Source organism: Aeromicrobium flavum, assembly GCF_007992115.1.
Lineage (GTDB): Bacteria > Actinomycetota > Actinomycetes > Propionibacteriales > Nocardioidaceae > Aeromicrobium > Aeromicrobium flavum.
On record NZ_BJZQ01000003.1, the window covers coordinates 113,115 to 170,192 of the forward strand.

50 protein-coding genes and 1 tRNA gene (2 of these 51 running past the window's edge) are annotated in these 57,078 nt (G+C 72.2%); 24 read left to right on the forward strand and 27 right to left on the reverse strand.

Annotation, left to right across the window (positions count from 1 at the left end):
• The 3 genes from AFL01nite_RS05045 to AFL01nite_RS05055 form a co-directional block, all read left to right on the forward strand.
• On the forward strand, positions 1–710 hold the end of the coding sequence (locus AFL01nite_RS05045) for a glycosyltransferase (RefSeq protein WP_186813819.1). It extends 1,381 nt beyond the left edge of the window; only the last 710 of its 2,091 coding nucleotides appear in the window; its start codon lies off the left edge, out of view; the stop codon is at positions 708–710.
• Positions 711–818: 108 nt separating this feature from the next.
• The gene (wecC, locus tag AFL01nite_RS05050) at positions 819–2,039 is read left to right on the forward strand and encodes a UDP-N-acetyl-D-mannosamine dehydrogenase (RefSeq protein ID WP_246119591.1); all 1,221 of its coding nucleotides are present in this window, start codon (positions 819–821) and stop codon (positions 2,037–2,039) included.
• 36 nt (positions 2,040–2,075) lie between these two features.
• Positions 2,076–2,996 (forward strand): GT-D fold domain-containing glycosyltransferase, encoded by a 921-nt coding sequence (locus AFL01nite_RS05055; protein ID WP_146826084.1) that lies wholly within the window; start codon positions 2,076–2,078, stop codon positions 2,994–2,996.
• 18 nt (positions 2,997–3,014) lie between these two features.
• On the opposite strand, the gene AFL01nite_RS05060 is transcribed toward AFL01nite_RS05055, so the two are convergent.
• Entirely contained in the window at positions 3,015–5,513 is a 2,499-nt protein-coding gene (locus tag AFL01nite_RS05060; RefSeq protein WP_146826085.1) for a bifunctional glycosyltransferase/CDP-glycerol:glycerophosphate glycerophosphotransferase, read from the reverse strand.
• Between the two features lie 271 nt (positions 5,514–5,784).
• On the opposite strand from AFL01nite_RS05060, the gene AFL01nite_RS05065 reads away from it, so the two are divergent.
• Positions 5,785–8,958, forward strand: a complete 3,174-nt coding sequence (locus tag AFL01nite_RS05065) for a CDP-glycerol glycerophosphotransferase family protein (protein WP_146826086.1) — start codon at positions 5,785–5,787, stop codon at positions 8,956–8,958.
• A 3-nt stretch (positions 8,959–8,961) separates the two neighbouring features.
• Here AFL01nite_RS05065 and AFL01nite_RS05070 read toward each other — a convergent pair whose 3' ends face one another.
• Positions 8,962–10,950 (reverse strand): acyltransferase family protein, encoded by a 1,989-nt coding sequence (locus tag AFL01nite_RS05070; RefSeq protein ID WP_146826087.1) that lies wholly within the window; start codon positions 10,948–10,950, stop codon positions 8,962–8,964.
• A gap of 69 nt (positions 10,951–11,019) precedes the next feature.
• Here AFL01nite_RS05070 and AFL01nite_RS05075 point away from each other — a divergent pair, with 69 nt between their 5' ends.
• On the forward strand, positions 11,020–12,285 hold the full coding sequence (locus AFL01nite_RS05075; protein WP_222593395.1) for an MFS transporter: 1,266 nt from the start codon (positions 11,020–11,022) through the stop codon (positions 12,283–12,285).
• An 8-nt stretch (positions 12,286–12,293) separates the two neighbouring features.
• Here the strand turns inward: AFL01nite_RS05075 and AFL01nite_RS05080 are convergent, their stop codons facing one another.
• From AFL01nite_RS05080 to AFL01nite_RS05105, 6 genes are all read right to left on the reverse strand, one after another.
• Complete coding sequence (locus tag AFL01nite_RS05080) at positions 12,294–13,019, reverse strand: DUF6270 domain-containing protein (RefSeq protein WP_146826088.1); 726 nt, start codon at positions 13,017–13,019, stop codon at positions 12,294–12,296.
• Positions 13,020–13,054: 35 nt separating this feature from the next.
• Positions 13,055–13,807 (reverse strand): hypothetical protein, encoded by a 753-nt coding sequence (locus tag AFL01nite_RS05085; protein WP_146826089.1) that lies wholly within the window; start codon positions 13,805–13,807, stop codon positions 13,055–13,057.
• A 141-nt stretch (positions 13,808–13,948) separates the two neighbouring features.
• Positions 13,949–15,493 (reverse strand): hypothetical protein, encoded by a 1,545-nt coding sequence (locus AFL01nite_RS05090; protein ID WP_146826091.1) that lies wholly within the window; start codon positions 15,491–15,493, stop codon positions 13,949–13,951.
• A gap of 4 nt (positions 15,494–15,497) precedes the next feature.
• Complete coding sequence (gene wecB / locus AFL01nite_RS05095) at positions 15,498–16,685, reverse strand: non-hydrolyzing UDP-N-acetylglucosamine 2-epimerase (RefSeq protein ID WP_146826093.1); 1,188 nt, start codon at positions 16,683–16,685, stop codon at positions 15,498–15,500.
• A 223-nt stretch (positions 16,686–16,908) separates the two neighbouring features.
• Positions 16,909–17,628 carry a hypothetical protein gene (locus AFL01nite_RS05100; protein ID WP_146826095.1) on the reverse strand — a complete coding sequence of 240 codons (720 nt, stop codon included), beginning with the start codon at positions 17,626–17,628 and terminating at the stop codon, positions 16,909–16,911.
• 15 nt (positions 17,629–17,643) lie between these two features.
• Positions 17,644–18,981, reverse strand: a complete 1,338-nt coding sequence (locus AFL01nite_RS05105) for a cryptochrome/photolyase family protein (RefSeq protein WP_146826097.1) — start codon at positions 18,979–18,981, stop codon at positions 17,644–17,646.
• 78 nt (positions 18,982–19,059) lie between these two features.
• Here AFL01nite_RS05105 and AFL01nite_RS05110 point away from each other — a divergent pair, with 78 nt between their 5' ends.
• The 4 genes from AFL01nite_RS05110 to AFL01nite_RS05125 all read left to right on the forward strand — a co-directional run bounded on the left by AFL01nite_RS05110 (position 19,060) and on the right by AFL01nite_RS05125 (position 22,986).
• A complete protein-coding gene (locus tag AFL01nite_RS05110; RefSeq protein ID WP_146826099.1) occupies positions 19,060–19,746 on the forward strand; it encodes an iron-dependent transcriptional repressor DtxR in 687 nt (228 codons plus the stop codon).
• Positions 19,747–19,813: 67 nt separating this feature from the next.
• The gene (locus AFL01nite_RS05115) at positions 19,814–20,257 is read left to right on the forward strand and encodes a PGPGW domain-containing protein (protein ID WP_146826101.1); all 444 of its coding nucleotides are present in this window, start codon (positions 19,814–19,816) and stop codon (positions 20,255–20,257) included.
• 30 nt (positions 20,258–20,287) lie between these two features.
• Entirely contained in the window at positions 20,288–21,337 is a 1,050-nt protein-coding gene (locus AFL01nite_RS05120; RefSeq protein ID WP_146826103.1) for an LLM class flavin-dependent oxidoreductase, read from the forward strand.
• 5 nt (positions 21,338–21,342) lie between these two features.
• Positions 21,343–22,986, forward strand: coding sequence for a cation:proton antiporter (locus AFL01nite_RS05125; protein ID WP_146826105.1), 1,644 nt, complete (start codon positions 21,343–21,345; stop codon positions 22,984–22,986).
• Positions 22,987–23,252: 266 nt separating this feature from the next.
• Here AFL01nite_RS05125 and AFL01nite_RS05130 read toward each other — a convergent pair whose 3' ends face one another.
• The 4 genes from AFL01nite_RS05130 to AFL01nite_RS05145 form a co-directional block, all read right to left on the reverse strand.
• Entirely contained in the window at positions 23,253–23,909 is a 657-nt protein-coding gene (locus AFL01nite_RS05130; RefSeq protein WP_186813820.1) for a response regulator transcription factor, read from the reverse strand.
• On the reverse strand, positions 23,906–25,951 hold the full coding sequence (locus AFL01nite_RS05135; RefSeq protein ID WP_146826107.1) for a sensor histidine kinase: 2,046 nt from the start codon (positions 25,949–25,951) through the stop codon (positions 23,906–23,908). Before AFL01nite_RS05135 ends, AFL01nite_RS05130 begins: the two co-directional genes overlap by 4 nt.
• A gap of 69 nt (positions 25,952–26,020) precedes the next feature.
• The gene (locus AFL01nite_RS05140; protein ID WP_146826109.1) at positions 26,021–26,716 is read right to left on the reverse strand and encodes a hypothetical protein; all 696 of its coding nucleotides are present in this window, start codon (positions 26,714–26,716) and stop codon (positions 26,021–26,023) included.
• A gap of 97 nt (positions 26,717–26,813) precedes the next feature.
• Positions 26,814–26,889: transfer RNA gene (locus tag AFL01nite_RS05145), tRNA-Arg, on the reverse strand.
• A gap of 124 nt (positions 26,890–27,013) precedes the next feature.
• Between AFL01nite_RS05145 and AFL01nite_RS05150 the strand changes: the two genes are divergently transcribed.
• Both AFL01nite_RS05150 and AFL01nite_RS05155 read left to right on the forward strand, forming a co-directional pair.
• A complete protein-coding gene (locus AFL01nite_RS05150) occupies positions 27,014–27,907 on the forward strand; it encodes an NAD-dependent epimerase/dehydratase family protein (RefSeq protein WP_146826111.1) in 894 nt (297 codons plus the stop codon).
• Positions 27,897–28,085 carry a hypothetical protein gene (locus AFL01nite_RS05155; protein WP_146826113.1) on the forward strand — a complete coding sequence of 63 codons (189 nt, stop codon included), beginning with the start codon at positions 27,897–27,899 and terminating at the stop codon, positions 28,083–28,085. The genes AFL01nite_RS05150 and AFL01nite_RS05155 overlap by 11 nt, the downstream gene beginning before the upstream one ends.
• A gap of 4 nt (positions 28,086–28,089) precedes the next feature.
• Here AFL01nite_RS05155 and mscL read toward each other — a convergent pair whose 3' ends face one another.
• From mscL to AFL01nite_RS05170, 3 genes are all read right to left on the reverse strand, one after another.
• Positions 28,090–28,515, reverse strand: coding sequence for a large conductance mechanosensitive channel protein MscL (gene mscL / locus AFL01nite_RS05160; protein WP_146826115.1), 426 nt, complete (start codon positions 28,513–28,515; stop codon positions 28,090–28,092).
• A gap of 46 nt (positions 28,516–28,561) precedes the next feature.
• On the reverse strand, positions 28,562–29,146 hold the full coding sequence (locus AFL01nite_RS05165; protein ID WP_146826117.1) for an SAF domain-containing protein: 585 nt from the start codon (positions 29,144–29,146) through the stop codon (positions 28,562–28,564).
• A gap of 66 nt (positions 29,147–29,212) precedes the next feature.
• Positions 29,213–29,476 carry an FmdB family zinc ribbon protein gene (locus AFL01nite_RS05170; protein ID WP_146826119.1) on the reverse strand — a complete coding sequence of 88 codons (264 nt, stop codon included), beginning with the start codon at positions 29,474–29,476 and terminating at the stop codon, positions 29,213–29,215.
• 74 nt (positions 29,477–29,550) lie between these two features.
• Here AFL01nite_RS05170 and AFL01nite_RS05175 point away from each other — a divergent pair, with 74 nt between their 5' ends.
• From AFL01nite_RS05175 to AFL01nite_RS05195, 5 genes are all read left to right on the forward strand, one after another.
• Positions 29,551–30,918 carry a hemolysin family protein gene (locus AFL01nite_RS05175; protein WP_146826120.1) on the forward strand — a complete coding sequence of 456 codons (1,368 nt, stop codon included), beginning with the start codon at positions 29,551–29,553 and terminating at the stop codon, positions 30,916–30,918.
• Entirely contained in the window at positions 30,915–31,946 is a 1,032-nt protein-coding gene (locus AFL01nite_RS05180; RefSeq protein ID WP_146826122.1) for a hemolysin family protein, read from the forward strand. Before AFL01nite_RS05175 ends, AFL01nite_RS05180 begins: the two co-directional genes overlap by 4 nt.
• 125 nt (positions 31,947–32,071) lie before the next feature.
• The gene (gene guaA, locus AFL01nite_RS05185) at positions 32,072–33,658 is read left to right on the forward strand and encodes a glutamine-hydrolyzing GMP synthase (protein ID WP_146826124.1); all 1,587 of its coding nucleotides are present in this window, start codon (positions 32,072–32,074) and stop codon (positions 33,656–33,658) included.
• A 53-nt stretch (positions 33,659–33,711) separates the two neighbouring features.
• Positions 33,712–34,362, forward strand: a complete 651-nt coding sequence (locus tag AFL01nite_RS05190; protein WP_146826126.1) for a hypothetical protein — start codon at positions 33,712–33,714, stop codon at positions 34,360–34,362.
• A 74-nt stretch (positions 34,363–34,436) separates the two neighbouring features.
• Positions 34,437–35,426, forward strand: a complete 990-nt coding sequence (locus AFL01nite_RS05195; RefSeq protein ID WP_146826128.1) for a malate dehydrogenase — start codon at positions 34,437–34,439, stop codon at positions 35,424–35,426.
• Positions 35,427–35,498: 72 nt separating this feature from the next.
• Here the strand turns inward: AFL01nite_RS05195 and AFL01nite_RS05200 are convergent, their stop codons facing one another.
• Together AFL01nite_RS05200 and AFL01nite_RS05205 are read right to left on the reverse strand one after the other, a co-directional pair.
• On the reverse strand, positions 35,499–35,765 hold the full coding sequence (locus tag AFL01nite_RS05200) for a DUF3017 domain-containing protein (protein WP_146826130.1): 267 nt from the start codon (positions 35,763–35,765) through the stop codon (positions 35,499–35,501).
• Positions 35,762–36,625, reverse strand: a complete 864-nt coding sequence (locus AFL01nite_RS05205; RefSeq protein ID WP_146826131.1) for a bifunctional methylenetetrahydrofolate dehydrogenase/methenyltetrahydrofolate cyclohydrolase — start codon at positions 36,623–36,625, stop codon at positions 35,762–35,764. Before AFL01nite_RS05205 ends, AFL01nite_RS05200 begins: the two co-directional genes overlap by 4 nt.
• Positions 36,626–36,692: 67 nt before the next feature.
• On the opposite strand from AFL01nite_RS05205, the gene AFL01nite_RS05210 reads away from it, so the two are divergent.
• Positions 36,693–37,373 (forward strand): TetR/AcrR family transcriptional regulator, encoded by a 681-nt coding sequence (locus tag AFL01nite_RS05210; RefSeq protein WP_146826133.1) that lies wholly within the window; start codon positions 36,693–36,695, stop codon positions 37,371–37,373.
• Here AFL01nite_RS05210 and purH read toward each other — a convergent pair.
• The 3 genes from purH to AFL01nite_RS05225 are packed head-to-tail and all read right to left on the reverse strand — an operon-like array spanning position 37,345 to position 40,641.
• A complete protein-coding gene (gene purH, locus AFL01nite_RS05215; RefSeq protein WP_146826135.1) occupies positions 37,345–38,901 on the reverse strand; it encodes a bifunctional phosphoribosylaminoimidazolecarboxamide formyltransferase/IMP cyclohydrolase in 1,557 nt (518 codons plus the stop codon). The two genes, AFL01nite_RS05210 and purH, sit on opposite strands and share 29 nt — an antisense overlap.
• Entirely contained in the window at positions 38,898–39,536 is a 639-nt protein-coding gene (gene purN, locus AFL01nite_RS05220; RefSeq protein ID WP_246119592.1) for a phosphoribosylglycinamide formyltransferase, read from the reverse strand. The genes purH and purN overlap by 4 nt, the downstream gene beginning before the upstream one ends.
• Positions 39,517–40,641, reverse strand: coding sequence for a cell division protein PerM (locus AFL01nite_RS05225; RefSeq protein WP_146826137.1), 1,125 nt, complete (start codon positions 40,639–40,641; stop codon positions 39,517–39,519). The genes purN and AFL01nite_RS05225 overlap by 20 nt, the downstream gene beginning before the upstream one ends.
• 73 nt (positions 40,642–40,714) lie before the next feature.
• Here AFL01nite_RS05225 and AFL01nite_RS05230 point away from each other — a divergent pair, with 73 nt between their 5' ends.
• Positions 40,715–42,529, forward strand: a complete 1,815-nt coding sequence (locus AFL01nite_RS05230; protein WP_146826139.1) for a SigE family RNA polymerase sigma factor — start codon at positions 40,715–40,717, stop codon at positions 42,527–42,529.
• Between the two features lie 63 nt (positions 42,530–42,592).
• Here AFL01nite_RS05230 and sucD read toward each other — a convergent pair whose 3' ends face one another.
• The gene (sucD, locus tag AFL01nite_RS05235) at positions 42,593–43,489 is read right to left on the reverse strand and encodes a succinate--CoA ligase subunit alpha (RefSeq protein ID WP_146826141.1); all 897 of its coding nucleotides are present in this window, start codon (positions 43,487–43,489) and stop codon (positions 42,593–42,595) included.
• A gap of 9 nt (positions 43,490–43,498) precedes the next feature.
• Positions 43,499–44,662, reverse strand: coding sequence for an ADP-forming succinate--CoA ligase subunit beta (sucC, locus tag AFL01nite_RS05240; RefSeq protein WP_146826143.1), 1,164 nt, complete (start codon positions 44,660–44,662; stop codon positions 43,499–43,501).
• A gap of 282 nt (positions 44,663–44,944) precedes the next feature.
• Here sucC and AFL01nite_RS15450 point away from each other — a divergent pair, with 282 nt between their 5' ends.
• Positions 44,945–45,982, forward strand: coding sequence for a M23 family metallopeptidase (locus AFL01nite_RS15450; RefSeq protein ID WP_222593396.1), 1,038 nt, complete (start codon positions 44,945–44,947; stop codon positions 45,980–45,982).
• A 55-nt stretch (positions 45,983–46,037) separates the two neighbouring features.
• Here AFL01nite_RS15450 and pcrA read toward each other — a convergent pair whose 3' ends face one another.
• Positions 46,038–48,371 carry a DNA helicase PcrA gene (pcrA, locus tag AFL01nite_RS05250; RefSeq protein WP_146826145.1) on the reverse strand — a complete coding sequence of 778 codons (2,334 nt, stop codon included), beginning with the start codon at positions 48,369–48,371 and terminating at the stop codon, positions 46,038–46,040.
• 90 nt (positions 48,372–48,461) lie between these two features.
• Here pcrA and AFL01nite_RS05255 point away from each other — a divergent pair, with 90 nt between their 5' ends.
• Positions 48,462–50,600 (forward strand): DUF5005 domain-containing protein, encoded by a 2,139-nt coding sequence (locus tag AFL01nite_RS05255; protein WP_146826147.1) that lies wholly within the window; start codon positions 48,462–48,464, stop codon positions 50,598–50,600.
• An 88-nt stretch (positions 50,601–50,688) separates the two neighbouring features.
• Positions 50,689–51,876 (forward strand): N(5)-(carboxyethyl)ornithine synthase, encoded by a 1,188-nt coding sequence (locus AFL01nite_RS05260; protein WP_146826149.1) that lies wholly within the window; start codon positions 50,689–50,691, stop codon positions 51,874–51,876.
• A gap of 139 nt (positions 51,877–52,015) precedes the next feature.
• On the opposite strand, the gene AFL01nite_RS05265 is transcribed toward AFL01nite_RS05260, so the two are convergent.
• Both AFL01nite_RS05265 and AFL01nite_RS05270 read right to left on the reverse strand, forming a co-directional pair.
• Positions 52,016–52,669, reverse strand: a complete 654-nt coding sequence (locus AFL01nite_RS05265; protein WP_146826151.1) for a LuxR C-terminal-related transcriptional regulator — start codon at positions 52,667–52,669, stop codon at positions 52,016–52,018.
• Positions 52,666–53,943 (reverse strand): ATP-binding protein, encoded by a 1,278-nt coding sequence (locus AFL01nite_RS05270; RefSeq protein WP_146826153.1) that lies wholly within the window; start codon positions 53,941–53,943, stop codon positions 52,666–52,668. Before AFL01nite_RS05270 ends, AFL01nite_RS05265 begins: the two co-directional genes overlap by 4 nt.
• A gap of 132 nt (positions 53,944–54,075) precedes the next feature.
• Here AFL01nite_RS05270 and AFL01nite_RS05275 point away from each other — a divergent pair, with 132 nt between their 5' ends.
• From AFL01nite_RS05275 to AFL01nite_RS05285, 3 genes are read left to right on the forward strand one after another with little or no spacing between them, the layout of a single operon-like run.
• On the forward strand, positions 54,076–55,347 hold the full coding sequence (locus AFL01nite_RS05275) for a PspC domain-containing protein (protein WP_146826155.1): 1,272 nt from the start codon (positions 54,076–54,078) through the stop codon (positions 55,345–55,347).
• Entirely contained in the window at positions 55,344–55,532 is a 189-nt protein-coding gene (locus AFL01nite_RS05280; protein ID WP_146826156.1) for a hypothetical protein, read from the forward strand. The genes AFL01nite_RS05275 and AFL01nite_RS05280 overlap by 4 nt, the downstream gene beginning before the upstream one ends.
• Positions 55,529–55,813, forward strand: a complete 285-nt coding sequence (locus AFL01nite_RS05285; protein ID WP_146826158.1) for a PspC domain-containing protein — start codon at positions 55,529–55,531, stop codon at positions 55,811–55,813. The genes AFL01nite_RS05280 and AFL01nite_RS05285 overlap by 4 nt, the downstream gene beginning before the upstream one ends.
• Here AFL01nite_RS05285 and AFL01nite_RS05290 read toward each other — a convergent pair.
• Positions 55,734–56,798 (reverse strand): glycerophosphodiester phosphodiesterase family protein, encoded by a 1,065-nt coding sequence (locus AFL01nite_RS05290; protein WP_246119593.1) that lies wholly within the window; start codon positions 56,796–56,798, stop codon positions 55,734–55,736. The two genes, AFL01nite_RS05285 and AFL01nite_RS05290, sit on opposite strands and share 80 nt — an antisense overlap.
• Before the next feature lie 26 nt (positions 56,799–56,824).
• Positions 56,825–57,078: the final stretch of a gamma-glutamyltransferase gene (locus tag AFL01nite_RS05295; protein ID WP_246119594.1), read on the reverse strand. Its footprint extends 1,213 nt past the window's final position; the window shows 254 of its 1,467 coding nt (coding positions 1,214–1,467); its start codon lies off the right edge, out of view; its stop codon occupies positions 56,825–56,827.

Below are 57,078 nucleotides of genomic sequence, written 5' to 3' on the forward strand. Positions count from 1 at the left end.
CCCTGGCGTTCCGGAAGGCCGTCGCCGACCGGGGGTTCGAGGGACCGGAGGGACCGCGACTGGCGCCGTGGATCGAAGCCGTCACCTACGCGCTCGCGGACGAGATCATCTTCACCAACCGCATCCAGCGCGACCTGATGCTGGATCGGATCGCCGATCCGCGGCTGCGCGAGCGCGCCCGGTCGGTCGCCGTGGTCTCGGCGCACCCGACGCCGCCTGAGAGGCTCTTCCACGCCGAGGCGCCGATCCCCCTGCCGCAGGACGTCGTCAACATCGGGTACTTCGGCAACTTCTACGCCAACCGCGGGATCGCCGACCTGCTCACGGCGCTGCAGCAGCACGAGCGGCGCGACGAGGTGCGGCTGCACGTCTTCACCGACCGTCCGGGCCCGCTGATGGACCAGGTGGACGCGCTCGGACTCGAGGGTCATGTCGAGGTGCACCAGCAGCTGCCGTACCTCGACTACCTGGCCCAGACGCGCCGCTTCGACGTGCTGCTGGTCAACGACACCGCCGCCACCGCGCACTTCGGGGTCAACCCCTACCTGCCCTCCAAGCTGTCGGACTACCTCGGGTCGGGCACCGACATCTGGGCGATGGTGGAGCCGCAGTCGCCGCTGAGCGAGGTGGAGGTGGCCTTCGTCTCGGCCGTCGGAGACGTCGCCGAGGCCGGTGCGGTGCTCGACGAGATCGTCGACATCCACGGCTGAACGGTCTCGCCAACGGGCTTGCGGCGCGCCTGATCCCGGGTCCGGGCCGTGAACCGTGCGCTCCATGAGAAAATCGGGAGTCAGCGCGGCATGAACGAGGGGATTCTTGTGCACATCTGTGTGGTCGGCCTGGGTTACATCGGACTTCCGACGGGCGTGGTCCTGGCGCAAGCGGGCCAGAAGGTGACCGGCGTCGACAAGAATCCCGAGGTCGTCGCCCAGGTCTCGCGCGGCGAGCTCCACTTCGTCGAGCCCGGCATGGAGGAGGCCCTGGAGCGGGTCGTCACCGACGGTCTGCTGACGGCCTCGCAGGACCCCGTCGCGGCCGACGTGTTCGTCGTCGCGGTCCCCACGCCGTTCCGTGACGGCCACCAGCCCGACCTGTCCTACATCGAGGACGCCTCGCGCGCCATCGCCCAGGTCCTCTCCGGCGGCGAGCTGGTCATCCTCGAGAGCACCAGCCCGCCCGGCACCACCGCCGCCATGCGCGACTGGATCGCCTCGGAGCGTCCCGACCTCGACATCGACTCGATCGACTTCGCCCACGGTCCCGAGCGCGTCCTGCCGGGCCGGATCCTGATCGAGCTGGTCCAGAACGACCGGATCGTCGGCGGCCTGACCCCGCGCGCCACGCAGCGGGCCGCCGAGGTCTACCGGACGTTCTGCGCCGGCTCGGTGCTCGAGACCGACGCCCGCACGGCCGAGGCGGTCAAGCTGGTCGAGAACTCGTACCGCGACGTCAACATCGCCTTCGCGAACGAGCTCTCACTCATCGCCGACCGGATCGGCGTCGACGTGTGGGAGGTCATCGAGCTGGCCAACCACCACCCCCGGGTCAACGTGCTCAACCCCGGGCCCGGCGTGGGCGGCCACTGCATCGCGGTCGACCCGTGGTTCCTGGCCCACGTCGCCCCCGACCTCGCGCGGCTCATCACCACGGCCCGGCACGTCAACGACGACAAGCCGCAGCACGTGCTCGACCTCATCCGCCGCGCCGACCTCGCCGACGGGTCGACGATCGCGCTGCTGGGCCTGGCCTTCAAGAGCAACGTCGACGACCTGCGCGGCAGCCCGGCCATCGCCATCGCGCAGTCGGTCGCCGAGACCTTCCCGGGGTCGACCGTGGTGGCCGTCGAGCCGTTCGTCGACGAGCTGCCGCCCGTGCTGCGCGACGCCGGCATCGACTTGGTCGACATCGACCGTGCGGTGGACGCCGATCTCGTGGTCCTGCTGGTCGACCACGACGTGTTCGTCGACGTGCCGCAGCGGCTGGCCGACCACACGGTGGTCGTCGACACGCGCGGCCAGTGGCGCCGTCCGAGGTCCTGACCCGGACGGGCGCCGGCCCACTCCTAGGATGACGCCATGGGTATGCGTGAGATGTGGCTGCGCCACCGGGGAGCACGGCAGCGATCCCTCGAGGACGTCGTCGGGCTGCTGCAGGACCAGAACGCGCTGCTGAGCGACATCCGGTCCGAGCTGCGGCAGCAGCGCCGCGAGATCACCGGCAAGGACCGCCGCCGGCTGGAGGGCATCATCACCCAGTCCCTGGCCGAGCCGGTCCGGGCCGAGGTCCGGCGCTTCCACGCGGAGCGCACCCTCGGCATGCGCGAGACGGTCGAGCGCCTCGTCCGGGAGCCCGTCGGCTTCTCGCGGTTCGGCGACGGCGAGTTCTGGCTCATGCTCCGGATCACGTTCTCGCTGCGGTTCCAGAAGAACAGCTTCGCCCTGCAGGACGCCCTGCGCGACGCGTTCACCCGGCCCACCGACGACCTGATGATCGGGTTCCCGCACCCCTTCCATACGCTGCACTGGACCAACGTCTGGACGGACCTGTGGAACGAGGTCAGCGATCTCGCGCCGTCCGGCGTCCGCTTCGGCGACAGTCACGTCACCCGGCCGATCTTCTTCGAGGAGTTCGGCAGCGAGGGCGTCGACCTGTGGCGACGGGTGTGGGAGGACAGGACCGTCACGGTCGTCGCGGGCGAGTCCGGCCGGTTCAGCCTCGTCGACGAGCTGTTCTCCTCGGCCCGGGAGCTGGACGTCGTCTGGTCGGTCCCGACGGACGGGTTCGCCGACCTCGACCGGGTCGTCGCCGAGCTGCAGAGCCGACCGCGCACCGACCTCTACCTGCTCTCGCTCGGGCCGGCGGCCACCGTGCTGGCGCGTCGCCTGGCCGACCTCGGCCTGCGGGCCATCGACATCGGCCACATCAGCGACAGCTACCTGACGACCTTCGAGGGTGGCCTCCTGCCGGAGAAGCGGCCGATCGTCCGTCCGGAGTGAGCCGACCGGCCGCGGGCGTCAGCTCCGGTCGAGGTCGCGGATCGCGTCGATGACGCGCTCGCAGCAGCGCCCGTCGCGGTGCGGGAACATCTTCGCCATCCGGTCGAGGTAGGGCTGGGCGGGCTCCAGTCCGTGCTCGAGCGCTGCGCCGACGGCGTCGACCGTCTCGGCGAGCGTGGTGGTGGCCGGTCCGACGCCCAACGCGTCGTACTCGAAGTAGCCGCGCCGCCCGACGTGGGCGCCGCCGAGCATGGCCTCGCGGTCGAACTGGAAGTACACGACCGGCCGGTTGAGGTACGCGGCGTTGAACGCCATCGAGGAGTAGTCCGTCACCAGCAGCCGGGTGCGCGCGAAGTGACGCTTCGCGGCCGCGTCGTCGAAGCTGAGCACCTGGACCTCGGCGGGGATGTCGAGGTAGTCGAGGCTCGCCGCGAGGTTCGGGTGCGCGAGCAGCGCGATCGTGGCGTGGTGCTTCCTCGCCAGCGCCGACAGCTCGGGCGAGCGCAGGAACGCCCCCCACTCGCGACCGAACTCGGTCTCGGCGATGTCGGTGGTGGGGCCGCGGCGCTGCTCGCCCGATGCCAGGGGTGCCGCGAGCCAGCTGCGCCACGTCGGCGCCACCAGGATGAGGTCGCGGTCGCGGTCGGGGGTGCGCTCGGCCTCCGCGCGCAGGACGTCGAACCGGGGCAGGCCGGTGAGCCGCGCCTCGCGGGTGGTGAACACGTAGCGGGACCCGTCGCCCACGATCGACTCGTGCTCGTCGGGCGTGCTGGTGACGAACAGGTCGATCGCCTTGGGATTGAGCCAGTCGGAGAGGTCGTCCTTGATGACGCCGTGCTGGAGGAAGACGAAGCGCAGGTCCTCGCGCAGCTGGCCGCGCAGCGACGGCGGGTCGTGGATCGCCTGGTCGGCGTGCGACGAGACGAGGTGCGAGGCCTGCGTCATGGCGGCGCTCCAGCGCTCGGACCCGTGCGCCAGGAGCCGGCTGCCGTGGCCCTCCTTCTTGAGGCGGTGCCAGTCGGGGCTGTCCTTCTCGATGGCGAACCAGGCGTTGATGTCGCCGTGGTTCCGGCGCAGGTGCTTGAACAGCGCCTCGCCGCTGTCGTCGGCGTCGTGCACCCGGTCGCACAGGATCCAGGCGTCCGCGAAGCGGGAGCGGTCGCGGCGCGTGACGCGCACGGGCTCGCTCGCGGGCTTCGGGCCGTGGAGCACGCGCTTGAGCTGGCCGGGTGTGGGGTGCCGCAGGACGGGACGCGTGCGCAGGGGGCGCCATTCGATCGGCCCGGCCTCGGTCTCGACGCTCAGCCACTTGTTCCGGGGAAGCCAGGCGATCTCCTCGACGAGCCGGGTGGCTCCCCAGAACTCGACGGACCGGGTCTTGCGATGGGTCGGGATGACCGGAGCGCCGGACGTCCGGAAGACCGGGGCGGGGGCGTCGGGCGTGCGCAGGTGGCGGACGCGCACGAGCTTCGAGTCCTCCCGGAGCCGGTCGTACTCGACGTGGTCGGCCGACCACGTGCCGCCGTCGATCCCGTGCAACAGGACGGCGACCCAGGTGCGGTCCCAGGCCCGGATGGTGGTCGAGTCGACCAACGCCGGGTCGAGGAACCCGGCGATCCGGCGCAGCAGTTCGACGAACTGCGGACCGAGCTCCGAGGCGGTGTCGCCGCCGAGGCGGACGCGGGTGGACTCGCCGTTGAAGTACCACCACAGCTCGTAGAGGATCATGTGCTGGACCCACATCGGCACGTGCCCGAAGCGCTCGCGGGCGAACTCCAGGCAACCGAGGTACCCGAGCTCGGGGACGACGGTGAAGCGCCCCGGGTGGCTGGTCATCGAGCCGAGGGTGGAGGACCGGCGCTTGAGGTAGTAGTACTTCGCCGAGTCGATGTACCCGACCCGCCGGGTGGGGGCGAGCAGCAGGAACCGGCACGCGAAGTCGCCGTCCTCGAAGTTCGGCCGCAGGTGCTCGTTGAAGCGCAGACCGTGCTCCTCGATGACGGAGCGGCGGAAGAACGACGTCGGGGCGCTGCCCGGGAACCGCTCGACGGCTCGGTCCAGGTTGGACACGTGGTTGCCGCGGCGGAACATCGCACGGCGCGGGTGCACCCGCTCGACGCCGGGCTCGAGCTCGTTCACGACGCGGATGTCCATGTTGACCAGGTGGACGTCGACGTTCTTGCCCACCAGGTGGGCGACGTCCGCGAAGTAGTTCTCCGAGACCCGGTCGTCGGGGTCGATGAACGTCACCCACGCGCCGGTGGCGTGCTCCAGGGCCAGGTTCCGCGCGGACGCCTGGCCGCCGTTGGCCTTGGTCAGCACGCGGACGGAGAAGTCCGTGCGGTCGGCCCAGCGGCGGACGATCTGGGCGCTGTCGTCGGTCGATCCGTCGTCGACGACGAGGATCTCGATGAGTCCGTGGTCGAAGGTCTGCGCGTCGAGGCTGGCCAGGTAGTCGCCGACATAGGCTTCGACGTTGTACAGGGCGCTGGCCACGGTGAACAGCGGTGCACTCATGAGCGTCCTTCGCGAGGTGGCGATGCGATCGGGAAATGGTCCTCCGCGAGTCTAGGTGGCGTGCAGTGACCGACCGGCGGTGACTGGCCGGGTCGTGCTTGACTGGCCTGCGTCGTTGGACGAGGCGTCGCGCGGAGGGAGGGTCGACACGGTGAGGTCGCGGATCGCGCACGTGCTCAGGACCGCGAGGATCCGATGGCGAGCCCCCTCCTCCCCGCCGTCGACCCCGCCGGCTGCTCGGAAGCAGGCCGCTCCGCGCGTGATCCGGTCGGTGCAGGGATCCTTCGACGATCGCGGGCGACTGGCCCTGCGCGGGATGCTGGCCGACGGATGGGCCCTCGAGGCGGTCGCGCTGCGGATCCGCGGGACGAAGCAGGTCACCCGGGTCGAGACCCCGGCTCGGGGATCGGTCGACGTCGTCGTCGAGCCGCCCGCCGAGATCCCGCGCGAGGCGTTCTCGATGGACGTCTTCCTGGACCTGGTCGACCCGGACGGCCAGGCCGTGCGGCGGCGACTGGCCGCCGACGGATCCGCACCGTCCACGGTGGCGTCCGGGACGGACTCGCTCGCGGGGCGTCCGGCCTGGTGGTACGCCACCCGTGACGCGGAGCTCTCGGTGCGCGTGGGGGTGGTGCAGCCCTCGCGGCTCCTGCTCGACGTCACCGACCTGCGGGCCGCCGCGAACGGCTTCGCCGTGAGTGCCGACCTGACCACCGTGGGGGCCGATGGAGCGCGCGCTGTCCTCGAGGCCACCTTGCGGAGCTCGGACTTCGTGACCCGCCTCCCGCTCGAGGTGGGCCCGCCCACCCGCGAGCCCACCTCGCAGCGGACCACGCACCGCGTCACCGCCACCGTGGACCTGGCCGCCCTGATGCATGCGGGCCTGCCGCACGACGAGCAGGCCCTCGACTTCGCGATCGTCGTGCCGGCGGACGACGGCACCGAGCTGCGCCGGGGGCTGAGCCTCGCCGACGACACCGAGCAGGTCCAGCGGCTGGCGCCGGTGGTGCAGACGACCGACGGCGTGACTCAGGTCCTCGTCCCGCAGCTGACCTTCAAGTCCAAGAACCTCCACTTCGCGCGCGAGCTCTTCACCGAGGACGCCTACCGGTACCTGACGCGACTGCGGCGCCTCGGCCCGCTGTGGACGCTCGTGCGGGCGTTCTCGAGCGTCTGGCTCGTGGGGGAGACGCCGTACAAGGCGCAGGACGCCGGGTTCCACCTCTTCCGGTGGATCCGCCGGCAGCACCCGCGCCGACGCGTCCACTACGTCATCGCCGCCGACAGCCCGGAGCGTGCCGCGGTCGAGGCGCTGGGCCGGGTCGTGACGATGCGCTCGCGCGAGCACATCCGCGCCTGCTTCCTCGCCCGCCGGTTCGCGACCTCCCACAAGGTCGACTTCATCCTGGCCACGAACGACCGGCGCGCGGTGCGGTGGATGCGCGGCAACCGCGTCTTCCTGCAGCACGGGGTGCTCGGCGCGAAGAACATGGTGGACACGTACGGGCGACTGTCCCCGGCGTTCCACACGGACTACTTCCACGTCAGCTCCCCGCGCGAGCGCGAGCTGATCGTCAACGACCTCCGCTACCGGCCGAGCCAGGTGCGGGTCACCGGTCTCAGCCGGTTCGACCGCCTGCTGGAGCCGGCGCAGGAGCCGCCCCGCGGGCTGCTCGTGGTCCCGACCTGGCGCGACTGGCTGAACCGGCCGGCGGCCTTCGCCGAGAGTGAGTTCCTCCACCGGTGGCGTGACTTCCTGACCTCTCGGCCCCTCCGCGAGGCGATCGCGGAGGGCCTCCCGGTCACCGTCATCCTGCATCCGAACATGCGCTTCTTCGGCGGGTCGCTGGCCGTCGAGGGGGTGACCGTCCTGGGGCAGGGGGACACCGACGTGCAGACCCTGATGCGCACGCACGAGGCGATGGTGACCGACTACTCGTCCGTCGGCTTCGACTTCGCGGCCCAGGGACGGCCGGTGTTCTACCACCAGTTCGACCGGCAGCAGTTCCTCGGGAAGCGGCCGTCGCACCTGGACCTCGACCTCGACCTGCCCGGCGAGGTCTTCCGGGAGGTCGACCCGCTCGCCCGGGCCGTGGTCGACTCCTGGCGCGACGGATTCCCCCAGAAGCCGGAGCACGCGCGACGCGCCGGGCGGTTCATCGCCCCGGCGCGCGGCTCCTACTGCGAGCAGGTGTACGACTCGGTCCGCACCGCCAGGTCGCCGTGGGTGCCCGTCCGCCGATGGCTCGACTCGGCTCACGGCCGGCGCGCCTACGTCCGCTTCCGCACGGGCCGCCTCTACCGACCGGCGATGAACGCGATCTCGACGGTGGGACGGCTGCTGCCGCGACGCGACCTCGTCGTCTTCGAGAGCGACACGGGCCGCGCCGCCGCCGACAGCCCGCGAGCGATCTACGACGAGCTCGTCGGCCGCGGGTCGCGGCTCGCGACGGTCTGGAGCACCCGCAGCACGTTCCGCCCGCTCGACGTCACGACGCGCAAGGTCGAGCCGGACTCGCCCGCCTTCCACTGGCACCTCGCGCGGGCGCGCTACTGGGTGAACAACCAGAACTTCGGGCCGATGGTCACCCCCGCGAGGCGGACGACCTACCTGCAGACCTGGCACGGCACGCCGCTCAAGCGCATGCAGTTCGACGCGGTGTCGACGACCGGTCGGGCCGAGGGCTACCTCGACCGGGTCGCGCGCAAGACCGGCACGTGGTCGGTCCTGCTCTCGCCGAGCCCGTACGCGACGGCGGCCTTCCGGTCGGCGTTCCGGTACGAGGGCCCCGTCCTCGAGGTCGGGTACCCCCGCAACGACCACCTCGCCGGCGACCCCGCCGCCCAGGGGGAGCTCGCGCGGCGGCGGCTGGGCATCGGCGCCGACCGTCACGTGATCCTCTACGCGCCGACGTTCCGTGACGACGTGAAGCAGGGCAGGCAGTTCGCGTGGGACGGAGCGATCGACTGGGAGGCGCTCGTGCCCGCCCTGTCCGACCGGACCGTCGTCCTGGTGCGCCGGCACAGCGTGGTGCGGGGATCGCTGAGGATCCCGCCCGAGCTCGAGGACCGGGTCGTCGACGTCTCGGACCACCCCGACGTGCAGGACCTGCTGTGCGCGGCCGACGTCCTCGTCACCGACTACTCCTCGGTGATGTTCGACTACGCCATCCTCGACCGTCCCATCGTGCTGTTCTGCTACGACCTGGAGCACTACCGCGACGACCTGCGCGGGTTCTACCTCGACCTCGAGGCCGAGGCGCCCGGACCCGTCGTGACCACCCAGGAGCAGCTCACCCAGGCGCTGGTACGGGCCGAGGACGGCACCGGGACGGACGAGTTCGCGCCGCGCCGCCGGGCGTTCCGCGAGCGGTTCGCCCCGCTCGACGACGGACGGGCGACGCAGCGGGTCGTGGACGAGGTCTTCGGCGTCGACGCCCGCTGAGAGTCAGCGCGGAGCGCCTGATGCCGAGCGCACGGCGCGAGCCGCGGCGCGCGCGACCTCCGGGGCCAGCGAGCGCGAGAAGGTCGCCGTGAGGTGCCCGTGGTCGAAGTACGCGATCTGGTCGTCGACGACGACCCGGCAGGTCTCGTCGTCGCAGAAGCGGTCGCTGACGTCGAGCACGGTGACCAGCCCGCTGTCGTCGGCGCGCCCGGCGGCGGCGAGCGGATCGGACTCCAGCGCCGCCGATCGCGGCCGGTCGCACGCGGTCAGGTCATCGGCGTTCAACGCGACGCAGTCGGGGACGTTGCCGGCGGCCGCGGGGGTGTCGCGGATGACCAGGACGGGGATGCCGCGGCTCGTCAGGCGGTCCAGGGTGTCGGCGTACGCCCGCTGTGCCACGTCCTGCGCGTCTTCCGGATCGACGTCCGCCAAGGGCATCGTGACGGTCCGGTTCGAGATCACGACCAGGCTCGGCCGGCTCGCGACGATCCGGCGGAGGTTCTCGGCGTTCCAGTCGCGGCAGCCGCGCGTCGCCGCCGGGTCGGGGAAGGCGATGTCCACGTCGACCGTGTAGCACTGCGAGGCCAGGTACGTGTCGAGGGTCCAGCCGCGGTCCTCGGCGACGGTGGCGAGCGCCGGCTGCCAGTGCCCGGCGTGGGAGTTGCCGATCAGGGCGACCCGGCGGTCGGAGTCCTCCGCGCCGTAGTGGCATACCGGGTGCGTCGTGAACGGTGCGCTCGCCCAGCAGTCGTCCGGGTAGACGGCGGGCTTGTCGTCGCGGGCCTCCACGGGGGTCATCGCCAGGCCGCTCGAGGAGGCGTCGTCCGGCGCCGCGGTCAGGGCCCAGGCGCTGCCGCAGCTCAGGACGGTGGCGACGGCGAGCATCGCGAACGTGGCGCGCTTGCGGGCCACGACGCGCGGGTGGAAGCGCAGCGGCTTCTCGACGAAGCGCACGGTGAGGCCGGCCAGCGCGACCGTGGCCACGAGGACGAAGGCGTCGGTGGCCCAGCTCTGGTCCGCGCCGAGCGCCAGCGGCGCGATGACGACGAGCGGCCAGTGCCACAGGTAGATCGGGTACGACCAGTCGCCGACGACCTGGACCGGTCGCCACCCCCAGGGGCCGCCTCGCTCGACGGCGGCCAGCAGCACGAGGGCGGCACCCAGCGTCGGGACCAGGGCCGCCGACCCCGGGAACGCGGTGTCGCGGTCGAAGCCGAAGACCGCGACGACCATGAGCGCCAGGCCGAGCAGCGCGACGGGTCCGCCCGCGCGCCCGAGGCCGAGGCCGCGGTGCACGGCCAGAGCGACGAGAGCGCCCAGGAGCAGCTCCCAGATGCGGGCGGGCGTGACGAAGTACGCGGCGCCCGGGTCGACGTCGGTCAGGTGGATGCTCCACGCCAGGGACGCGGCGAAGATCAGCGCGGTCACGACGGGCAGCCACGCGCGCCGCAGGGCGACGACCGCGGCGATGACCAGCGGCCAGAACAGGTAGAACTGCTCCTCGATGCTCAGCGACCAGTAGTGCTGGACCGGGGTGGGTGCGTTCTCGGCCGCGAGGTAGTCGGTGGCCGAGTCGGCCAGCACCCAGTTCTGCACGTACAGCGCCGACCCGGTGACCTGGCGGGCGATGTCCGCAAACTGGGTGGAGGGCAGCCACAGCCACGACGCGGCGGTGGTCGCGACGAGGACGATCGCGGCCGCGGGGATCAGCCGCCGGACCCGGCGCGCCCAGAAGCTCCCCAGGCCCGCGAGGCTGGTCGGCGGCTTCTGGACCAGGTGCAGCGTGATGAGGAAGCCCGAGATGACGAAGAAGACGTCGACGCCGACGTAGCCGCCGGGGACCCGCTCGGGCCACAGGTGGAACGCCACCACGACCGACACCGCCAGCGCCCGCAGGGCCTGGATGTCCGTGCGCACCGACGGGCCCTTCGGCTTCCGCCCGCGAGGGGAGGGTGCGGCCGCGGGCGGAGCGGTGCGCAGATTCTCGGACACGAGGACCGATTCTAGGCGGTCGGGCCTCGTGCCGGCGTCGCGCGGGCGGGCCGCGTCTAGGCTGCTCCGGTGCGGAAGCTGCTCACCGACGTGCGCCCCCTGAGGGCGTCCGCCGCCTACCGGCGGCTCTGGATCGGACAGGCCGTCTCCGGCTTCGGTCAGCAGATGTCGGTCGTCGCGATCGCGTGGGAGGTCTGGCTGCTCACCGAGTCGTCGTTCTCGGTCGGCCTCGTCGGGCTCGCGGGGCTGGTGCCGCTCGTGATCGGCGGGCTCTACGGCGGTGCCCTCGTCGACGCCTTCGACCGCCGCACGGTCGCCCTCCTGTCGGCGCTCGGGCTGTGGCTGTCGTCGATCGCGCTGGTGGCGCACAGCGTGGCGGGCCTGGAGTCGGTCGGGTTCCTCTACGGCGTCGTCGCCGTGCAGGCGCTGTTCTTCGCCGTGAACAACCCGGCGCGCGCCGCGATGCTGCCGCAGCTCCTGCCGGGCCACCTGCTCCCGGCCGCGAACGCGCTCGGCATGGCGGCGACCAACCTGTCGTTCACCGTCGGGCCGCTGCTCGGCGGCGCCCTCATCGCGTGGCGCGGCGTCGAGGCCGCGTACGTCGTCGACGTGCTGCTCTACGTGGCGGCGCTGTACTCGGTGCTACGGCTCCCGGCGCTCCCGCCGGCGACGCCGATGCCGGTGCCGGGGCTGAAGTCCGTCATCGACGGGCTGCGCTTCCTGCGCACCGCGCCGAACATCGCCATGTCCTTCGTCGTCGACCTGTGCGCGATGGTGTTCGCCCAGCCCCGCGCCCTGTTCCCGGCGCTGGCCGCCACCGTCTACGCCACCTCGAACGGCGCGGACGCGGGGGCCTCGTCCCTGGGCCTGCTCCAGGCGTCACCGGCGATCGGCTCGCTGGCGGCGTTCGTGGTGTCGGGCTGGGTCAGTCGCGTCCATCGTCACGGCATCGCCATCGTGGTGGCGATCGTGGTCTACGGCGCCAGCGTCGCCGCGGCGGGCTTCTCCGCGGTCGGACTCCCGGGCCTGCTGTGGCTGGCCGTCGCGTGCCTGGCGCTGTCCGGTGCCGCCGACATGATCAGCGCCGCCTACCGGTCGACGATCCTGCAGACCGCGGCACCCGACGAGATGCGCGGCCGGATGCAGGGCCTGTTCATCGTGGTCGTCGCCGGAGGTCCCCGGCTCGGCGACTTCGTCATCGGGTCGCTGGCCGAGCTCACGGGCGAGCCGTGGGCCATGGTCGTGGGCGGTGGCCTGTGCATCGCGGGCGTGCTGCTCTCGGTGACGCTGCGCCGCCGGTTCCTCACCTACGACGGGCGCCACCCGACGCCCTGACAGCGGGGTCAGCGGGCCCCGTGGGCGCCCATCAGCTCGAGCAGGCGGTCGTTGTAGGCGTTCGTGTAGTGGAACGGGCTGACGCCCCAGCGGTGCTCGCCCGCCGCGAGGAGCTCGCGGTCGGTGAACTCGTAGAACCCCTCCGGGCCGATGTCCTTCGCCGCGCGCTCGTACAGCCGGTCGAGGTACGCGTTGGCGGTGGCGATCCGCTCCGGCGTGAACACGGGCGGGAACTCGCCACCACCCTCGACCTCGCTCGCCCAGTAGGCGCGGTTGATCCGCAGGTCGTCCAGGCGGCCGAGGGCCGACAGCCGCTCCACGAGAGCGGTCCAGCCCTGCTCCCACAGGGCGAACGCGGCCGGGGTGGCGGTGCGGACGACCTCGTCGGCGGAGGCGTCGTAGCCGGAACTGTTGAACTCGGACGACCGGGTCGCGAGGGCGCCCTCCGCGTTCTGGACGACGTCGAACCGCTCGTCGATGAGGTCGTACACGAGCAGGTCGTAGCGGCCCTCCTCGAGGGCGCGGGGGAAGGCGTCCGTCAGGTCGAACTCGACCACCTTCCGCTGGAACGCCGAGCCGATCCGCGACAGGTCGACGCCGGTGAACGGCCGCGGGTCCATCGCGGACGCGAGGGCGCTGCGGGCGAAGTACTCCTCCAGCTCGATCGGCCACGGCTTCTGCTGGCACTCGAAGGCGTCACGGGTGACGCAGCTGCCGAGGATCATGACGCGCATCGAAGGAGTGTAGGCGCTCCGGCCCGGTCCGTGGGTCACGGCGCGACGAGCAGTCGCTCCTCGATCAGCGCCCGGGCCGAGGCCAGGCTCAGCGGCCCGTGGCCGAGGGCCTCGTCGACGATCCGGAGCTCGTGCCTGCCCTCACGCGGGACGTCCTCCTGTCGGCACACCCACTCGTGGAGCTCGAGCTGGTCGCGATAGCTGTGGTCCAGGACGTTGCTGACGATCACATAGGGAGGCACGCGACCAGCCGCGAGGAAGCGTGCTTCGACGCTCACCTGGTGGGGATGGCGGGTGCGATGGCTCTCGAGGTCGTCGCCCAGGATGTGGGTCTCGACCGCGACCTTCGCGCTGCCCAGCCAGCGGGCGAAGTCGATTTGCGGCACCTCGGCGATGGCGGTGGTGCGCGGTAGCGCCGCCGCCAGGGCCAGCGCCCCGAACCCGCCCAGCGACGAGCCGTACGCCACGACGCGGTCGACCTGGAGCCGGTCGACGATCGGGGTGATCGCCGCCGCGATCGCCGTGATCACGTCGGCCTCGGCATGCATGTACCAGGCTCCGCGCAGCGACTCGTGGCTGCCCATGGCCGGGTCGGCGATCGCCATGACGTGCGCGTGCGGGAAGTGGTCGGCCCACTGCCAGCGCGCGTACGCCGGGTGGCGGTGGGCGGTGTCGCCGCCCACGGCGCTCGGCATCAGCACGAGCAGGGTGCTCGCCGAGTCGCGCTCGACGAACCGGGTGTGCAGCGGCAGTCCGTCGATGCCGATGTCGATCTGGGAGTCGATCATGCGGGTGCACCGGGCACGGAAGCACGCCGTGCGTCGTCGGACAGGGGGAGAGCACCCATGCGGAATCCTGGTACGTCTGGAGAGGTCGGGGGATGACGCCCGGTGGGCATCGGCACCCATGCTCGCACAGGCGCGTCGTGGTCAGGACGGTGTCGGGCCCGAAGAGTCCGGGGTCTCGGCCAGGAGCGCCGCCAGGCTCGAGTTTGGACGGTGGCCGGACACGAAGTCGCGCACCTGTGCCCACGTCGCCCGGTCGGATCGCTCGTCCTGCGGACCCTCGCCGTCGGACGGCGCGGAGAGGAGCGCGGCGATGCGTGACGAGGCGGTGTCCCAGAGCTCCGTCGATCCGAACCCGGGAGCGAACTGGACGGCGACGTGGAGCAGCGCCAGGGCGCCGCGCAGGGTGTCGTCGTCCATCAGCCGCTCAACGTCCCGGAACAGGGCCGCGAGGACGTCGCGGAGGTGGTCCAGGTCGTCGACGCCGTGGTGGCGGCTCGCCTTGAGGTACAGCAGGGTCGCGATGACGCGCGCGGCCGGCGCGTGGGCGTCGGCCTCGGTGAGCTCGACGAGGCTCACCATCGCCCGCCGGGCGTCCGTGAGAGCCTCCTCGTCACCCGCGAGGGCTCGCTCCGCGAGCTGGCCCACGGTGTCGAGCGGGGTCTCGTTCGCGTCGGTCCCGTCGTCGAGCGGCGCGGACGGCGAGGCGGTGAACGGGTCGACCTCGGTGGCCAGGGCGGCCGCGGCCGCGAGGAGGGGCGTGGTGTCGCGGGCGATGGTCAGGAGGTCGACGTCCGAGGTCGAGCTGAGGGCGGCGAGGAGCTGCCGGAGCACGGCCTTCGGGGGCGGGGCATGGCCCTGGCCCCAGTGGGAGACGACCGTCACGAGGTGGTCACCGATCTCGCTGACGACCTCCTCCTCCAGGCGCTCCAGGTCGACCTCGGGATCGAGCACGGTCAGCATCGGGGCGAGGTGCGTCCGGAAGTGCCAGTCGGTGCGCTCCTGCAGGACGATCGCCGTCCCGCGGAACTCCGTCGTCGTGCTCGCGTGGGTGAGGTTGAAGCCGCGGACGTTCGTGAAGGCGAACCCCGGGACGAAGCCGGCGACGCGCCGGAACGTGTCGACCGGCTCCGGTGCGTACCGATCGACGTTGGTCTGGGGGTTCCACACCAGCGCCACGCACGTGTCGATGTCGCGGGCCACACGCAGGGCTGCGTAACCGCCTCCGGAGCCGCCCCACGCGACCACCCGGGGCGCGTTCGACACGCGGGCGAGGTGGTCGACGACGGCGACCGTGACCGGGTGGACGCCCAGCCACGCCGGCCCGATGTGCCAGCCGAGGGTCACGGTGTCGTCGAGGCTCAGGACGGGGTCCGAGAGGACGAAGAGCGAGGCGTCCAGGTCCGACGACACGCCGAGACCAGTGATCACGGGCAGGTCGTTCTCGCGCCGCGGCGCGTTGCCGTGGAAGTGCGCGACCAGCGGCGTGCCGGGCCGGACCCGGACGTAGAACTCGTAGGTCAGGGTGCCTGTCTCGCTGGTCAGCTCGAAGGCGTGCACCCCGTCCTTCGGGGCGTCGTTCGCCAGGAACGACTCGAGGTCGGGCCAGACGTAGGTGTGGCTGCCCCAGTGGGAGTCGCGGAACGCGGTGGCCGGGGGGTGGATCGCAGCGTCGCTTCCCGTCGTCACGAGGTCACGCTCCACCGTGGTCCGCCGGACGGTCGTCGGAGCGGCGGGGCTCGAAGTCGGCGATCCGCTCGCCGACGCCCAGCAGCTGGGCGATCGCCGCCACGGAGCGCGCGGACGCCTTCCCGTCGCCGTACGGGTTGACGGCGTTGGCCATCGCCGCGTAGGCCTTGGGGTCCTCGAGCAGGTGGTTGGCCTCGAACACGATGCGGTCGTAGTCGGTGCCGACGAGCCGCACGGTGCCGGCGTCCACCGCCTCGGGGCGCTCGGTGTTCTCGCGCATGACGAGCACCGGCTTGCCGAGGCTGGGAGCCTCCTCCTGCACGCCGCCGGAGTCGGTCAGCACGATGCGCGCGGCAGCCATGACCTTCGTAAACTCCGCATAGGGCAGCGGCTCGGTGACGATGACGTTGTCGAGGCCGGCCAGGTGCGGCAGCACCGCCTCGCGCACGATCGGATTGCGGTGCACGGGAAGGATGACGATGTGGTCCGGGTGCTGCTTCGCGATGTCCGCGAGGGCCCGGCCGATGGCTTCCATGCTGTCGCCGATGTTCTCGCGCCGGTGGGTGGTGGCGAGGATGATCGGGCGTCCGCTCCCGACCGCCTCCGCGACGGCCGGATCGCTCGGGACGGTGTCCCAGGTGGAGGCCTCGAGCAGCGCGTCGATGACGGTGTTCCCGGTGACGACGATCGTCGACGGGTCGACCGACTCGTGGAAGAGGTTGTCGCGCGAGCCGCTCGTGGGGGCGAGGTGCAGCTTCGCCACCTGGCTGATGAGCTTGCGGTTCGCCTCCTCGGGGAAGGGCGAGTCGATGTTGCCGGTGCGGAGCCCGGCCTCGAGGTGCACGACCGTCACCTGGCGGTTGAAGGCGGCGATCGCGGCGGCCATGGCCGTCGAGGTGTCGCCCTGCACGATCACGACGTCGGGCTGCTCCTCGACGATCAGCTCGTCGATGCCGGCGATCGCGCGCGAGACGATGGCGTTGAGGGCCTGGCCCGGCTTCATCAGGTCGAGGTCGTGCTTGGGGGTGATGCCGAACATGGCGTTCACCTGGTCGAGCATCTCGCGGTGCTGGCCCGTGACGACGGGGACCGACTCGAACCGCTCGTCCTGGTCGAGCGCCTCGATGACGGTGGCCACCTTGATCGCCTCCGGTCGCGTGCCGTAGACGGTCATCACCTTGTGCTGGGGCATGTTGCTCCGATCGATCGGTCGGTGGGTCCGCCGCAGGGGCGGAGGGGATGCGCTCGCGGGGTGCAGCGTCGTCCGTGCGCCCTCGCCGGGGGCCGCGCAGGATGCCGCGACGGCCGAGCCCTCAGGAGATCCCCGCGGGGTGCGAATGACGGAACGAGGCTCGGAGGCATCCCCTCCATGATCCCACAGGTCGGAGGGGGCGCCGTCCCGCGCCGCGGGCCGGTCAGCCGCCGAAGGTCGCGAGGTCGATCTGGATCCAGACCTGCTCGGCTCGGCCGACGAGCTCGCCCTCGGGCGTGTAGAGCGCCGTGCCGGTGAGGAACTTGCGTCCGTCGCGCTGCGCGAGCTGCCCGACGGCGTGATAGGTCCGGCCGACGACCGGCGCGGCGTAGACCTCGGCGGTCATCGTCCCCAGCACCATCGGCTGCGCCGAGAAGTCCGCGGCCCAGCCGCCCGGGCAGTCCAGCGCGGCCCACGCCACGGGTGTCCCGACCGTGCCGTCCGGCTCGCCGAACGCCTCGTGCACCTGCCACGGTGCCGCCGTCAGGTCGTCGCCGACCGGCCCGCTGAAGATCCGCAGGCCGTCGCCGTCGCCGCGCGCGGTGCCGCACGTGAAGCACTGGTCGAACGGGTGCGTCGTGAAGCCGGGGTACGCCGCCAGCCCGGCGCGGACGGTCTCGGCGTCCACGAACGGAGGGGCCTCACGGGTGAAGGATCCCGACGTGGCCGTGCCGACGACGGCCCCGCCGTGGGTGAGCAGGCGCGTCTCGTCGGCGTCGTGCTCCCAGGCCAGCGGGGTGTCGAGCGGCGGGGGCATGCGCAGTCGCGACGTCGCCGGTCCCTCGTGGCCCTGCCCCAGGCGGGAGGCGGCGACCAGGCCGCACACCCATCCGCCGTTGCCGGAGTCGGGCGGGCCGTTGAACTGATGGGGGATCGTGACCATGAGCCGACGCTATCCTCACATCGCGTCGTGCCGGCGCAGGGCCTCGAGGCGCTCCTGCGCGTGGTCGACCAGCGGCGGGGGATAGTCGGCGGGCGGGTCGTCCAGGGTCCACGGCTCGTGCACCTTCGGGCCCTCGACGCCGCGCAGCTCGGGCACCCAGCGCCGGATGTACGTCCCGTCCGGGTCCAGACGGCGGCCCTGGCCCACGGGGTTGAAGACGCGAAAGTACGGCGCGGCGTCGGTGCCGCAGCCCGCGACCCACTGCCAGCCGTGCTGGTTGTTGGCCAGGTCGGCGTCGACGAGTCGCTCGAGGAACCAGCGCGCGCCGTGCGTCCACTCCAGGTGCAGGTCCTTGACCAGGAAGGAGGCGACGGCCATGCGCAGCCGGTTGTGCATCCAGCCCTGCGCGAGCAGCTGCCGCATCCCGGCATCGATGAACGGGAACCCGGTGCGGCCCTGCTTCCAGGCCTCGAAGTCGCCGGCGGGCTCGTCGTACTGCATCCGCTCGTAGGCGCGGTGGTAGTAGCCGTACGCCGAGTCGGGGCGCTCGTGCAGGATGTCGGCGTAGAACTCGCGGAAGGCCAACTGGCGCTCGTAGGCGCGGGCCCCGTCGGACGATCGCTGCGCCAGGTCGGCCAGCAGCGTGCGCGGGTGGACGGTGCCCCACTTCAGGTGCACCGACATCCGTGACGTGGTGTCGAGGTCGGGCCGGTCGCGCTCCTCGGCGTAGTCGTCGACGTGGTCGCCGAGCCAGGCGCGCCAGTGCTCGAGGGCCGCCACCTCCCCGGCGGCCGGGAGGTCGACGCCGTCGGGGGCGTCCGTGGAGGGGAGGGGCGCCGACGCGCCGGGCCGGACCCACGGCACGGTCGTCGGGTCGACGGGCCGCAGCGGCCGCTCGGCGCCGTGACCCTGCCACGCCCTGAACCACGGGGTGAAGACCTTGTACCCGGTGCCGTCGCCCTTGCGGACCGTCCCGGGGGCCACCGCGTAGCCCGACCCCGAGGCCACGAGCGGCACGTCGAGCGCCTCGGCGACCTTCGCGTCGCGGCGCATCGCGTACGGCGTGTGACCGGCGGTGACGTGCACGCTGTCGGCCCCGGTCTCGCGCACGATCCGCGGCACCTCGACCTCCGGGCGTCCCCGCACGACGTGCAGGCCGCCGATGCGGTCGTCGAAGTCGGCCAGCAGGCGGGCGAGGTGGGCGCCGCGGACGGCCAGGGCGTCGAGGTCGAAGTGGTCGTCCAGGACGAAGAGCGGGACGACGCCGTCGGACCCGGCGGCGACGGCGGCCCGCAGCGCCGGGTGGTCGTGGAGGCGCAGGTCGGCGCGGAACCACATCAGCGCGACGGACATGCGTGCATCCTCTCCCGCCCGGCAGCGGCCCGCAGGTCGACGGCCCTGACCTTGGTCGCCGCATGGAACAATGGCCGCGTGAGCGAGCTCATCGACACCACCGAGATGTACCTGAGGACCATCTTCGAGCTGGAGGAGGAGGGGATCATCCCGCTGCGCGCGCGGATCGCCGAACGCCTCCACCAGAGTGGCCCGACGGTCAGCCAGACGGTGGCGCGCATGGAGCGCGACGGCCTGCTGACGGTCGAGGGCGACCGCCACCTCGAGCTGTCCGAGCGCGGCCGGTCGCTGGCCATCCGCGTGATGCGCAAGCACCGCCTGGCCGAGCGCCTGCTCACCGACGTCATCGGGCTCGAGATCGAGTACGTGCACGAAGAGGCCTGTCGCTGGGAGCACGTCATGTCCGAGCAGGTCGAGAAGCGCCTCGTCGCGCTGCTGGGCCACCCCACCGAGTCGCCGTACGGCAACCCGATCCCGGGCCTGGGCGAGCTGGGCGAGGACGAGATCCCCGCCGAGTTCCTCGACGGGGTCGAGTCCCTGCTGACCGCGTCCGTCGGCGACGAGCCGGTCCGCGTCGTGGTGCGCCGCATCGCCGAGGAGCTGCAGAAGGACACCGAGGTCATGTCGGTGCTGCGCCGCGTCGGCGCGCTGCCCGGCAACGACGTGCTCGTGTCCCGCGGCCACGACGGGCTCGTCGTCGCGCGCCAGTCCGAGACCGCCGAGATCGACGCCGAGGCCGCCGCTCACATCTTCGTCTCCCGCTGAGGCCTCCGATGGCCCCGGCTGCGCCGACCCCGGCGGACGGTTGGTCCGGGGCTGGCAGGATGGCGCCATGACCTTCGGTGCGCGCGTGCGTGGCTGGTTCCAACGCACGGGCTCGGAGGCACTGGGCTGGATCCTCGTCGTGCTGGGCGTCTTCATGCTCGTGCTGCCCGGACCGGGGCTGCTGGGCATGTTCGCCGGCATCGCGCTGCTGGCCAAGCACTACACGTGGGCCGACCGGCTGGTCGAGCCGCTCGAGGAGAAGGCGGTCGAGGCCGCCCGCTACGGCGTCGCCACGATCCCGCGGATCATCGTCAGCGTCCTGGGCATCGTCTGGGTCGCGGCCGTCGGGCTGGTCTGGTTCCTGTCGCCCGAGATCCCCGAGTTCGAGATCCTCGGCGTCGGCTTCGGTCCGGAGCTGCCCGCCGCGGGCTGGGTCGGCGCCGTGGGCATCTGGTTCTCCGACCTGATCGCCGTCGTCCTGCTGGTCTACAGCATCCGTCGCTGGCGCTGACCGCTCACGACCCCGCACTACGGTGGGGCGATGAGCACCACCATCGATCCGGCCTCCGTCGAGCTGGGCCTCGACACCTTCGGCGACGTCACCGCGGGCCCCGACGGGTCGCCCGATCATCACGCCGTCGTGCTGCGCCGCGTCGTCGAGCAGGCCGTGCTGGCCGACCAGGTGGGCCTGAGCTTCATCGGCCTGGGCGAGCACCACCGCGACGACTTCGCGATCACCGCCCCCGACGTCGTGCTGGCCGCGATCGCGTCGCGGACCGAGCACATCCGGCTGGGGTCAGCCGTCACGGTGCTGAGCTCGGACGACCCCATCCGCGTGTTCGAGCGGTTCTCCACGGTGGACGCGCTGTCGAACGGCCGCGCCGAGGTCATCCTGGGGCGCGGCTCGTTCACCGAGTCCTTCCCGCTGTTCGGCTTCGACCTGGCCGACTACGAGCGCCTCTTCGCCGAGAAGCTCGACCTGTTCACCCAGCTGCTGACCGAGCAGCCGGTGACGTGGAGCGGGACGATCCGCCCGCCGCTGCGCGACCAGCGGGTGTACCCGCCCACCGAGTCCGGCCGGCTGAAGGTCTGGATCGGCGTCGGCGGGACCCCGCAGTCGGTCGTGCGGGCCGCGCACCACCGGCTGCCGCTCATGCTGGCGATCATCGGCGGCCCGCCGGCCCAGTTCGTGCCGTTGGCGCGGTACTACCGCGACCTGCTGGCTGCCGAGGGCGTCGAGCCGCTGCCCGTCGGGATGCACTCGCCCGGGCACGTGGCCGACACCGACGAGCAGGCGCGCGACGAGCTGTTCCCGCACTTCCAGGCCCAGCGCGACCGCATCGGTCGCGAGCGGGGCTGGCCGCCCACCACGCGCCTGCAGTTCGAGCGTGATGCGAGCCCCGAGGGCGCGCTGTACGTCGGCTCGCCCGAGACGGTCGCCCGGAAGATCGCCACGAACCTGCAGCTGCTGGGCGTGAGCCGCTTCGACCTGAAGTACGCGAACGGCGCGATGCCGCACGACCAGCTGATGCGCTCCGTCGAGCTCTACGGCTCGCGGGTCGCCCCGCTCGTGCGCGACATGCTGGGCTGATCGTCATGGAGGTCATCCAGCTCGCTGTCCTGGTCGTGGTCGCGATCGTCACGGCGTCGGCCGTCGCGCCCCGGATCGGCACCGCGGCCCCGTTGCTGTTGCTGGCCGTCGGGCTCGTCGTGAGCCTGTTGCCGGTCACGCCCGAGTTCGTCCTCGACCCCGAGCTGATCCTCGCGGGGCTGCTGCCGCCGTTGCTCTACTCCGCCGCCGTCAACATGCCGACGATGGACTTCCGCCGCGACTTCCGCACGATCAGCGGCCTGTCGGTGCTCCTCGTGGTGGTCAGCTCGCTGGTGCTGGGCGGCGTCTTCGTGGTGCTGATCGACGGGATTGACTACCCGATGGCGGTCGCCCTCGGTGCGATCGTCAGCCCGACCGACGCCGTCGCCACGTCGATCGCGCGACGGATGGGCGTCCCGTCGCGCGTCGTGACGGTGCTGGAGGGCGAGAGCCTGCTGAACGACGCGACCGCGCTGGTGCTGCTGCGCACGGCCGTGGCCGCGGCGGGCGCCAGCGTCAGCGTGGCCGGGGTCCTGGGCCAGTTCGCCTGGGCCGTCGTCGGCGCCGTGGGCATCGGCTGGGTGGTCGGGACGGTCGTGCTGCGCATCCGCGCCCGGATCGAGGACGAGGCGGTGACGACCGCGATCTCCTTCGCGGTGCCGTTCCTGGCCTTCCTGCCCGCCGAGCACCTGGAGGCCTCCGGACTCGTGGCGGCCGTGACCGCGGGCCTCGTGACCGGACACGGGCAGGCCCGGCACCTCGGGCCCAAGCAGCGGCTGTCGGACCACCAGAACTGGCGCACCATCGAGGTCCTGCTCGAGGGCGTGGTCTTCCTCGTGATGGGGCTGGAGCTCCGGGCGCTGGTCGAGGACGTCGAGCGGGCACCGGGCGGGGGAGTGCTGCAGGCCGCGGCCCTGGCGGTGGCGGCCCTCGCGGTCGCGCTGACGATCCGCGCCGTGTACACCGCCGCGATCATCCTCATGGAGCGTCGCCGCGAGCGGCGCTCGCCGCAGGTCCGTGAGGCGGTCGACGACTGGCAGGCGAAGGTCGAGAAGAGCCGGCACCCCCGCGCGCCGCAGATCCGCCGGCGCCTGCGCCGGGTGTCGGCCGACATCGACTTCTACGACGCCTCCCGCTTCGGGCGGCGCCAGGGCGCGGTCCTGGTCTGGGCGGGCATGCGGGGCGTCGTCACCCTCGCGGCAGCGCAGACGCTGCCGACCGAGACCGAGAACCGCTCGTTGCTCGTCCTCGTGGCGTTCTTCGTGGCGCTGACCTCGCTGGTCGTGCAGGGCGGCACCCTGGGAGCCGTGGTGCGGTTCCTCGGGCTCGCCGGTCGCGACGAGGACGGGGGCGAGGAGTGGAACCGACTGGACGCGCGCATGCTCGACGCGGCCCGGGACGTGTTGCGGGAGGCCGACCTCTCGCCCGAGCTGGCGCGCCTGCGCGACCGGGTCGTCGAGAAGGCGCAGGACGACATGAACGACCGCGGCGCCATCAGCGACCTGCGGCTGCAGATCATCGCGAAGCAGCGTCAGGTCCTGCTCCACGAGCGGGCCGAGGGAACGTTCAGCAGCACCTCGCTGCGCCGCATGCTGGCCAAGCTCGACGCCGACCAGCTGGCGATCGAGATCCGGCGCCTCGACGACTGACCGGATCGACGTGAGGCCGGTCACGTGGGGTGCGGTGAGTGGGGCAGGTTACTCAGGAGGAACTTGTGTTTTCTGTGAGGCGCGTGTGACGGTTGTGCCAGACGTGATGCAGAGGCCGTCCTCCTCTCCCGAGGCGCGGTCGAACATCACGGGGGGTGTCTGCACCCTTGGCGCACCGCTCTTCCCCCGAGGCGGTGCGCAGGTGCCGCGCCGGAGGTCCCGTTCCCCATGGGCGCTCCGGCGCGGCATTCATCCCCTTCCGCGGCTCAGGACTCGCGGCCGAGCCCGGCCTCGCGGGCGCGGATGATCGCCTCGGCGCGGTCGGCGGCGTGCAGCTTGGCGTAGATCGTCGAGACGGCGTTGCGCACGGTCTTGTTCGAGACGAAGAGCTCGGCCGCGATGGCGTCGTTGCTGCGACCGGCGGCCAGCAGGTCCAGCACGGCGCGCTCGCGCTCCGACAGCTCCGGGAACGGGTGGTCGGGGCGGTGGCGGGCCCGGCCCGCGAACAGGCCGGCGACGCGAGCCGCCACGGACGCTCCGAAGACCATCCCGCCCGCGGCCGTGGCGACGATCGCCCGATGGACCTCGGTGGCGTCGGCGCCCTTCAGCAGGTAGCCGGAGGCTCCCGCGCGCAGGGCGCTGAGAATCGTGTCGTCGTCCTCGTTCATGGTCAGCATGAGGACCCGCACGTCCCGGTGGCGCCCGGTGATGTGCCGCGTGGCCTCGATGCCGTCCAGGGTGGGCATCTGGATGTCCATCACCACGACGTCGGGCGGATCATCCTGCACCACGTGGATCGCCTCGCGCCCGTCGCCGGCCGTGCCGGTCACCTCGATGCCGCCGAGGGCGCCGAGCAGGGCGACGAGCCCGTCCCGCAGGATCTGGTGGTCGTCCACGACGACGACGCGCACGGGGTCGGTCACGGGGTCATCCTCTCGTGCAGGGGGAGCCGTGCGGTGACGATCGTCCCGCCGCCCTCGGGGCAGCGCAGCTCGACCGTGCCCCCGAGTTCGGCGGCGCGCTCGCGCAGCGACACCAGCCCGACGCCCGACTGCGCGTCGGGAGCGATGCCCACGCCGTCGTCCTCGACCTCCACGACGAGCGTGCCGTGACCGCCGGTCAGGGTGACCGCGCAGGTGCGGGCGTGGGCGTGGCGCAGCGTGTTGTTGAGGGCCTCGGAGGCGATGCGGTAGGCCGCCACCTCGACGGCGGCGGGCAGGGCGCCGTCGATCCGGGCCGTCACCCGCACGTCGACCTCGGCATCGGCGTGCTCCGCCAGCTGGGTCAGCGCACCGACGAGGCCGCGGTCGTCCAGGGCCGGCGGGCGCAGGTCGTGGACGAGGCGCCGGACGTCCTTGATGATCTCCTGCACCACCTCGCGGGTCTCGGTGAGCTGCTCGTCCGCCGACCCGGGGTCGGTCGGCACGGTGAGCCGGGCCGACTCCAGCCGGAACACCACGGCCGACAGCGAGGGGCCGAGCCCGTCGTGCAGGTCGCGCCGGATCCGGCGCCGCTCCTCCTCGCGCGCCAGCACCAGCCCCTCGCGGCTGCGCTGCAGTTCGTCACCGAGCTGGCTGGCCCGGATGGCGGCCGCAGCCTGGCGCACGACATCGGCCAGCAGGATCTCGTCCCGATCGGTGAGGTGGTTGCGCACGCCGCGGGCGGGCAGGGTGAGCCGGCCGATCGTGCGCGAACGGTAGGCGATGGGGAACGACCGCACGTCGGCGGGACGGTCGCCGCGCGAGGCGACGAGCCGCTCGCCGGCCGACCGGTCGACCTCGACCTGCACGAACGACAGCCCGAACGCCGTCGAGACCGCCTCGACGACAGCGGCCAGCTGGGCGCCGTCGTCATCGGTGCTCTCGAGGGTGGACGCCAGGCTCGCGACGACGGAGTACGGATCGCGGCGCTCGCCGAGCACCAGCTCGCGCACCCACGCCTCGATGCGCAGCCGCAGGGGTCCGTAGAGGACCGCAGCGAGCAGCAGCACGAGCAGCACGACCTGGCGCTGTCCGAACGCGTCGCCGAGGGTGGCCGAGATGATCGCCAGGGCCAGCAGGTCGACCAGGACGATGGCGACGCTGATGCCGCCGTAGACCAAGGTGCGGACCAGCAGTGTCTCGACCGAGACGATGTCGGGGCGGACGATCGCCACGACCATGGCGATCGGACCGACCAGGAGTGCGGCTCCCAGGAACAGGTTGTCGAGCGCGGGGGTGTCGACCAACGCGCTCGTGGCGATCAGCAGCACCATCACGAGGACGGCCCACGCCAGCCAGCGCATCCGCTCCCGCTCGCGATCGCGCGAGGCGCGGTGGCGCGCCACCACGGTCGCCAGGGCGACGACGAAGCCGCTCACCCCCAGCACCCAGGACAGGGTCACGACGTGCTCGGCGACGGGGCGCAGGGCCGCGATCGAGGTGGGGTCGGGGTCGGCGCCGGGGGTGAGTTCGGCCAGGTCGGCGTCGATCTCGGGATGGACGCTCGGCGCCACGATGAACAGGAACAGGCCCGCCGCCATCAGGGCGAGGCTCGTCCACCCGGCGACCCGCAGTCGCCCGCGGGGGAGGCCGTCGGGGAACAGCAGCAGCACGCCACCGGCGGCCATCGGCAGCACCGCGGTGAAGCGGAACAGGAACCACAGCACCCAGGTCAGTCCCGGCACGTTCTCCTGCTCGACCAGGGCGAACCGGACGTACGACTGCGCGAGGCCGTCGAGGACCCACAGCATGCCCAAGCCCACCAGCGCCCAGCCGATGGGATGGCGTCGGCGCTGCCACAGCACGACGACCCCCAGTGCGATCTGCGGGAGGCCCATGGCGGCGTACGACCAGCCCGGGTCGGCGGTCCACGCCGGAAGGGCGGCGCCGCCCACGTGCAGGTCCAGCGTCACGGCCACCGCGAGCAGCACCGTGCCGAGGCCGAGCAGGCCCAGCCCGCCGACCGGGAGCCGCGTGGAGGTCATGGGTAGATCATGGCGGCGGTTCGCCTCCGTGGGGGAGTGAACCGCCGCCGTGGCGATCGACGAGTGACGTCACCGGGCGCCGCGGTCGCCGAACGCGAATCCGAGGCCGGCGAGGGCGACCATGACCGAACCGGTCCAGCCCGCCATGTACTGCAACGGCACGACGCTCAGCAGCAGCGACAGGGTGCCCAGGACGGCGCCAGCGATGCCGATCCAGCCGCGGACCGCGCCGGCGCGCCAGGCCCGGAAGAGGGCCCAGCCGGTCAGGCCCGTGAGTCCCCAGACCCACGGCACGGTCGCGATCCAGTGGTTGAACACCGTGGCCGCCTCGGGGACGGCCAGGCCGTCGGCGACGCCGAAGATGAACTCCGTGTTGAGCGCCGTGCCCATCAGTACGACGAGGGCCGTGCCGAGGATGCCGAAGGCCGCCGTGCCCGGGACGAGGCTGTCGTGGCCGAGCCCGGCCCGCAGTCGGCGGTGCAGGCCCAGGCCGAAGGGCACGAGGGCCAGGACGGTGAGCGTGGCGACGACGTGGAACGAGATCAGCTCGGGGACGTGGTCGCCGAGCGAGGCGGCGATGCGGTCGGCGTCCTGCGGCTCGCCGTCGACGTACGCCGCACCGGCGCTCATGCTCAGGATCGTCGTCGCGAAGCCGCCGACACCGGCGACGACTCCGGCCAGGGCCCAGCCGCGTCCCGGCGTGCCGGCGGCGCTCTGCGGGAGGTCGTCGCGGACACGCTGCGTGGTGGTGATGTGGGTGCTCATCTGCATTCCTTCCAGGGGGTGAATGACTCCACCGTGGAAGGCCGGGCGTCCCACGCGACAGGGACAACGCGGCACGATGCGCGGGACAGGCGACCCGTGGTGCCCCCGAGAGGATTCGAACCTCCGACCTGCGGTTTAGGAAACCGTTGCTCTATCCCCTGAGCTACGGGGGCGCACCGGACCATCTTTCCACGAGGCCTGCGCCGCAGGCGCCCACCGGGTCGAACCGGGACGGCTGTGGCGCACGCGTCACCCGGGGCCGTCTCACGATCCGGATGTCGGACATAGACTCGGTGGGTGCGGATCCTGCTGACCGGCGCCAACGGCGTCATGGGACGAGCGACGATCCCGGCCCTGCAGAACGCAGGCCACCAGGTCGTCGGGCTCGTGCGATCGCCGTCGGCCGCCCGGCTCGTCCAGTCGGCCGGGGCCACCGCGATCCACGGCGACGTGCTCGACCGCACCTCCCTGCTCAAGGCGATGCGCGGTTGCGACGCCGTCATCAACTTCGCCACGCACGTGCCGGTCGGCGCGGCCGCGATGGTGCCGGGGTCGCTCACGCGGATCAACCGCATCCGCACCGTCGGCGCCGGCGTGGTCGCCGATGCCGCCATCGAGTCCGGCGTCGGGCTGATGGTGCAGCAGAGCCTCAGCCACATCTACGTCGCGCGCGGCGACGAGTGGATCGACGAGTCGACCCCGATCGACGTCACGATGGTCACCGAGCCGCTCACCGTCGCCGAGCACCACGCCCAGCGCGTCGAGAAGTCCGGTGGCACGACGGTGCGCCTGCGCTACGGGCTGATCTGCGGCGACGACCCCAACTCGCAGTTCCTCGTGCGCCGCGCCCGCAAGCGCCTCCCGATCGGCCTCGGCGAGCCCGACTCCTGGATGCACGTCGTGCACCCGCTGGACATCGGCACGTCGGCCGTCGCCGCCCTGGGAGCGTCCAGCGGCGCGTACAACGTGGGGGCCGAGCCGCTCACGCGCCGCGACTACGTCGACGCGATCGCGCGCGCCGCCGGCCACGGCCAGGGACGCTTCTTCCGCCGGTGGCTGTTCAGCGTCACCGCCGACAAGCTCGAGCTGCTGGCCCGCTCGCAGCGCGTGACCTCGCAGCGGTTCATGGACCAGACCGGGTGGAAGCCGATCCGTCCCGTCCTGACCCCGGAGTGGTTCCGTGCCGGCTGACGAGCCCGACGAGGCCGCCAAGCGCGCCCGCCGCGAGCGAGCGGCGCGGCTGCTGGGCGACCTGATGCCCACGACGACGCGCGACGAGCGCTCCGAGGGCTGGGGGGACGAGTCAGGGGGCACGTCGCGCGACGACGAACTGCGGCGCGACGTGCCCCCTCACCACGGCAAGGGCTGAGCGGTCAGAGCGTGGGGTCGAGCCCCGGCGAGCGCTGCCCGGTGCCGCCGCCGAGGGCGTCGCGGATCTCGCGCAGCAGCAGGATGTCCTCGCTGGGACCCTCCGGCTCCTCCTCCTGGCCGCGGGCCAGGCGCTCCATCAGCTTCTTCGACGGCAGGACGAAGACGAAGTACACGACGGCGGCCGTGATCAGGAACGTGATGATCGCGTTGATGACCTGGGCGAAGTCGATGTACGTCGCCTGGTTGCCGTCGCGGAGGTAGAAGCCGAGACCCCCGGTCTCGGCACCGCCGAGCGCGTTGAGGATCGGCTCGATGAATGCCTTCGTGAAGGCGGTGACCAGCGCGGTGAACGCGGTGCCGATGACCACAGCCACGGCGAGGTCGACGATGTTGCCTCGGAAGAGGAAGTCCTTGAAGCCCTGAAGCATGTCGCTCCTTCGATGGTGGGACGTGACCTCTCGACCCTAGGGCCGATCAGCGCTCCTGGCGAGCCACCACGACCGCCGCCATCCGCGACGTGACCGACGCGCGGGCCACGCGCGTGGCGACGTCCGGCGCGGCTGCCACGCCGAGGACGGCGGTCTCGCGATCGGCGTCCGTCCGGACGGTGACGAGCTCGACCGCCTCCGCGAGTCGATCGGCGGTGCCGTCGTCCCCGATCGCCAGCAGGTCGACCGTGTCGCCGGCGCGCAGCAGCTCGCCGGTGGCCGCGGGGACCTCGACGGTCGCCAGCACGCGGCCGCGACCGAGGTCGCGAGGGTCGACGACGCGGCGGTCGGTGAAGATCTCGCCCTCACGCATGGCACCGGACAGCGCACGCCCCGTGGCGTCCGCGGCCTCGACGGCCCCTGCCGGGACGGCGGACTCCGGGAGGCGGCGGACGTCGAGGTCGGCGGGGGACACGATCCGGCCGCCGCCGAGGTCGCGCGCGGCCACCACGACGGCACGCGTGTCGGGAGCGTGGGTGACAGCAGTGACGGCCGACCACACGGCCAGCCCGGCCAGGGTCGCGGCCAGGACGCGGCGATGGGTCAGGACGAAGCGGACGACCGATTCCATGCCGTGAGGCTAGGCAGGTTCACCGGCGCGGGCCGGGTTCGTCCACAGGCCGCCGATCGGCAGCGCTCAGGCGGCGCCGGAGCCGCTCGAGCCGCCCGTCGACGACGAGCTCGAGGAGGACGAGGAACCGGACGACGAGGAGGAGCCGGGGGTCGAACGGCTGTCGTTGCGGTAGAAGCCCGAGCCCTTGAACACCACGCCGGCGGCCCCGAACACCTTGCGCAGGTCACCCTGGCAGGTGGGGCACGTCGTCAGCGCGGCGTCCGAGAAGCTCTGCTTGACCTCGAGCTGCTCGCCACAGTCGGCGCATCGGTATTGGTAGGTGGGCACGACGACAAGGATACCGTTCGCGTCCCACCGCTATATTTGGACGTCCACGCTCCCTACCTGAGGACCCGCCCACTGTGACCGAATGGCTCCTGCTGTTCACCTCGTTCCTCCTGATGCTCGCGTGTGGCGTGTTCGTCGCCGCCGAGTTCTCGTTCGTCACCGTCGACCGGGCCACCATCGAGCGTGAGGCCGCCGCCGGCGACCGCCGCGCGCAAGGCACGTTGAAGGCGCTCCGAAGCCTCTCCACGCAGCTCAGCGGCGCCCAGCTCGGCATCACCATCACCAACCTGGCGATCGGCTTCCTCGCCGAGCCGGCGATCGGGCGGCTGTTGTACGACCCCCTGACGTCGCTTGGCCTGAGCGGCGGCGGCCTCAGCGCCGCCTCGTACGCCGTGGCGCTGATCCTCAGCACGATCGTGACGATGCTCGTGGGCGAGCTCATCCCCAAGAACCTCGCGCTGTCGCTGCCCACGAAGACGGCCGGCTACACGCAGTGGTTGCAGCGCGCGTTCACCAAGTCGATGGCGTGGCCCATCCGCGGCCTCAACAACATGGCCAACCGCACCCTGCTGTGGCTCGGCGTCGAGCCGCAGGAGGAGCTGCGCTCAGCCCGATCGCCGCTCGAGCTGCGCTCCCTGGTCCTGCGCTCGGCGATGCAGGGCGCCATCGACGACGAGACGGCCGACCTCGTCGCCCGCAGCATCGCCTTCGGCGACCGCACGGCCGCCGACGTCCGCACCCCGCGCGTGCGCGTCCACTTCCTCGAGGAGCGCGACACGGCCATGGACCTCATCGAGGCGGCCCGGCAGACCGGCCACTCGAAGTTCCCGGTGATCGGTCGCTCGCCCGACGACGTCGTGGGCGTCGTGCACGTGAAGCAGGCCGTCGCGGTCGAGCCCGACCGGCGGCGCACCGTCCGGCTGGCCGACATCGCCGAGGCCGCCGCGACCGTGCCCGACACCCTCGAGCTCGATCCACTGCTGGTCCAACTGCGTGAGCAGAACAACCAGATGGCGATCGTCGTTGACGAGTACGGCGGCACCGACGGCATCGTCACGCTGGAGGACCTGGTCGAGGAGATCGTCGGCGACATCGCCGACGAGCACGACCGCGTGTCCGACCGCAGCCGCCACCGCCGCGACGGCACGTGGTCGCTGTCCGGTCTGCTGCGCCCCGACGAGGTCTTCGAGCAGACGGGCGTCTCCCTGCCCGAGGGCGAGGACTACGAGACGATCGCCGGCCTGGTGCTGGAGCGGCTCGGCCGCCTGGCCGTGCGTGGCGACGTCGTCGACCTGCTGGTCGACTCCACCCCCGAGAACGACGAGGACGACGCCGTGCCGCTCACCGTGCGCCTGACGGTCGAGCGGCTCGAGGGCCGCCGGATCGACCGGATCGCGCTGACGATCGTGGACGCCGACGACGAGCAGGAGGAGGGCCGATGAGCGGGTGGCCGGCGCTTGCGCTGACGTTGGTGCTGTTGGTCCTCAACGCCCTGTTCGTGGCCGCGGAGTTCGCGCTGATCTCGGCACGCCGCACCCAGCTGGAGCCCGAGGCCCAGGCGGGCAAGCGCAGTGCCAAGCTCGCGCTCAAGGCGATGGAGAACGTCACCCTCGCCATGGCCGCGGCGCAGCTGGGCATCACGATGTGCTCGCTCGGCCTCGGTGCCATCAGCGAGCCGGCGATCGCCCACCTGCTGGAGCCGGTCTTCGAGTACTTCGGTGTGCCGCACGCGTTCATCCACCCGATCTCGTTCGCGATCGCCCTGACGCTCGTGGTTTTCCTTCACGTCGTCTACGGCGAGATGGTGCCGAAGAACCTCGCCCTGGCCGCGCCCGACCGCGCCGCGCTGATCCTGGGCCCGTTCATGCTGGCGGTCATCGCGGTGCTCAAGCCGCTCGTGGTGTCGCTCAACGCGGTCGCGAACGCGGCGGTGCGCCTGATGGGCATCGAGCCGAAGGACGAGGTCGGCTCCACGTTCACCCACGACGAGGTCGCGGGCCTCGTCGAGGAGTCGCGCCGCGAGGGCCTGCTCGACGACGACGAGTACGGCCTGGTCACCGGCGCCCTCGACTTCCACGAGGGCACGGTCGAGCAGGTGCTGCTGGCGCGCGACGGCCTGGTCACGATCGCCCCCGGCGCCACCCCGGTCGACGTCGAGGAGGCCTGTGCGCGCACCGGCTACTCGCGCTTCCCGGTGTCGGGCGCCGACGGCGAGCTCACGGGCTACCTGCACATCAAGGACGTCCTCGAGACCGACGACGCCACGCGCCGGCGCCCGATCGCCGACAAGTGGCTGCGCCCCCTCTCGACCGTGCGCGTGTCCAGCGGCCTCTACGACGCCCTGCGCACCATGCAGTCGAAGGGCTCGCACATGGCCCGGGTCGCCGACGAGTCCGGCACGGTCATCGGCGTCGTCATGCTCGAGGACGTCCTCGAGGAGCTCGTCGGCGAGATCCGCGAGCAGGTCTGAGCCGCCCGAAACGCTGGCAGTGACGTTTGCGGGGTCGACACGCCGTGAGCGACCCCGCAAACGTCACGCTCAGCGCTTCCCGCACCGCTCGCGGCGGGGTCCGGGGGCGGCCCTAGGATTGGGGGGTGGCCGCCGAAACCCCTGAGTCCGTTGCCGAAGCCCATCACGACACCGTCATCGTCGTCGACTTCGGTGCCCAGTACGCCCAGCTGATCGCGCGCCGCGTGCGCGAGGCCAAGGTCTACTCCGAGATCATGCCGCACACGGCGACCTCCGAGGAGATCCTGGCGAAGAACCCGAAGGCCGTCATCCTGTCCGGCGGTCCGTCGTCGGTGTACGAGACCGGTGCGCCGCAGCTGCCCGTCGGGCTCGTCGACTCCGGCACCGCCGTCTTCGGCATCTGCTACGGATTCATGGCGATGGCGCAGGCGCTCGGCGGCGAGGTCTCGCGCACGGGCCAGCGCGAGTACGGCCGCACGCGCGTCTCCGTCCTCGAGCCGGGCACGCTCCTCGCCGGCCTGCCCGAGACGCTCGTCAGCTGGATGTCCCACGGCGACGAGGTCGTCAAGGCCCCCGAGGGCTTCACCCTGAGCGCCAAGAGCGACCGCGCCACCGTCGCCGCGTTCGAGAACGTCGAGCGCAGCCTCGCGGGCGTGCAGTGGCACCCCGAGGTCATGCACTCGGAGTTCGGCCAGAAGATCCTCGAGCACTTCCTGTTCGGCATCGCCGGCTGCGAGCCCACCTGGACCAGCGCCAACATCGTCGAGGAGCAGGTCGAGCTGATCCGCGAGCAGGTCGGCGACGCCCGCGTCATCTCCGCCCTGTCCGGCGGCGTCGACTCGGCCGTCTCGACCGCGCTGGTGCAGAAGGCGATCGGCGACCAGCTGACCGCCGTCTTCGTCGACCACGGGCTGCTGCGCGAGGGCGAGGCCGAGCAGGTGCGCCAGGACTACGTCGCCGCCACGGGCGTCGACCTCAAGGTCGTCGACGCCAAGGACCAGTTCCTGGGCTTCCTCGACGGCGTCACCGACCCCGAGCAGAAGCGCAAGATCATCGGCCGCGAGTTCATCCGCACGTTCGAGGCCGCCGAGCGCGAGGTGCTCGCCACCCCCGGCGCCCCGGTGCGGTTCCTGGTGCAGGGCACGCTCTACCCCGACGTGGTCGAGTCCGGCGGCGGCGAGGGCGCGGCCAACATCAAGAGCCACCACAACGTCGGCGGCCTGCCCGAGGACCTCGAGTTCTCGTTGATCGAGCCGCTGCGCACCCTGTTCAAGGACGAGGTGCGCCAGGTCGGCCGCGAGCTCGGCATCCCGGAGGCGATCGTCTCGCGCCACCCGTTCCCCGGCCCCGGCCTGGCGATCCGCATCGTCGGCGCCGTCAGCGAGGAGCGCCTCGCGATCCTGCGACGTGCCGACGCGATCGTCCGCGAGGAGACCACCGCCGCCGGTCTCGACACCGAGATCTGGCAGTTCCCCGTGGTGCTGCTGGCCGACGTCCGTTCGGTCGGCGTGCAGGGCGACGGCCGCACCTACGGCCACCCGATCGTGCTGCGCCCCGTCTCCAGCGAGGACGCCATGACGGCCGACTGGAGCCGCCTGCCGTACGAGCTGCTCGAGAGGATCTCGACGCGCATCACCAACGAGGTCGACGAGGTCAACCGCGTCGTCCTCGACGTCACCAGCAAGCCCCCGGGAACCATCGAGTGGGAGTGACCGGTCCGGGTTCCCCGGACGAGGTCCGTGACGGCGGCCGTTAGGCTGGAGCGATGAGTTGGCGCGCTGCACGCCCGGTCCTGCTCGTGCTGGCCGTCGTGGCCACGCTCGGGGTGTTCGGGTGGTACATGATCTCCTCCGGTGACTCCGGAGACGAGCGAGCGACCCCGGAGGCCTCCGCGACCCCCAGCGAGCCGGTCCTCTCCGCCGATCCCAGCCACGAGGCGCCGGCCCCCGCCCCCACCACCGAGCCCACGACGGCACCGACCGCCCCGGCGGCGTGCGAGGACGAGGACACCCGCTTCAACGCCGACGGCACCCAGGGCGACAGCCTGCTGCCCGACTGCGGCCAGCAGCCCGTCACGAAGGCCGAGCAGCAGAAGGACGGGCTCTCGCTGGCCTGCGGCGGCGACTACCCGGTGATCCTCTACAAGTCGACCACCTCAGGCGCCAAGACCTCGGTCTGCGGCCGTGACGCCGTGGGCGACCGCTTCCGCGTCGTGGTCAAGCAGCAGGACGGCGACGCGGTCGACCTGCCGGGCGAGTACGACTGGCGCCGCGACGTCTACGTCGCCGAGGCCGACGGCACGCGCTACGAGCTGCACGCCGTCGACGGATCCCTGCACGTCACCCGCGGCGGACGGACCACGGTCCAGGACTCGAAGGACTGGATCTCGCTGGACAACGAGATCGACGATCTCTGACCGGGCGGTGGCGGGCCTGAATCCGTCCTGCGCTAGTTTCGACAACAGACACCCCACACAAGGAGCACATCGACGTGAGCACCTCTCCTGTCAAGGTGGCCGTCACCGGCGCCGCCGGCCAGATCGGCTACAGCCTTCTCTTCCGTCTGGCGAGCGGCTCGCTGCTCGGCCCCGACACCCCGATCCAGCTGCGGCTGCTCGAGATCACGCCGGCTCTGAAGGCGCTCGAGGGCGTCGTGATGGAGCTCGACGACTGCGCGTTCCCGACCCTGGACTCGGTCGAGATCGGTGACGACCCGAACCACATCTTCGACGGCGTCAACCTCGCCCTGCTCGTCGGTGCGCGCCCGCGCACCAAGGGCATGGAGCGTGGCGACCTGCTCGAGGCCAACGGCGCCATCTTCACGGCGCAGGGCAAGGCCCTCAACGAGGTCGCGGCCGACGACGTGCGCATCGGCGTCACCGGCAACCCGGCGAACACCAACGCCCTCATCGCGATGAAGAACGCGCCGAACATCCCGGCCGAGCGCTTCACCGCCCTGACGCGCCTCGACCACAACCGCGCGATCAGCCAGCTGGCCGCCAAGACCGGCGCCAAGGTCGCGGACATCTCCAAGATGACGATCTGGGGCAACCACTCGGCCACCCAGTACCCCGACATCTTCCACGCCGAGATCGCCGGCCGGAACGCCGCCGAGGTCGTGGGCGACCAGGGCTGGATCGAGAACGACTTCATCCCCACCGTCGCCAAGCGCGGCGCGGCCATCATCGAGGCCCGGGGCGCGTCCAGCGCCGCCTCGGCCGCGTCGGCCACGATCGACGCCGCCCGTGACTGGCTGCGTGGCTCCGCCGAGAACGACTGGGTCTCGATGGCCGTGGCCTCCGACGGCTCCTACGGTGTGCCCGAGGGCCTCATCAGCTCGTTCCCCGTCACCACGAAGAACGGTGACTGGGAGATCGTCCAGGGCCTCGAGATCGACGAGTTCAGCCGGGCGCGCATCGACGCCAGCGTGGCCGAGCTCGCCGAGGAGCGCGACGCCGTGACCCAGCTGGGCCTCATCTGATCCAGCAGCACGTACGCAGGGCCGCCCTTCGGGGCGGCCCTGCGTCGTTGTCGGGGACGTCGCCGGGCCGCGTCAGCCCGGCACGACGATGGCGAGCACCACCAGTGCCGCGCCCAGGAAGCCCATCCACAGCACGTCGAACGCCTTGCCGCGCACGCGCAGCATCCCGGTGTGGTCCAGCGGCACGACCGTGCGTGCGGCGGCGGCGACCAGGAACGAGGCGCCGATGACCGTGATCCCGGCGCGCCACGGCCCCACGGCGACCAGGACGAGCCCGACCGCCACGGCCACCAGGTGCAGCAGGTAGATCCGCGACCCGTTGCTGCGGGGGAGCTTCACCCGGCGTCCTCAGCCTGGGCCTCGCTGAAGTCGACGACGTTGCTGAGCAGCATGGCGCGCGTCATGGGGCCGACGCCGCCGGGGTTGGGGGTGACCCAGCCGGCGGTCTCCCACACGTCCGGCGCGAGGTCGCCCACGATCTTGCCGTCCTCGTCGCGGCTGACGCCCACGTCGAGCAGGGCGGCTCCGGGCTTGACCATGTCGCCGGTGATGATGCCCGGCACGCCGGCGGCGGCGATGACGATGTCGGCGCGGCGCACCTCGGCGGCCAGGTCCTGCGTGCCGGTGTGGCACAGGGTGACGGTGGCGTTCTCGCTGCGACGCGTCAGCAGCAGGCCCATCGGTCGGCCGACGGTGATGCCGCGGCCGACGACGACGGCGTGCCTGCCGGCGATCTCGACCTCGTGGCGACGCAGCAGCTCGAGGATGCCGCGCGGGGTGCAGGGCAGGGGAGCGGCCTTGCCGAGGACGAGCCAGCCGAGGTTGGTCGGGTGCAGGCCGTCGGCGTCCTTGGCCGGGTCGATGCGGCCGATGACCGCGTTCTCGTCCAGGCCCTTCGGCAGCGGCAGCTGCACGATGTAGAGCGTGCAGGCGGGGTCGGCGTTGAGCTGGTCGACCGCGGCCTCGACCTCCGCCTGGCTCGCGTCGGCCGGCAGGTCGATGCGGATCGACTCGATCCCGATCTCGGCACAGTCCTTGTGCTTGGCGCCGACGTACCAGCGGCTGGCCGGGTCGTCGCCGACGAGGATGGTGCCCAGGCCGGGGGTGATCCCACGGGCGCGGAGGGCGTCGACGCGCTCACGCAGCTCGGACTTGATGGTCGCGGCGACGGCCTTGCCGTCGAGGGTCTGGGCGGTCACGGACCCCAGTGTTTCACGCGGGTGCGTTCGTCCCGCCCCGACGGTCCCGGGTGCCTAGACTGCGGGCATGACTTCGCGCGCCCAGCTGTCCCAGGAGCGCAGCCGCCAACGGCGTGAGGCGCTGCTGAACGCGGCCCTCGACCTGTTCGTCGAGGGTGGCTCGCGCGCCGTGACGCACCGTGCCGTGGCCGCGGCCGCCGGCCTGCCCGCCGCCACCACCACCTACTACTTCGCGACGATCGACGAACTGCTGCGCGAGGCCCTGACGCACCACATCGACGGGTGGCTGGCCACGATGGAGGGCCTGGCCGACGTCGACGTGACGGGGCTCGTCGCGCTCATCACCGAGGACTCGTCGGTCCGGTTCGCCGGGAACGTCTTCGACCAGCGTCCGCCCACCACCGCCACCCGCGAGCTCGCGGTGATCCTGGGCGCGGCGCGCGACCCCGAGCTGCGCGAGGCCGCGGTCACCGCGCTCACCACCGCCACCGACGTGCTGGTCGGGGTGTTGAACCGCGGCGGCATCGAGGACGCCGAAGGCCTGGCCGAGGACATGGTCGCGGTCGTCGCCGGTGTCGCGCTGCGCCGCTCCGCGGCGGTCAACACCGAGGCCGAGGAGGCCGCCAACGTGGTCCGCGCGCTGCGCCACCTCATCGTCGGCCACCTGACCGGCGCCGAGGCCGGCACGCAGATGCTGGCGGCGCACCGCGAGCAGGTCCTCAGTGGAAGAAGTGCCGCGTCCCCGTGACGTACATCGTGACGCCGGCGGCCTCCGCCGCGGCGACCGTCTCGGCGTCACGCACCGACCCGCCGGGCTGGACGATGGCCGTGACGCCGGCGTCGATCAGGATCTGCGGTCCGTCCGCGAACGGGAAGAACGCGTCCGAGGCCGCCACGGCACCGCGCGCGCGCTCCTCGCCGGCGCGCTCGACGGCCAGGCGGCACGAGTCGACGCGGTTGACCTGACCCATGCCGACGCCGACGGACGCACCGTCCTTGGCCAGCAGGATGGCGTTCGACTTGACCGCCTTGCAGGCGCGCCAGGCGAAGACGAGGTCGGCCAGCGTGGCGTCGTCGACGGGCTCGCCGGCCGCCAGGGTCCACGTGCCGACGTCGTCACCCTCGGCGTCGACGAGGTCGCGCTGCTGCAGCAGCACGCCGCCGCTGACCGGGCGGAACTCGACGGGCGACTCGGCCGAGGGGGCCGGGCAGCGCAGGATGCGGATGTTCTTCTTGCCCTGCAGCACCTCGACCGCGCCGTCCTCGTAGTCCGGAGCGACGATCACCTCGGTGAAGACCTCGGCCACCTGCTGGGCCATCGCGACCGTGACGGGACGGTTGGCGGCGATGACGCCGCCGAAGGCCGAGACGGGGTCGCAGGCGTGGGCACGGGCGTGCGCCTGGGCGATGTCGTCGCCGACGGCGATGCCGCACGGGTTGGCGTGCTTGATGATCGCGACGGCGGGCTCGTCGTGGGCGAACGCGGCACGCCGCGCGGCATCGGTGTCGACGTAGTTGTTGTAGGACATCTCCTTGCCGTGCAGCTGCTCGGCGCCGGCCAGGCCGCCCGTGCCGTCGGTGTAGAGCGCGGCGGGCTGGTGCGGGTTCTCGCCGTAGCGCAGCACCGTGGAGCGCTCCCACGTCGCACCGGCGAACGCGGGGAACCGCTCGTCGTCGGCCGGGGCGTGGACGGACGAGAACCAGGAGGCGACGGCGACGTCGTACGCGGCGGTGTGGGCGAACGCCTGCGCGGCGAGCCGCTTGCGCTGCTCCAGCGTGAAGCCACCCTGCGCCAGCGCCTCGGTGACGTCCCCGTACGCGCCGGGGGACACGACGACGGCCACGCTGGGATGGTTCTTCGCCGCGGCCCGCACCATCGAGGGCCCACCGATGTCGATCTGCTCGACGACCTCGTCGGGCGTCGCGCCGGAGGCCACGGTCTCGCGGAAGGGGTAGAGGTTGACGATCACGAGGTCGAACGGCTCGATCTCGAGCTCGTTCAGCTGGCGCTCGTGGTCGGGCAGCCGCCGGTCGGCCAGGATGCCGGCGTGGACGCGCGGGTGCAGCGTCTTCACGCGGCCGTCGAGGCACTCGGGGAATCCGGTCAGCTCCTCGACCGGGGTGACGGGGACACCCGCGGCCTCGATCGTCTTCGCGGTCGAGCCGGTCGAGACGATCGAGACGCCCGCGGCGTGCAGGGCGGTGGCCAGCTCGGCGAGGCCGGTCTTGTCGTACACCGAGACGAGGGCGCGCTGGATGGGGCGGGTGTCGGTCATGACTGTTCCTTCGGGTGGAAGCGGATGCGGCGGCCGTCGATCGTCCAGGGCTCGCGGGCGAGGCGGCCCACCCACTCGACGAGCATGGCGCGTTCGTGGGTCTTGATGCGTTCGTGCAGGGAGGCGGCGTCGTCGTCCTCGGCGACCGGGACGGCGACCTGCGCCACGATCGGCCCGGTGTCGACGCCGGCGTCGACGACGAACAGCGTCGCTCCGGTCACCTTGACGCCGTACTCGAGCGCGTCGCGGGGGCCGTGCATGCCGGGGAAGGCGGGGGAGAGGGCCGGGTGGGTGTTGACCGTCCGGCCGCCGAAGCGGGCCAGGAAGGCCGGACCGGCCAGCTTCATGAACCCGGCCAGCACGACCAGGTCGGGGGCGTGCGCGGCGACCGTCTCGGCCAGCGACGCGTCCCACGCCGCGCGGTCAGGATGGTCGGCGACGCGGTCGACGAAGGTGGTGATCCCGGCGCGCTCGGCCCGGGCCAGTCCCTCGATCCCGTCGCGGTCGGCGCCCACGGCCACGATCCGGGCGCCGTAGGCCGGGTCGGCCGAGGCGTCGATCAGGGCCTGCAGGTTGGTGCCGGATCCCGACACCAGCACCACGAGCCGGGCGGGCTCAGGACGAGGCGCGGTCACGTGCAGAACGATAGTGGGCGCCGATCGCACCGAGGGCCCCGCCCGCCGCCAGCAGCGGTACGGCCACCAGCAGGCTCTGCCACGCCGCCGGCCCGGCCGACTGGAGGGTGCCCGGCCCGAGACCCCCGCGCGCGGTCTCGACGAGGACGCCCACGACGAGCCCGCCCACGGCGCCCGCGAGCGCGCCGTCGGCCGCCGCACGGCCCCACGCGCGCTGCCGGGCGGGGATGCCCGTGAACGCCACGACGCCGGCGGCGACGCCCGCGGCGAGGGGGATGAGCGTGAGCACCACGACCCAGCCGCCGAACGGGCCGGGGTCGGGCAGGGCGGCCAGCGGCGGGAAGCCGGGCACCTGGCCCAGCGCGCTGCCGGCCAGGTCGACGGAGGTGTCGTCCCCCAGCGTGAAGCCCGGTCCGAGGAGCACGGACGTCGTCCACAGCACGAGCGTGGGCAGCGCCAGCAGGCACATCAGGCCGAGCAGCGCCGGTCCGCCCGGGTCGAGGGTGGCCCACAGGTCGGCCGCGCGGTCGAGGTGCAGCACGAGCATGACGAGCGTCAGCGCCGTGGCTCCGCCGAGCAGGCCGATCACCCCGGTGGCGGCGCCGTCGGCCACGGGCGTCCAGCGCGGGGCGAGACCCAGCCAGGCGATGCCGGAGCGTCGCGAGGCGCCCCAGGCGGCCGGCAGGCCGACGACGACGAACGCGCCGAAGGCGGCACGGACGAAGGAGGTCGAGTGGGCGTCGGTCATCGTGGCGGCCGAGCAGATGCCCGCCAGCACACCGGCCACGCCGCCGGTCATCGCGCCGAACGCGCCGGGGTCGACGATGGCGGTGCGCAGGGCGAGCCGGGTGAGGGTGAGGACCAGGGCGATCACGAGGATCGTGGCTCCGATCGGCACGACGTCGATCCGCGTCTGGCCCGTCGTCAGCGTCGCGCCGACGGCCACCAGCCACGCGCGGACGGCGGTGCGGACGACGTCGACGGTGGAGCCTGCGACGCCCGCAGCGGACGCCGCGACGCCGGCGATCAGGACGCTGATGACCGCGCTGGCGACGGCGGTGAGGATCGCCGGGCGCCAGTGATCGGCAGCACGGGACTCAGGCACCTCACCATCCAACCGGTACTGTGGCGGCGATCCTGACAGCACACGCCGGGGCGGATCGAAGGAGGGCGGACGGATGACGCGGGTCGACGAGTTCGACGCCTTCTACTCCTCCACGCAGCGCGTGACCCTCGTCACGACGTACGCCAAGTGCGGTGATCGCGACATCGCGCGCGACGCGACGATCGAGGCCTACCGTCACGCGTGGCGCCAGTGGGCACGCGTGTCCGCGGCCGACCCGGCCGCCTTCGCCCGCGCCGAGGCGTGGAAGGGCACCGCCCTCAGCCGCGGCACCCACCTGTGGCGCAAGCGGCGCCCGCACACCACCGACCAGGCCCTGCTCGACCAGCTCACCGACCTCGAGCAGGCGTCGCGCCGGTTGATCAGCCTCATGACGATCGCCGACGTCGACCTCGACGAGGCCGCCCACGAGGTGGGCGTCGACGACGAGGCCGCGCTCGAGCTGGCCTCTCGCGGGTTCGCCCGCATCGAGGAGGGCCTCGGCGCCTCGATCGACGAGGTCGTCGAGCGCATGCGCGCCCTGGCGATCGTCACGGCCGGCCTCGATCTGCCCACCGCCGCCGAGGTGCGCCGCTCGGCCACCCGCGGGGCCCGGCGCAACACGGTCATGGCCGTGGCCAGCGCGCTCGCGGTCACCCTCATCGGTGGCGCGTTCGTCGCCCAGGGCGACGCGATGGCCCGCCAGTCCGCCCTGCCCGACCGCGAGAAGATCGGCGCGGAGTCGCGCGACATCGTGCTCGACTCGCACAACATCGGCACCGACGACCTGCTGTCGCCCGGCGAGGTCGCCAGCCTGAGGCCCGACGTGAAGTGGGCGGTCGACGGCACCGACACCGGCGCCTCCAACACGACCCCGTACGCCACGTGTCCGACAACGCGCTTCGGCGACCCCGACCCGCTCAAGGTGTTCGTCCGCGCATTCTCCAACTCGCGCAAGGGTCGCGTCGCGCAGTCCATCGAGGTCTCGCGCTCGCAGCAGGCCTCCGAGGCCGCGTTCGGCCGCCTCGTGTCGTTCTACGCCGGGTGCCAGCACCCGCGCACCCGCCTCGTCGACGCCTACCGCGTCGAGCGGCCGTTCGGCGACTTCCAGATCCTGCGCCTGCAGTCGTACCGCTCGCCGGCGCGCTTCATCACGGTGGGACTGGCGCAGTCGGGTGCCCTGACCAGCGCGCTCGTGCACGAGTCGCCGGGCACCAAGCGCACGGACGTCCGCCAGTTCGCCCGGGTCCTGAACGAGTCCATCAGCCGCGTGTGCGCCGACTCCGGTGGCGACTGCTCGACCCGGTTCACGGTGTCGCGGGCCCTGCCGCCGGCGGCCGCCCAGTTCCCGCAGTTCCTCGGCGTCGTCGACCTCCCGCCGGTCAAGACGATCGACAGTGTCTGGAGCGCCAGTGCCCCGATCCCCACGGCCGACCAGAACCCGACCGCCACGCTGTGCGACGACGCGACGTTCACCGGCAAGACCGTCGTGTCGGCGCAGTCGCGCGTCTTCGCGATCCCCGAGGCGCGGGTCCTGCCCGCGCAGTTCGCGCTGACCCAGACCGCGGCCACCATGAGCAGCCCGAAGGCGGCGAAGAAGTTCTACGACGACGTCGTCCGCCGCGTCGAGGACTGCCCCGACAGCAAGCTGCCGGCCGCCGTCGACGAGGACGAGAAGGTCTCGGGCCCCGGCTTCCGCGGCCGGACGTGGCGGATCGGCCTCGAGATCGGCAAGGACCAGGTCGTGTACTACCGGATGGGCATCGTCCGGCGCGGCGCGCACCTCACCCAGGTGCTCTTCCCGCCCGCGGGCAAGTACGCCCTCTCCGGCGACGACTTCCGCGGCGTCCTCAGCCGCGCCGGCGAGCGCCTCGCCTACGCCCCGCAGTGACACCCCACCGAACGACGAAGCCCCCGCGACCGTGAGGTCGCGGGGGCTTCGTGCTGACGGGTGTCAGAGGCTCTGCAGGATCTCGCGCATCAGGGCGGCGGTCTCGGACGGCGTCTTGCCGACCTTGACCCCGGCGGCCTCGAGGGCCTCCTTCTTCGCCTGGGCCGTGCCCGAGGAGCCCGAGACGATGGCGCCGGCGTGGCCCATCGTCTTGCCCTCGGGGGCCGTGAAGCCCGCCACGTAGCCGACGACCGGCTTGGTGACGTGGGCCTTGATGTACTCGGCCGCCCGCTCCTCGGCGTCGCCGCCGATCTCGCCGATCATGACGATCGCCTTGGTGTCGGGGTCGTTCTCGAACGCCTCGAGGGCGTCGATGTGCGTCGTGCCGACGATCGGGTCGCCGCCGATGCCGATGGCGGTGGTGAAGCCGAAGTCACGCAGCTCGAACATCATCTGGTACGTCAGCGTGCCCGACTTGGACACGAGGCCGACCGGGCCGGCACCGGCGATCGTCGCCGGCGTGATGCCGGCGAGCGCCTGACCGGGGCTGATGATGCCCGGGCAGTTCGGGCCGATGATGCGGGTCTTCTTGCCCTGGGCGTACGCCCAGAACTCGGCCGAGTCCTGGACCGGCACGCCCTCGGTGATGATCACCAGCAGGCCGATCTCGGCGTCGATGGCCTCGATGACGGCGTCCTTGGTGAAGGCCGGCGGGACGAAGGCGACCGACACGTCGGCGCCCGTCTTCTCGATGGCCTCGGCGACGCTGCCGAAGACCGGCAGCTCGACGTCGTTGCCGTCGGCGTCGACGTGCGTGACCGTGGTACCGGCCTTGCGCGCGTTGACACCGCCGACGACGTTCGTGCCGGACTTGAGCATCAGGGCGGTGTGCTTGGTGCCCTCGCCGCCGGTGATGCCCTGGACGATGACCTTGGAGTCGGAGTTCAGATAGATCGACATGTTCGTCCCTTATGCGTTCGCGAGCTCGGCGGCCTTGTCGGCGGCACCATCCATGGTGTCGACGAGGGTGACCAGCGGGTGGTTGAGTTCGTTGAGGATCGCGCGACCTTCTTCGACCTTGTTGCCGTCGAGGCGCACGACCAGCGGCTTGGAGGCCTCGTCGCCGAGGATCTCCAGGGCGCCCTTGATGCCGTTCGCGACCGCGTCACACGAGGTGATGCCGCCGAAGACGTTGACGAACACGCTCTTGACCTGCGAGTCGTTCAGGATCACGTCGAGGCCGTCGGCCATGACCTGGGCCGAGGCTCCGCCGCCGATGTCGAGGAAGTTGGCCGGCTGGACGCCGCCGTGCGCCTCGCCGGCGTACGCGACCACGTCGAGCGTGCTCATGACCAGCCCGGCGCCGTTGCCGATGATGCCGACCGCGCCGTCGAGCTTGACGTAGTTCAGGCCCTTCGACTTGGCCTTGACCTCGAGCGGGTCGGTGGCGTCGTTGTCCACGAACTGCTCGTGGTCGGGGTGACGGAACTCGGCGTTCTCGTCGAGCGAGACCTTGCCGTCGAGGGCCTCCAGCTTGTCGCCCTCGAGGCGAGCCAGCGGGTTGACCTCGACCAAGGTGGCGTCTTCTTCGACGAAGACCTTCCACAGGGCCTGGATCATCTCGACGGCCTGCTCGGCCAGCTCGGCCGGGAACTTCGCGTCGGCGACGATCTCACGGGCCTTGGCCTCGTCGACGCCGGTGCCGGCATCGATCGGGATCTGGCGCACGGCCTCGGGGTTGGTCTTCGCGACCTCCTCGATCTCGACACCGCCCTCGACGCTCGCGATGCACAGGTAGCTGCGGTTGGCGCGATCGAGCAGGAACGAGAAGTAGTACTCCTCGACCGGGGGCGTGGCCGGCGTGACGAGCACGCGGTTGACGGTGAGGCCCTTGATCTCCATGCCGAGGATGTTCGAGGCGTGCTCGAAGGCCTCATCGGCGGTCTTGGCGATCTTGACGCCTCCGGCCTTGCCGCGGCCTCCGGCCTTGACCTGCGCCTTGATGACGGTCACGCCGCCGATCTGCTCGGCGGCGGCCTTGGCCTCCTCGGCCGTGGTGACCACGGTGCCGAGGGTGGTCGCGACGTTGTGCTTGGCGAAGAGCTCCTTCGCCTGATATTCCATCAGATCCACGGTGACGTCCTTAATGGTGGGATTCGCTGTGGTTCGGCGGGCGCCGTGGACGCGACGTCGCCGAAGCGCTCGCGACTCTACCGGGCGCGAACAGCGCTCTGAGGCGTGGGTTGTGTAAACGTGAGTTGAAACACCGTCCCGTCATCTGGACGTGCGGGTTCGACTTTCCTCTGTTATCCGTGCCCTAACCCCGATTCACTTCTCTGAAGGGTTGGAATCGCGGACCCCGGTTCCCCTAGACTCGGCGAGTCCGTTTGCCTGACCCCCCGGAGGCTCACCCGTATGGCCGAAGTCGATCGCTCCCGAGCGAGCGGTCGGTCGACCCCGGACGCCACTGGCACCGGCCGCGTCGGCTCGCGCCGAGCCGTGCGCCCCGTCGAGACCGACCAGGACGCCACCGTCACCATCAGTGCGGTCGTCCCCGACGCCATGTCGCAGACCTACGCGGTCGGCCGTCGAGCCAAGCGCCCCACCCCCGTGGCGGGCACCCGTCGCGCCGCTGCCGTCGCCGCCACCGTTCCTCGGGTCGCCCCGGCCGTCTCGCTGCCCGAGCCGCCCGCCGCCGACGACACCATCACCTTCCCCGCCGTGGGCGCGCTGCCCGAGGGCCGCATCCCCGGCACCCGCCGCGCCGCCCGTCGTGCGGCCGCCGCCTCCAGCCGCACCCGCCTGCTGGCCGGTGCCGCCGCCGTCGCGATCGCCGCGGTCGGCTCGCTCAGCGTCACGTCGCCCGGCCTGCTCGCCGGCGCCGACGCCGCGCTGGCCAAGAGCTACGTGGGCGCCAACGCCACCAACGCGGTCGACGTCTCGCGCAACTACGACCGCGAGCTCGCGGTCCAGAAGCCGCTGCAGGCCCAGCAGATCGCCAAGGCCAACGCCGAGAAGAAGGTCCAGGCGCGCCAGAACGAGATCATCCGCAACCAGTGGGTCATCCCGGTGGTCGGCTACCGCATCACGGCCCGCTTCGGCCAGGGCGGCGGCTACTGGAGCAGCGGCCGCCACACCGGCCTCGACTTCGCCGGTCCCTCGGGCTCGACCCTCGTGGCCGTCGCCGCGGGCACCGTGACCTCCACCGGCTACGAGGGCGCCTACGGCAACCGCACGATCATCACCCTCGATGACGGCACCGAGATCTGGTACTGCCACCAGAGCGCGATCCAGGTCGAGGTCGGCAAGAAGGTCGCCCCCGGTGACGTCATCGGCGCCACCGGCTCCACCGGCAACGTCACGGGCCCGCACCTGCACTTCGAGGTCCACCCCGGCGGCGGAGCAGCCGTCGACCCGGCCGCCGTGCTCCAGTCGCACGGCGTCAACCCCTGACCTCGGACACCTCACAGCACGCCGCCACCCGGTCGCTGGGGGGCGGCGTTGCTCGTCAGAGCTTCTCGAGCGGCGCGTAGCGCAGCAGCAGTCGCTTGACCCCCGCCGAACCGAAGTCGACGCTGGCCACGGAGTTCTGCCCGGTGCCCTCGACGGTGACGACCGTGCCCAGCCCGAAGCTGTCGTGCGTGACGCGGTCGCCGGGCGTCAGCGACACCACCTCGGCGTTCGACTTCTTCCTGGAGCGTGCCGCCACCGTGGACGACCGGAACGACGCCGCGGGCGTGCGGGGGGTCCACTCGGTCGGGGCGCTCGCCTCGCGCTTCCAGTCGATGAGCGTCGCGGGGATCTCGTCGAGGAAGCGCGACGCCGGGTTGTACGACGGTGCGCCCCACGCCGAACGCACCGTGGCGCGGGTGAGGTAGAGCCGCTCCCGGGCACGGGTGATGCCGACGTAGGCCAGGCGGCGCTCCTCCTGCAGCTCGGCGGGGTCGCCGAGCGACCGCAGGTGCGGGAAGACCCCGTCCTCGAGTCCGGTGAGGAACACGACCGGGAATTCGAGGCCCTTGGCGGTGTGCAGGGTCATCAGCGTGACGACGCCGTCCTCGGCGTCGGGCAGCGAGTCGGCGTCGGCGACGAGCGCGACCCGCTCGAGGAACGCGTCGAGCGACCCGGCGGCCAGCAGCACGTCGGGATCGGGCTCCTCGCCCTCCTCGAGCGTGGCCGCCGACGCGACGAACTCGCGGGCGACCGCCACCAGCTCGGCGAGGTTCTCGACGCGGGTCTCGTCCTGCGGGTCGGTGCTGTTCTCCAGGACGGTCAGGTAGCCCGAGCGGGTCAGCGCGGCCTCGAGCACGGCGTCGGCCGGGGCCCCGGAGGCGGCCAGCTCCATCAGCTCGGCCATCGTCGTGGCGAACGTCGAGATCGCGGTGCGCGACCGGGTGGCCAGCTCGTCGATCTCGTCGACGCGGGTCATCGCCTCCCAGAAGCTCACGTCGTGGCGGCTCGCGAAGCGCTCGAGGGCGCCCTCGGCACGGTCGCCGATGCGGCGCTTGGGCTCGTTGAGCACACGACGCATCGAGACGGCGTCGCGCGGGTTGACCAGCACGCGCAGGTAGGCCAGGGCGTCCTTGACCTCCTTGCGCTCGTAGAAGCGGACGCCGCCGACGACCCGGTACGGCAGGCCGACGCGGATGAACACCTCCTCGAACACGCGGCTCTGGGCGTTGGTGCGGTAGAAGACCGCCACGTCGCGCGCGGCCGCGATGCCCTGGTCGGAGAGGCGGTCGATCTCGTCGGCGATGTACTGCGCCTCATCGCGCTCGTCGTCGCCGACGTACCCGACCAGCAGCTCGCCGTCGCCCTCGGCCGACCAGAGCTTCTTGTCCTGGCGGCCCGGGTTGCGGGCGATGACGCCGTTGGCGGCGGCGAGGATGTTCTGGGTGGAGCGGTAGTTCTGCTCCAGCAGCACCGTGGTGGCGTCGGGGAAGTCGTCCTCGAACTCGAGGATGTTGCGGATCGTGGCGCCGCGGAAGGCGTAGATCGACTGGTCGGAGTCGCCCACGACCATGAGGTCGGAGTCCTGGTCGCACAGCTCCTTGATCAGCGTGTACTGCGCGTGGTTGGTGTCCTGGTACTCGTCGACCAGCACGTGGCGGAAGCGCCGGCGGTAGGTCTCGCGCACCTCGGGCCAGGCCTGCATCAGGTGCACGGTGTTCATGATGAGGTCGTCGAAGTCCATGGCGTTGGCCGCGCGCAGCCGGCGCTGGTACTCGGCGTAGCACTGGGCGTACGTCTCGTCGGTGCCGTTGGTGGCGCGGCGCCCCGCCTCCTCGTGGTCGACCAGCTCGTTCTTGTGGTTGGACACCCAGTTCAGGACGGCGCGCGGGTTGACCTTCTTCGGGTCGTGGCCGAGGTCCTTGCACACGAGCGTCATGAGGCGGCGCGAGTCGGCGGCGTCGTAGATGCTGAACGACGAGGTGTAGCTGAACTTCTCGGCCTCGCGCCGCAGGATGCGCACGCACGCGGAGTGGAACGTGGAGACCCACATCATCCGTGCACGACCGCCGACGAGCTCGGCGACACGCTCGCGCATCTCGGCCGCGGCCTTGTTGGTGAAGGTGATCGCGAGGATCGACCCCGGGTGGGCGCCGCGGGCGGCGATGAGCCAGGCGATGCGGCGGGTCAGCACGCGGGTCTTGCCCGAGCCGGCGCCCGCCACGACCAGCAGCGGGCCGCCGGTGTGGGACACCGCGGTGCGCTGGGCGTCGTTGAGGCCTTCGAGCAGCTCGTCGGACCGTGCGGTGCGGCGCTTCGCCGGAGTCGCGTCGGGGTCGCCGGGACCGGGACGGGTGGGGCGGGCGGAAGGCACGGGGAAAGGCAGGGTCATCGCAGGATCCAGCGTAGTCGCGAGGCCCGACAGGCCTGCGAGGAGAGGCCGGGGCCCGGCTCAGGGCGTGGTCGTCGCTACGGTGACCTCATGCATCGCGTCCGTGGGGCTCGCCTGACCGCAGGCGGGTTCGTGCTGGCGATGCTGCTCACCGTGCTGCTCGTGCGGGTCGACCCGGCGTCGGAGCTGCCGGGCCTGACCCAGGCCGCCCCCCGCGAGATCCCGGTGGCCGTCGTCGGGCCCGAGCCGGACGCCACGACCCTGCGCGACGCGCTCAACGGGCCGGCCGTCGGGTCGCTCGCGGCGCGACTCAGCCCGTCGCGGCAGGCGGCGTCGTCGAGCCTGCGCGACCGCGGCGTGAGCGCGGTCCTGGTGATGGGCGACGGCGGGCGCCACACGCTCTGGGTGGCCAGCGCCGGGGGACGGGCGGAGTCCGAGAGGGTCCAGGAGGTGGTCCGGGAGCTGCTGGCGGTCAGCGGCCAGGAGATCCGCGTGGTCGACCGGATTGCCGTGAGTGCCCGCGACCCGCAGGGCGTCGGCCCGTTCCGTCTGGGCACGGCCTGGGCACTGCTCGGGGTCGCGTTCGCCGCGCTGCTGGGGTTCGTGTTCGGGGCCCGCTCGGCCGGGCCCGGCCTCGTGGTCGTGCGGTTCGGCGTCCTGACGGCGGGCGCGGCGGTCGCCGGCGTCGGGGGAGCGCTGCTCAGCGACGTGGTCATCGACCGCTTCGACGCGCCCTTCTGGGCCCTGGCCGGGCTGGGCGCCCTCGTCGTGGTCGGCGTCGGGTCCGTCACCCTCGCCCTGATCGCGTGGTTCGGACGGCTCGGACTGGCCCTGGCCGTCCTCGGCCTGGTCCTCGGGGTGCCCGGGGCGATCGGGGCCTGGCCGCTGACCCCGATGCCGGTGGTGTGGCCGACCCTGCTGGCCTGGCTCCCGCCGGGTGCGGCCACCTGGGGCATCCGCGGGCTGGCGTCCTTCGACGGCGCGGGTGCCGACCGGGTCGTGCTGATGATGATGCTGTGGACGATGCTCGGGCTCGCGGCCACCACCGTCGCGGCCACCGAGGCCGACCCCCGGTCCGGCCTGCGGCACCTCCACCCCTCGCTGCGACGCCGTCCCGTCGTCGCCACGGTCGGCGCGATCGTCCTGGCCGGCGTCCTCGTCGTCACCCCGGCCGTCCCGGCGTTCACCGTCTCGGTGCCCGAGCCCGCGGTGACGGTGACCTGCCGGCCCGGGCCCCAGCCCCGGAGCGTGGACGAGCTCAACCAGAGGATCGAGACCGTCAGCGACTTCGCGGGCTTCGTCGGTGGCGACGTCGGCGCCAGCACGGCGCTGGCCGACGGCCGCCGGCTGTTCGTCTTCGGCGACACCATCCGCCGGCCCGACTACGCCAGCCGAACGATGGTGCGCAACTCGATGCTCGTGCTCAGCCCCGGCTGCACGGGCCTGGTGCAGCGACGCAACAAGGGCGCGCTCATACCCGACCGTGCCGACGGGGTGGGCTACTGGCCGATGTCGATCGCGGCGGTCGAGCTGGGGCACGACCTCGTCGGGGTGATGACGCAACGCGTCGAGCAGACCGGCGACGACCTGTTCGACTTCCGCAACCTCGGGCCCTCCGTCGCGATCTTCCGGGTCGAGGCCGGACGCGCGCCCGTCCTGCAGCGCGTCGTCGACCTCGGCCGGGACGACGACGACCCCGCCCGGCCCGTGTGGGGCTCGGCGGCGGCGGTGGTGGGCGACTCGGTCTACCTCTACGGCACCAGCCGCACCGCCGGCGAGGGGTTCGGCCGCGCGGTCTCGGTCGCGCGGGCGAAGCTCACCGACATCACCGACCAGACTGCGTGGCGGTACTGGGACGGCGTGCGGTGGCAGCGCGACGCCGGGCGAGCCGCCACGGTCATCGACCAGGCCGAGGGCGTCTCCCAGACCTTCTCGGTGTTCCGCGAGGGCGACAGCTGGTACGCGCTGAGCAAGCAGTCGGACTTCGTGGGCACCGACCTCGTGGTGTGGGAGTCGCCCTCGCCGACGGGCCCGTTCACCGCGGCCCCGCCGGTGGCGCAGATCCCGTCGACCGGCTCCGAGCTGCGGTACATGCCCCTGGCGCACCCCGACCTGTTCCCCGAGCCGGGGACGATGGTCGTGTCGGTCAGCCGGAACACGACCGACGGCGACGTCCAGTCCGACCCGAGCCTCTACCGACCGGAGTTCCTGCGGGTCGAGTTGCCCTGATCGCGGTCCTCACGTGGTCGGGAGGCGGTCCCGCAGGGCGTACCGTGAGGCATCGGGACCTCTCAGGTCCCCCATCAAGGGAATCCTCATGGCCGACGCGGCCGCTCCATCGCCCCGGCGAGCTGACCCCCCTCTTTCCCTCGGCGTCCTGGCGCACTCGCGCAAGGAGAACGAGCACCGGCTGCCGATCCACCCGCGGCACCTCGCCGACCTGGATCCCGCGCTGCGCGGCTCGATCCACCTGGAGCACGGCTACGGGGAGCGGTTCGGGGTCACCGACGCCGACCTGCTGCCGTTCGTGGCGCGCATCGCCTCGCGGGCCGAGCTGATCGCCGACTGCGACGTCATCCTGCTGCCCAAGGTGCAGGCCGAGGACCTCGAGGAGATGCGCGAGGGACAGACCGTCTGGGGTTGGCCGCACTGCGTGCAGGACCCGGTGCTGACCCAGGTGGCCATCGACCGCCGGCTCACCCTGATCGCCTTCGAGGCGATGAACCACTGGACGGCGGACGGCCGCTTCGCGCTGCACGTCTTCCACATGAACAACGAGCTCGCGGGCTACTGCTCGGTGCTGCACGCACTCGAGCTCGCCGGCCGGACCGGGGCCTACGGACGCCGGCTCACCGCCACCGTCATCGGCTTCGGTGCCACCGCCCGCGGTGCGGTGACGGCCCTCAACGCCCACGGCGTGACCGAGGTGAACGTGCTGACGAACCGCGACGTCGCGGCCGTCGGGTCGCCTATCCCCGGCACGTGGATCGTCCAGCTCGAGCACGACGAGGCGACGGGCACGATGTGGGCCCAGGCGCCGGACGGGCGGGTGTCGGTGGCGGAGTTCCTCGCCGACAGCGACATCGTCGTGAACTGTGTCCTGCAGGACCCCGAGGCGCCGTTGATGTTCCTCGACGAGACCGACCTGAAGGCGTTCCCGGCCGACAGCATCATCGTCGACGTGTCGTGCGACGAGGGCATGGGCTTCAGTTGGGCCCGGCCGACGACGTTCGACGATCCGTCGTTCCTCGTGGGCGCGAGCAACCTGCTCTACTACGCCGTCGACCACAGCCCGTCGCTGCTGTGGGACTCGGCGTCGTGGGAGATCAGCTCGGCGCTGCTGCCGCACCTGGAGGTCGTCCTCGGCGGCCCCGCAGCCTGGGACGGCACGTCCGTCGTCTCCCGCGCGATCGAGATCCGCGACGGCGAGGTCGTCAACCCGGCGGTCCTGTCGTTCCAGCACCGCGCGGACGCCTACCCGCACCCGGTGCTGCCGGTCGCCTGACGCGCACCCGGCGCGCGCCCATCTCCACTTTTGGTCGCGGATCCACCTCGATCGTGCTCGCGAACGTGCATCCGAGACCAAAAGTGGAGGAGGGGACGGAGCGGAGAGGGCGGAGCGGAGCGAGGGGAGCCGCGCCGCGCTAGATCAGCCGGCGGTCGTTGGCCCAGCGGGTGAGCTCGTGGCGGCTCGACAGCTGCAGCTTGCGCAGGACGCTGGAGACGTGCGTCTCGACGGTCTTGACGGAGATGAACAGCTCCTTCGCGACCTCCTTGTACGCGTAGCCGCGCGCGATGAGCCGCATGACCTCGCGCTCGCGCTCGGTCAGCCGGTCGAGGTCCTCGTCGACCTGGGCGACCTCGATCGTGCCGGCGAACGCGTCGAGCACGAAGCCGGCCAACCGCGGGCTGAACACGGCGTCGCCGCCGGCGACCCGGTCGATCGCGTCGAGCAGCTCGGCGGCGGAGATGTTCTTGGTGACGTAGCCGCGCGCCCCGGAGCGGATGACGCCGATGACGTCCTCGGCGGCGTCGCTGACGGACAGCGCGAGGAAGGTCGTGCCGGCGCTCGTGCGGCGGATGACCTCGGGCCCGCCGCCACCGGGCAGGTGCACGTCGAGCAGCACGACGTCCGGACGCAGCGCGGCGACGGCAGCGACGGCGGTGTCGACGTCCTCCGCCTCGCCCACCACCGCCACGCGACCGCTGTCGAGCCGCTCGAGCTCGGCCCGCACGCCGGTGCGGAACATCGCGTGGTCGTCGACGATCAGGACGGACAGGACGCTCGGGGCGCTCATGGGGTCTCCTTCTGGGCCGGCGGCACGGGCATGGTCAACGCGACCTCCGTGCCCTCGCCGGGCGTGCTGCGGATGCGGGCGGTGCCGCCGTGGCGCTCGGCTCGACCGATGATCGAGCCGCGGACGCCCAGCCGGTCGTCGGGGACGGTGGCGGCATCGAAGCCGCTGCCGCGGTCGCGGACGAAGACCTCGAGGCGGTCGCCGTCGGCGGTGGCCACCCGCTCGGCGTACACGTCGACGCGCTCGGCCCCGGAGTGCTTGGAGGCATTGACGACGGCCTCGCCCGTGGCGGCGAGCAGCGCGCGGACCGCGTCGTCGAGGACGGCGTCGCCGACCGTGACGACCTCGACGGGCACCCGGTGGTTGGTCTCCACCTCACCGGCGAGCTCACGGATCCCGGCCGCGAACGTGGTGGCCTCGCCCTGCCGCCCGTACAGCCACTCCCGCAGCTCGCGCTCCTGCCGGCGGGCCAGGGTGGCGACGGCGGCGGGGTCGGAGGCGTTCTTCTGCAGCAGGGCCAGGGTCTGCAGGACGGAGTCGTGCAGGTGGGCGGCGACGTCGGCGCGCTCCTGCGACCGGATGCGCTCGCGCCGCTCCTCGCCGAGGTCGGTCCAGAGCCCGAGGATCCACGGGCCCAGGATCAGGCTGATGCCGACGATCGCGATCGCGAGCGCGGCGCCGAAGTCGACCGCGGCCGACCAGCCCCGGTTCACCGTCAGCACGTAGACGGCCCCCAGGCCGATCAGGACGACCCCCACCAGGAGGCGCACGACGTAGGCCAGCCCCTCGGTCTGACGAAGCCACGAGTTCCAGGTCGCGTCGTCGAACAGCCGCCAGACGACCGCGATCCCGGTGACCACGAGCAGCGACGGCAGCACCCAGCCCTGCAGCCAGCCGTCGGCCATGGTCATGAGCGCCAGGACGCCGACGCCGATCGCGAGCATCGCGGCGCTCTGGACGACGTCACGTCGGGCCGGGCCGCGCGTGCCGCCACGCAGTCCGCGACGGCTGGCCGAGGCCAGCCCGGGGGGGTCCTGGGGTGCCTGCAGCGGCAGGAACCACCACAGCAGCAGGTAGGCGAGCAGGCCGGTGCCGTGCACGAAGGTGGCGATGACGAAGCCGACGCGGACCCACACCACGGGGAGACCCAGGTGCTCGGCGAGGCCGGCGCTGACGCCGGCCACGACGCGCGCGTCGGCCGGTCGGTGCGCGCGGCGGAACCCGTCGGCCGAGCGCCGGGAGGGCCCCGCGGCGTCGGGTGCGGCGGTCGTCATGGCCCCAGCCTCACACGCGAGCACGCGCGGACGCCATCAGGTGCGACCCCGGTCCGTCCACGACGGGTCTCGGGGGAACACCAGGGGTTCACCCGATGGTGGCCACCCCCGCCGGACGGGCAGGCTGGTGCCATGACCACTCCGACGCCCGGATCGCAGCTCGACGCCATGCGACGCACCACCGGCGACAAGCTCCTGGGCGGCGTCTCCGGCGGCATCGCGCGGTCCCTCGACATCGACCCCGTCATCGTGCGGATCGGCTTCGTCGTCCTGACCGTCGCCGGGTTCGCCGGCCCGATCCTCTACCTGGCCTGCTGGCTGCTCATCCCCGCCGAGGGTTCCGATCGCAGCGTGCTGAGCGAGACCTTCGACGTCCGGTCCGACTCCCAACTGCGGACGATCGGACTGATCGTCGCCGGTGTGATCGCGCTGGCCGCGATCCTCGGCGACACGGCCTGGGGTGTCGGCGGCTGGTTCTGGTGGCCGATGTGGGTGCTGGCGTGGCTGGCGGTTCCGTTCCTGGGCCTGTACTGGCTGCTCGTCGTGCGGCCGCGCAAGGCGGCGCTCCGGCGCTCCACGCCTCCGCCCCCCTACCAACCGCCCCACCGGCCGCCGTTCCCATCGTCCCCGGCACCCGCGCCCTTCGCGGCCACCCCGGCCCACGACGCCGACACCACGGCGACCCCAGGAGACACCGACATGACCGAGACCCTCGCCCACCCCGAGCCGACCACCGTGCTCGACGAGCCCGGGTCGCCGGCGCCGCCACCGCGGCCGCCCGCCTCGGCGGTCCTGCCGCCGCGACCGCGACGCGAGCCCTGGTCGCCGGCCCTGCTGCTCGTCACGCTCTCGGCGATCCTGGTGGCGATGGGAGCCCTGGCGCTCTGGTCCGTCACCCAGGAGCCGCTCGACGCCGCCGTCTACCCCGCGGTCGCCCTCGGCATCGTCGCGGCGGGACTGCTCGTCGGCACGCGGGTCGGTCACCCCGGGGCCCTCGTCCCCGTCGGCCTGCTGCTCGTGCCGGTCCTGGTCCTGGCCTCGTTCGTGCCCAACCTCGAGGCCGGCGACCTGGACCTGCGGCCCACCTCGGCCGCGGCGATCGCGAAGCCGATCGAGCAGGGCTTCGGCGAGGTGAAGGTCGACCTCACGTCCGTCCGCGACCCCGAGGCCCTCACCGGTCGTACGCTGGAGATCAGCAACGGCCTCGGCCAGACCACGGTCATCGTGCCCGACGGGCTCGACGTCCACGTCGACGCGTCGCTGTCCCTCGGCGGCCGCATCGAGGTCTTCGGCGAGGTGGCCGACGGCAACGACCCAGCGATCGAACAGCCCTCCGACGCCCCCGGGGCCTATCGCATCGTCATCACCGGCACGGCGGGCGAGATCTCGGTGGTCCGCGCATGAACACCCATCCCGTCCGCTGGGACGCGCTCGTCTTCGGCGTCCTGTTCGCCCTCGTCGTGGCGGCATGGGCGGCTCTCTTCCACGGATGGGTGACGGTCGAGAACCTCGTCGTCGCCGGTCCCGTGGCCCTCATCGTCGCCGGAATCGCCGGCATCGCCCTCACCCTCAGGAGCAGCAACTCATGACCTCACCCACCCCCAGCCCCAAGCGGCTGACCCGCAGCAGGAACGACAAGTGGCTCGCCGGCGTCTGCGGCGGCCTGGCCGAGTACTCCGGTGTCGACGTGAACATCATCCGCATCGTCACCGTCGCGCTGGTGCTCCTCGGCCTCGGGACGACCCTGCTGGTCTACCTGGCGGCCTGGCTGCTGATGCCGCAGGAGGACGTCACGTACCCGACGTACCCGACGTATCCGCCGGCCGGCCCGACCGATGGGCCGTCCGCGCAGCCACCGCCGTCCGTGTGAAGTCCGAGAACACCCCGTCGACCCCGGCGGCGTAGAAGGCCAGCAGCTCGGCCGTCGCGTCGCCGGGGGCGGCCTTGTCCTCGCTGGTGCGCAACTGGCGGGGCAGGAAGTTGTTCTCGTTGCGCATCGTCCAGATGTGGACGAAGAGGCCGACCTCGTGCGCGTCCCGGACGAGGCCGGTCTCGCCGAGCAGGTGCTGCTTCGTGTCGCGCGCGATCACGAGGCTCTTGTTCGGACCGATGCCCTGGGCGTACTCGGCGATCTTCGCCAGCTCCCGCGGGGTCGTGAGCGCGGCGTAGTCGCGGGGGTCGTACGTGGCGACCAGGTCGTAGGGGCCGCCCATCCGCTCCATCAGCTGCACGAGCGGCAGCGGGGTGCGGTCGCGCAGGGCCTTGAGATTCGACGTCTCCATCGACTGGATCGTCACCTTCGCGCCCTCGCGGTTGAGGCCGCGTCGCTCCAGCACCTCGATCAGGCGATCGTTCAGGTCCAGGCCGAGGCCCCGGAAGTACGTCGGGTGCTTCGTCTCGACGTAGACGCCGATCGGCTCCGCGTCCGGGCCGCGGCGGGCGTTCTCGGCGTCGGCGATGTCGATGACCTCGTCGAGGGTGAGCAGCGGCTCGGTGTCATTGAGCGGCAGGTTCTGCGGGCGCAGCCGCGGCAGTCGCTCGCGCGTGCGGAGGGTCTTGATCTCCTCGAGCGTGAAGTCCTCGGTGAACCAGCCCGTCAGCGGCAGCCCGTCGATGAACTTCGTCGTGCGCAGGTGGGCGAACTCCGGCCGGTCGGCCACGTCGGTGGTGCCGCCGATCTCGTTCTCGTGGCGGACCACGAGCACCCCGTCCTTCGTGGCGACGACGTCGGGCTCGATGTAGTCGGCCCCCTCCTCGATCCCCAGCAGGTACGAGGGGCGGGTGTGCTCGAGTCGTGATCCGGGCACGCCGCGGTGCGCGATGACGACGGGCTCGGCCACGAGCGATGCGGTCACCGGCTCAGCGTAAGCCGATGCCGGCCTCAGGACACGATGCGGACGGCGCCGTCGCGGCGGGGGTCGGCGGCCGCGACGAGCTCGCCGGCCGCGGTGCAGAGGGTGCCCGAGACGCCGCCGAAGTACATGGTCAGGTCGTCGGGGTCCTCGACCTTGACCTCCTCGTGCGAGGTCCCCGGCGCGTGGACGTGGACGCGCGGGTGGTCGATCGCTTCCTGGAGCGTGAGCCCGTCCTCGACCAGCCCGGTCAGCGCCTGGACGATCGCGGTGGTGATGCGGT

Bases quoted from the DNA above. Each gene is read 5' to 3' on its own strand.
- AFL01nite_RS05055 (WP_146826084.1), top strand. From the start codon at position 2,076: ATGGGTATGCGTGAGATGTGGCTGCGCCACCGGGGAGCACGGCAGCGA.
- AFL01nite_RS05060 (WP_146826085.1), bottom strand. From the start codon at position 5,513: ATGAGTGCACCGCTGTTCACCGTGGCCAGCGCCCTGTACAACGTCGAA.
- AFL01nite_RS05080 (WP_146826088.1), bottom strand. From the start codon at position 13,019: ATGCGCGTCATGATCCTCGGCAGCTGCGTCACCCGTGACGCCTTCGAG.
- AFL01nite_RS05085 (WP_146826089.1), bottom strand. From the start codon at position 13,807: ATGATCGACTCCCAGATCGACATCGGCATCGACGGACTGCCGCTGCAC.
- wecB (WP_146826093.1), bottom strand. From the start codon at position 16,685: ATGCCCCAGCACAAGGTGATGACCGTCTACGGCACGCGACCGGAGGCG.
- AFL01nite_RS05100 (WP_146826095.1), bottom strand. From the start codon at position 17,628: ATGGTCACGATCCCCCATCAGTTCAACGGCCCGCCCGACTCCGGCAAC.
- AFL01nite_RS05105 (WP_146826097.1), bottom strand. From the start codon at position 18,981: ATGTCCGTCGCGCTGATGTGGTTCCGCGCCGACCTGCGCCTCCACGAC.
- AFL01nite_RS05115 (WP_146826101.1), top strand. From the start codon at position 19,814: ATGACCTTCGGTGCGCGCGTGCGTGGCTGGTTCCAACGCACGGGCTCG.
- AFL01nite_RS05120 (WP_146826103.1), top strand. From the start codon at position 20,288: ATGAGCACCACCATCGATCCGGCCTCCGTCGAGCTGGGCCTCGACACC.
- AFL01nite_RS05125 (WP_146826105.1), top strand. From the start codon at position 21,343: ATGGAGGTCATCCAGCTCGCTGTCCTGGTCGTGGTCGCGATCGTCACG.
- AFL01nite_RS05135 (WP_146826107.1), bottom strand. From the start codon at position 25,951: ATGACCTCCACGCGGCTCCCGGTCGGCGGGCTGGGCCTGCTCGGCCTC.
- AFL01nite_RS05140 (WP_146826109.1), bottom strand. From the start codon at position 26,716: ATGAGCACCCACATCACCACCACGCAGCGTGTCCGCGACGACCTCCCG.
- mscL (WP_146826115.1), bottom strand. From the start codon at position 28,515: ATGCTTCAGGGCTTCAAGGACTTCCTCTTCCGAGGCAACATCGTCGAC.
- AFL01nite_RS05165 (WP_146826117.1), bottom strand. From the start codon at position 29,146: ATGGAATCGGTCGTCCGCTTCGTCCTGACCCATCGCCGCGTCCTGGCC.
- AFL01nite_RS05180 (WP_146826122.1), top strand. From the start codon at position 30,915: ATGAGCGGGTGGCCGGCGCTTGCGCTGACGTTGGTGCTGTTGGTCCTC.
- AFL01nite_RS05190 (WP_146826126.1), top strand. From the start codon at position 33,712: ATGAGTTGGCGCGCTGCACGCCCGGTCCTGCTCGTGCTGGCCGTCGTG.
- AFL01nite_RS05210 (WP_146826133.1), top strand. From the start codon at position 36,693: ATGACTTCGCGCGCCCAGCTGTCCCAGGAGCGCAGCCGCCAACGGCGT.
- purH (WP_146826135.1), bottom strand. From the start codon at position 38,901: ATGACCGACACCCGCCCCATCCAGCGCGCCCTCGTCTCGGTGTACGAC.
- AFL01nite_RS05230 (WP_146826139.1), top strand. From the start codon at position 40,715: ATGACGCGGGTCGACGAGTTCGACGCCTTCTACTCCTCCACGCAGCGC.
- sucD (WP_146826141.1), bottom strand. From the start codon at position 43,489: ATGTCGATCTATCTGAACTCCGACTCCAAGGTCATCGTCCAGGGCATC.
- AFL01nite_RS15450 (WP_222593396.1), top strand. From the start codon at position 44,945: ATGGCCGAAGTCGATCGCTCCCGAGCGAGCGGTCGGTCGACCCCGGAC.
- pcrA (WP_146826145.1), bottom strand. From the start codon at position 48,371: ATGACCCTGCCTTTCCCCGTGCCTTCCGCCCGCCCCACCCGTCCCGGT.
- AFL01nite_RS05255 (WP_146826147.1), top strand. From the start codon at position 48,462: ATGCATCGCGTCCGTGGGGCTCGCCTGACCGCAGGCGGGTTCGTGCTG.
- AFL01nite_RS05260 (WP_146826149.1), top strand. From the start codon at position 50,689: ATGGCCGACGCGGCCGCTCCATCGCCCCGGCGAGCTGACCCCCCTCTT.
- AFL01nite_RS05265 (WP_146826151.1), bottom strand. From the start codon at position 52,669: ATGAGCGCCCCGAGCGTCCTGTCCGTCCTGATCGTCGACGACCACGCG.
- AFL01nite_RS05270 (WP_146826153.1), bottom strand. From the start codon at position 53,943: ATGACGACCGCCGCACCCGACGCCGCGGGGCCCTCCCGGCGCTCGGCC.
- AFL01nite_RS05275 (WP_146826155.1), top strand. From the start codon at position 54,076: ATGACCACTCCGACGCCCGGATCGCAGCTCGACGCCATGCGACGCACC.
- AFL01nite_RS05280 (WP_146826156.1), top strand. From the start codon at position 55,344: ATGAACACCCATCCCGTCCGCTGGGACGCGCTCGTCTTCGGCGTCCTG.
- AFL01nite_RS05285 (WP_146826158.1), top strand. From the start codon at position 55,529: ATGACCTCACCCACCCCCAGCCCCAAGCGGCTGACCCGCAGCAGGAAC.